We start from the raw sequence: 57,671 nt of genomic DNA on the forward strand, positions 1-57,671 counted from the left end.
ATCGCGCCGGGGTGAAGTACCGCCTGGCGGTGCCGCGTGAAGGCTATCGCGCCTGGTTCGGCGGCCTGTCGTTGTCGCGCCATGCCCAGGGCCCGGTGCTCGACGCGGCTTATGCGTACCTCAATTGGTGGTTGTCCGGCTGGCCGGGCGCGGTGATGGCACGCCAGGGTTACTACATCGGCAACCCGGCACGCAGCCGCGATCATTTGACCAGCGCCGAATGGGACTACTGGTACGCCGGCAAGCCCGCGCGCGAAGAGTTACCGGGCAGCGACGGCCTGCCGCTGATCGATATCGGCGAAGTGCGCGACGGCGGCTCCTATGAACAGCGCATGGGGCATATCGCGGTGTGGAACTCGGTGATGGATGAACACAACTACCTGGTGCGGCGCTGGGGGGATTTCATGCGCGCGCGAGGCTGATGCCAACCAAAAAAGGCGGCTACCTGTGAGGGTAGCCGCCTTTGTTTTGCTGCAGGTTTTGCTTAATCCGGCAGTTTGAACGCCATCACATAGTCACCCTGCTTGGTGCCCAGGGAGCCGTGACCGCCGGCCATGACCAGCACGTATTGCTTGCCGTCCTTGCCGGTGTAGGTCATCGGTGTGGTTTGCGCACCGGCTGGCAGGCGACCTTCCCACAGTTGCTTGCCGTTTTTCACGTCATAGGCACGCAGGTACTGGTCGAGGGTGCCGCTGAGGAAGGACACGCCACCGGCGGTGGTGAAAGTGCCGCCCAGGCTAGGCACGCCCATGGTCAGCGGGAGCGGAACCGGCGAGCTGTCGCGCACGGTGCCGTTCTTGTGCATCCAGATGGTTTTGTGGGTGGTCAGGTCGACCGCCGCCACATAACCCCACGCCGGTGCCTGGCACGGCAGGCCCATCGGCGACAGCATCGCTTCGAGGATCACGCCGTAGGGCGCGCCTTTGTTCGGCTGCACGCCTTGGGTTTCGCTGATGCGCGGGCCTTGCTTGGCAATGTCGGCGGCCGGGATCAGTTTCGATTTGAACGCCATGTAGTTCGGGTTCACGAACGCGATCTGGCGCACCGGGTCGACGGAAATGCCACCCCAGTCGAACACGCCGAAGTTACCCGGATAAACGATGGAACCTTGCAGCGAAGGCGGGGTGAACGCACCGTCGTAGCGCATGGATTTGAAATCGATGCGGCACAGCATCTGGTCGAACGGGGTCACGCCCCACATGTCACGCTCTTTGAGCGGCGGTGGCATGAAGTTCAGATCAGACTTCGGTTGCGTCGGCGCGGTGTGATCGCCCGCGACTGCGCCTTGCGGCACGGCCACTTCGTGGATCGGTACCACCGGTTGGCCGGTGGCGCGGTCCAGCACGTAGATGCTGCCTTGTTTGGTCGACGCCATTACCGCTTGTTTCACGCCGGCTTCGGTCTTGATGTCGATCAGCGAAGGCTGGCCGCCCACGTCCATGTCCCACAGGTCATGGTGGGTGAACTGGAAGGTCCACTTCACGTGGCCGCTGTCGATGTCCAGGGCGGTCAGGCCGGCGCTGTATTTTTCCGAGTCTTCGGTACGGTCGCCGCCGTATTGGTCGGGCATCTGGTTGCCCATCGGCAGGTAGAGCATGCCGAGTTTTTCATCCACAGAGAACATGGACCACATGTTCGGCGAGTTGCGGGTGTAGGTCTTGCCTTCGGCCAACGGGGTGGTGTCGTCCGGGTTGCCGCTGTCCCAGTTCCACACCAGCTTGCCGGTGTGGACGTCGAACGCGCGGATCACGCCGCTGGGCTCGTCGGTGGAGACGTTATCGGTGACGTGACCGCCGATCACCACCAGGTTTTTGGTCACCGCCGGTGGCGAAGTGGAGTAGTAACCGCCTGGGGCGAAGCTGCCGATATTGGCACGCAGGTCGACCTGGCCTTTGTCGCCGAAGTCTTCGCACATCTTGCCGGTGTCGGCGTTCAGGGCGATCAGGCGGGTGTCGGCGGTCGGCACGAAGATGCGTTTCGGGCAGGCGTTCGGCGCGGCAGCCGGGCTGGCGCTGCCGGTCGGGCTCTGTTCGGAGGCGTAGGCGGCGTCATCGTGATACGACACGCCACGGCAGGTCATGTGCGCCCAACCCTTGAAGTTTGCGGCACCTTCGGTGCTGATCTTCGGGTCGAAACGCCAGATTTCCTTGCCGGTATCCGGGTCCAGGGCAATCACCTGGCTGTGCGGGGTACACACGTAGAGCATGCCGTTGACTTTCAGCGGGGTGTTTTCCGCGGTGGTCTCGCCCGGGTCGTTCGGGCCTGGGATGTCGCCGGTGCGGTAGGTCCACGCTGGAACCAGTTTGTGGGCGTTTTCCGGGGTGATCTGCGCCAGGGGCGAGTAGCGATCGCCGTAGGCCGAACGGCCGTAGGAATTCCAGTCGCCATCGGCCTGGGTCGGCGCGGCGCTGGCCATGCCCGGTACTGCGTCGCGGTCCAGTTGGCCTTTGATTTCACCCGGGTGGGTGAATTGGCTGGCCACGGCGGCAGCGCCGGCCAGGACCACGGCCACGCTCAGCGCGCCGGTGCCCAGCGGTGCCGATTGGCCACGCAGCAACGGACGGCGAAACCATGGGAGCAGCATGACGATGCCCAGGGCGAACAGCAGTGCCAGGCGCGGTACCAACTGCCACCAGTCCAGGCCGACTTCCCACAGTGCCCACACGGTGCTGGCGAACAGTACCAGTGCGTATAGGCCTAGCGCGGCGCGGCGGGTGGCCAGCAGCAGAAGGCCGGTCAGGGTGATGCCGATACCGGCCAGCAGGTAGTACAGCGACCCGCCGAGCAGGCTCAGCTTGATACCGCCGGCCAGTAAGGCCAGGCCCATGATCAGCAGCAAGACGCCTAGCAGCCTGGGCAGTAGGCGGCTTGGGCTTGAGGCACCATCAGTGCTCATAGTGTGTTTCTCCGTGACGTTGGAATTATGTGTCCCCGTGTGTCTTCACTGTAGATGACGATTTGGCACGGGCTTGGTTCAGCGTGAGTCGGTTTTTCCTGGGGATAGCGGGGGGTATCCACAGGGGGGTGATTTATTTTTAGGCGCGGTCGGGTGTGAGACAGCGCTGTCTTTGTGGCGAGGGGTGTTCGGTAGGTTGGGGTTGACCGAGAGTGAATCGTTTCAGGTTATTGCCGCCAAGGATAATGCGGTGGGGCGTTGAGAGAAAGTGAAAATCGCAAGATGCATTATTTCGGATTTGGTAACAGTGACAGAATGTCGCTGTGGGATGAGGGGGTGGGGTTGTTGTTAGGGGGCTGGTGGATGGCCTTGGGGGAGGGGGCATATCCGTTTCTTCGGTAACGGCGGCTATGGGTTCCGCCCTTACGGCGGGTCACTTTGGAAAAGCCCCAAAGTAACCAAAGGGCTCTTGCCCCACCACTCGGCACCTCGCTAGTGCTCGGTGTGCCCTCACTCCGGCTTGAATCCGTGGGCCGCCGTCATGGGCCATCCTTGGCCCAGGACGGCTAACCCGGCGTCCTGCCGGGTTACCCACGGATTCAAGCCTGCGTTCGGCCAGCGTGGTTTAACGGGGCGCCTCAGATCAAGATCAAGATCAAGAGCCTCGCTTCGCATTGTGGAGTGCTTTGGATCAAAAGCGGATCAAGAGCCTCGCTTCGCATTGTGGAGTGCTTTGGATCAAAAGCAGGTCAAGAGCCTCGCTTCGCATTGTGGGGTGCTTTGGATCAAAAGCGGATCAAGAGCCTCGCTTTGCATTGTGGGGGGCTTTGGATCGAAAGCGGATCAAGAGCCTCGCTTTGCATCGTGGGGCGGTTCTTTTTGGATAGTTAGAAGGTGGTGCGCAGGCCCACTTGTACGCTTCTGCCTGCTGCCGGGGCGATGTCGCGCAGGATCGAGCTGGCGTAGCGCACGGTTTGGTTGGTCAGGTTTTCGCCATTGACGAATGCCAGCCACTGGCTGCCGCCGACGTTGAAGCGATAGCCGGCGCTGGCGCCCAGTGTGGTGTAGCCGTCGGTGCCGCTTTCGTTGGAGGGCACACGGCCTTGTCCGGCGGCGTGTTCGATGTCGATGCGCGCTTGCCAGCGGTCCAGTTCCCACAGCAAGCCGCTGTTCAGGCGCAGCGGTGCGATGCGCGGCAGGGCTTCGCCGGTGTCGAGGTTGGTGGCGCGGGTGTAGTCGCCCGACAGTTCCAGTGCGAACTTGCCGTAGGCGCCTTCGCCGAGCTTCCAGTGATCCTGGGCTTCAAAGCCGGCGAAACGGGCGCGCACTCCCGAGTATTCGTATTCGGGGATGCCGCCGGCGTCTTCTTCACCTTCGTCGTTCAATGTGCGACCTGTGCCCAGCAGGCCGATGTAGTTGGAGAAACGGCTGTAGAACACGCCGAAGCTGCCCTTGTGCGTGCCGTTGTCAAAGCGCAGTGCGAGGTCGCTGGATACGGCTTTTTCTTTCTTCAGGTTGGCGTTGCCCAACTCGTAGGTGCCGGTGGCGACGTGAGCGCCGTTGGCGTACAGCTCGTAGAAGGTCGGCGCGCGTTCGGTGTAGCCCAGGGTTGCGGCCAGCGACCAGATCGGCGTGAGGGTGTACACCGCGCCGGACGACAGGCTGCCGGCGGTGAAGTCGTTGGTCTTGTCGGCATTGGCGAAGCGCGCGTTGCCTTTGCTGTCCGGGTCGACGCTGGTGTGCTCCAGGCGCCCGCCGAGGCTGAGTTTCAGGCGCTCGGTGGCCTGCATTTCTTCGAGGATGAACAGCGCGCCGGCGTTGGTGTCGGTCTGCGGCACGAAGGCTTCTTCGCCGAGGGCCGAGAACTCGTTGCGGGTCACTTGTGCGCCGACCACGCCGTCGAAGGGGCCGAGCGGCTGGTGGCGCGCTTCAACCCGGGCTTCATAGCCTTTGTTCTTGAAGATCGTGCCGGTTTCGCCGCCTTCGATTTCGCGGTGCTCGTAGTCGGTGTAGCCGGCGTCGAGTTTCACCGAGGTGAACGGGCCCTGCAGGTTGCGTACCTCGGAGGCAAACGCGTAGTGGTCCTGCTTCATGCGGATCCGCACAGCCTGTTCGGCGGGTGAGCCGTAGTTGCTGTCGTAGGTGCTGTAGGACAGCCCGGCATAACCGTCGTCCCAGGTGTAGGAACCGCCCAGCGCACCGCCGTCCTGGCGCCCGTCGCTGTTGCCCAGGCGGCCGTTTTTGCCGGGGCCGTCTTCGGCTTCCGGAGCGTGGCGGCTGCGGGCTTGGCCCGGGATTTTGAGGTCGTTGAATTCCCGCGCATTCGCGTCCAGGTGCAGGGCGAAGGTGCCGTTGCCGGCTTCGAGTTTGCCCGCGCTGCTGCGCGTGGTGTCGGCGCCGCCGTAGCGTAATTCGCCAGCGCCGTGGATGCCTTCGATGGCTTCGGTGGGGATGCGATTGTCGAAGGTGTTGACCACCCCGCCGATGGCGCTGCCGCCGTACAACAGGGCCGCCGGGCCGCGCACGATTTCGATGCGGTCGACGTTGACCGGGTCCAGCGGCACGGCGTGGTCGTAGGACAGCGACGACGCATCCAGCGCGCCCACGCCGTTGCGCAGCAGGCGAATGCGGTCGCCATCCTGGCCGCGGATGATCGGTCGGCTGGCGCCCGGGCCGAAGTAGGACGACGACACGCCCGGTTGCTTGTTCAGGGTTTCGCCGAGGCTGCCTTTTTGCTGCAGGGTCAGCTCATCGCCTTCCAGCACGGTGGTCGGCGAAGCCAGTTGCGCGCTGCCCAGGGGGTTGGCGGTGATGACTTGGGGTTGCAGTTCCAGCGCATGGGCTTCGGAGCAGATCAGCAGGGCGGCGGCGAGGGGCGACAAGCGCCAGGCAGAGGAGAGGGACATCGGACATTCCTTGGCAAACGACAAAAAGAGAAGGCGGCAAACGGTAACGAACAGCTTACGGTTGATAACTATCGTTACAATATAACATCTCTTTTTGCCCTGAAAAGGGCAACTTTTCCCCAGGGGCTATATTCAATGCGGTGCTTCCACCTGTTCGCCCCGTCGGCTAAGGTGCGCGGCTGTATTTCCTCTTTTTGCAAAAGGCCTGGCATGACCGCGACAAGCAACGACCCGCTTCACGGCGTGACTCTGCAACACGTCCTCACCACCCTGGTGGAACACTACGAATGGAGCGGTCTGGCTGAGCGCATCGATGTCCGCTGTTTCAAGAGCGACCCGAGCATCAAGTCGAGCCTGACGTTCCTGCGCAAAACCCCGTGGGCGCGGGAGAAAGTCGAAGGGCTGTACGTGAAACTGATGCCTACCAAACGCCCGTTGGACTGAGCCCATGAAACGCTGTGTGACGGCGGCGGCCCTGGCCGGTTGGGGGGGGTTGGCGATTCAGCAATACCTGATTTTCTATTCGCGCTGGTCGACGGGCGCCAGCCTGTTGGGCGGGCTGGTCAACTTCTTCAGCTTCTTCACCGTGTTGACCAACACCCTGGTGGTGGTGGTGCTGAGCTACGCCGTGGTTGATCGTGATTCAGCGGCGAAGCGGTTTTTCCTGGCGCCCAGGGTCAGCAGCGCGATTGTCGCCAGCATCGTGCTGGTGAGCCTGGCCTATAACCTGCTGCTGCGGCACCTGTGGCAGCCCGAAGGGTTCCAGTTCATCGCCGACGAATTGCTGCACGACGTGATGCCGCTGCTGTTTGTCGTCTACTGGTGGCGCTGTGTGCCCAAGGGCACGTTGCAGTGCAAACACATTGGCCTGTGGGTGTTGTACCCGTTGGTGTACTTCGCCTATGTGCTGCTGCGCGGGGATTTGCTCGGGCAATACCAGTACCCGTTTTTCGACGTCGGCACCCTCGGTTATCCACAGGTGTTCGTGAATGCCGGGGGGATTCTGGCGGGGTTTGTGCTGATTGCTCTGGCGGTGGTGGGGTTGGATAAAAGCATCAAACCCCACGGATGACTCATTCTTCCTCACTGCCCTCGGCGCGCCAGTAGCCGACGGCCTTGAGGAACGCTTCATCGAGCTTGTGCGTATCCAGCAGCACCCGGCGCACCTGGCGCGACAGCTTGGTTTCCATCGCGACGAAGGTGTACAGCGCACCGCTCGGCAGCGTCAGTGCGCGCACGGTGTCGAGCAGGTCGGCCTGGCCGCGCACCAGCCAAATCACTTCTACCTCGGCCGCGCTTTGCAGTGCTTGCCGTTCCGCCGCATCGGCGATTTCGATCACCGCCAGCACCGTGCGCCCGGCCGGCAGTTCTTCGAGGCGGCGGGCGATGGCGGGCAGGGCGGTTTCGTCGCCGATCAGCAGGTAGCTGTCGAAGATGTCCGGCACGATCATCGAGCCCCGTGGGCCGCCGATGTACAGGTGCTGGCCGACTTGAGCCTGCTCGGCCCAGGTGGAGGCGGGGCCGTCGCCGTGCAGCACGAAGTCGATGTCCAACTCGCCGAGGCTCAGGTCGAAACGCCGTGGCGTGTAGTCGCGCATGGCCGGCTGCGGGCCATCGCCCTTGATGCTGAAGGTCGGGCTTTGCAGCGCGGCTTGCTCGGCGGCGTTCTGCGGGAACATCAGCTTGATGTGATCGTCACTGCCCAGGCTGACAAACCCCGCCAGTTCGGGGCCGCCGAGGGTGATGCGGCGCATGCGCGGGGTGATATCGACCACCCGCAGCACGTCGAGGCGACGGCGTTTGATCTCGTGGCTGACGCGATGGATGACGGGCGTATTCATTGATTTTCCCCCTGGACAGCTTGAACGGCCGGGCCGTCGACGATGGCTTGTGCGGTGCTATTGAGCAGCGTGGCGACCCGCGCGATTTCTTCGGCGCTCCAGCGTCCGTGGTGCAGTTGCAAGGCATGACGCAGGTTATGCACCGCCTCGTGGATTTCGGGCGGGCGATCATGGCCGCGCAGCGAGCGTTTGCTCACGTCGATACGCATTCGCACGCCTTCCAGTGCAATCGCCTGCTCACTTAAAGAAAGACGACCGGCGTCGGTGATGGTGTAGCGTTTTTTTCCGCCTTCGGCATCGCCGCTGATCAATTCGCTTTCTTCAAGGAAGGTCAGGGTCGGGTAGATCACACCGGGGCTGGGGCTGTAGGCGCCGTCGAACAGGCCTTCGATCTGGCGGATCAGGTCGTAGCCGTGGCACGGCTGCTCGGCGATCAGCGCCAGCAACAGCAACTTCAGGTCGCCGGGGGCGAACACGCGTGGGCCGCGACCGCCGCGTTCACGGCCGGGGCGTTTTTCGAAGCCGTCGCGGCCGTCGCCGTGGGAATGGGGATGGGGATGATGCTCTCTCATTTTGGGTCTCTCCGTTTTGGTTAAGATATAACTTAAGATATATCTTTAGACTGTTCAAGATCAGTCGACCAACGGTCGCGGCCTACTTAACTACCACCGTCCCGCGTGATGCGCCCAGCATGCTGATGGCTCTTCCCATGTGCATGGAGCCAGTGCGATGAGCACATTGATTTCTCCCCCTTACTCGCCAACCTCCCTGGAAATACGCGGTTATCTGCATCAGATCGGTCACCAGTTGCTCGAAACCGACACCCCGTTACTGTCCAAGCGGCCGCTCCCCGTCGAGTTACAACAGCTTGAAAAACTCAACCAGACGCTCACGGCGCACGCGCGCGCTCACTTCGACCGCTGTCGTGCGCTGTATGCCGATGTGGCGCAGGCCGACCTGCAAAGTGACGAGGGCAAGCAACGGCTGGCGACGCTCAAGCGCGACCTCACGGCGCACTTGCAGAAACTGGACGAAACCGGGGTGTTGGGCGGCCAAAGCCTGCGCACGTTCATGGCCAACGACGCCGGCCTGGTCGCGTTGGAACTCGAAGCCAAGCTCAACATCCAGGACTCTCTGCTGCATCGTGAAGAGGCCCGTCTGGTGCAGAACCTGGGGCTCGGGCCGAGCTTTCGACCGGGCATCTATGCGCTGACGTTCAGCTATCGAGCCCAGACGATCGAGTTCGCCGGGGCCTTTGTGTTGACCGAAAAAAACACCCCCGTGGTCGCGCAACTGACCCCGGCCGACGATGCCGGCTACGTCGTGCTGTTCACGCCGGCCCGCGGCTTCGAGTCGTTCAGCTCGCTGGCCGAGATGAACCGCCGACTGCGCGAGACGATGGCGGTCGGCGGCTGGCGCAAGGAGTTCATGCGCCTGCTGCCGCGCCAGTACTGGGGGCTGTCCGTCATGGGCGTCTGGCCGCTGCAGTTGGTCCCCATCAACAGCGAACCGCTGTGCGAACACACCTACGACGCCAGGCTGGCCAAACGCGCGCTGGATATCGATTGGGCCTTGAGCCTGGACGCCAACCCCGACCATAGCGCCCGGCAGCTGCTTGCCGAGCTGGACGACGCGATTCGCGCGGCCTTGCCCGACCTCAGCCCGCGCCTGGAATTGCGCGCCCAGCGCCTGCTCGACCGTTGCCTGGAGCACAGCGCCCCGGCCTGGTATCGCAACGCGCCGAGCCACCAGCGCGAGGCCCTGGCGCGGCAGCTGAGCGAGTACGACGAGGCCCGCCAAGCCCTGCTGAACCTGTTCGGCCATGCCGCCTCGCCGCAGGCCCTGGCGCGCTATCAGTTGCTCGAACAACTGGCCGCTGACCTGGAAATCACCGACCTGGACCCCGACCGCCTGCAAGTCCGCACGCGCCGCAGTGTGGCCAGGGTCGGCGCCTACGAGCAGAAACACAACCTGACCGCGCTGGCGCTGCGCGGCCTGCACACCGGCGACGAACTGCCCGGCTCGGCGTTTTTGCTCAATACCACCCTCACGTATGCCGACGCGCCGCTGCCCGAGCGCTATCAAGACCTGACCCCGGCCTATCTGGTCAGCCTGCTCGACAGCCTCAAACCGCGTGCGGAGTTTGAGGCCGTGCGCCGCGAGTACTACGCCAAGCCGCAGATCCATGCCGCCATCGAACAGATGCTCGACCGCCGCATCAATGCCCTGGCCTACACGGCCACGCTGCAAAACCACATCACCGAGGCCGACTATCAACGCGTTACCCGCCTGCGTCGCGGCACCGACGCGCAACTGCACGCGAGCAGCGTTGCGCTCAATGGCTGTGTGCTCAAGGACCTCTGGCTGCTGCGCGAGCGCGACGAGCAGGGCGCGATCCAGCGCTTGCTGCTGTGTACCCCCGAAGCGCCGCAGGCCCAGCAGTTTCATGGGTTCGACACGGAAACCGGCTGCCAGGCGCATATCCTCGGCTGGTGCGCGGACGAAACCATGCGCGCTTATCTGCTGGGGCAAGTCGCCCTCAAGTCCCGTGCGGGTCTGGAAACGTTCATGGCTGGCCTGGGCTTCATTCCGGCGCGCCAGGAATATCGCCACGTCACCTTCAGCCAGGCGGCCGACCACGCCGATTGCCTCAAGGCCCTGCGCGCCCAACTGCTGGAGGTGCAGACCGACGATTACCACTGGGGCACCCCGACGTGGTACCGGGCCGCCACCGAGGCCCAGCGTCGACAACTGACTCAACTGGCGGAAAACGCCGAAGGCGCGGCGAACACCTATGCGCAAAACCCGTTATCCGACGCCCGCTTCATCAGCTTCGAGCGCTTCCTGCATGCCCAGGCCAAGACGCAGCTCAACGCCCTGCTGGGGCGCCAGCGGCAAAACGATGTCGACCCCGATACGGTGTGGGTGCATTACCCCAAAGACTTCCCGGCGTTGACGCGCCCCGCGTCGGTGTCCTACACCCGCCTGTATCGCGATGGTTATGAGGATTCGCTGGGGTTTCTCGACGCCAGGTTCGACACCGTCGCCACCTTCATGGGCCCGGCCGGGGTCGACCTGAGCAAGCTCACGCCGCGCAACGTCGCGCTTTCGGTGCGCGGCGTATGGATCGGCCAGCGCTACGCCGATGAAGTCCAGGCCAAACTGCAAAACCCGGCCAGCCCCGGATATGCCCTGCGCCGCGACGCAACGCTGGCGATCAACCAGTTGCAGTTGCACAGCGCGGCGCTCGAATCGCGCCTCAAAGGCCATATCGCCCAGGTCGATCTGGATTGGTTTGAACGCGCCATCAAGAGCCTGGACGACACCTCGGTCGAGACGCGCAGCACCTACAACGTGCATCGCCTGATGATCGACGGCGACTGGGTGATCGACACCTTGCTGTTCAGCCACGGCGCGAATCCGGTGTTGCTCTATACACCGCAGGCGCCGGACGGCGTGTTCTTGCGCGAAGCCCGGCTGTTCAACTACCTGCTGAAAAAAGTCGACGGCATGCTCGATTACTTCAGCGCCCGCGTCGGTGTGCAGTCCCGGGTGCGCGTCCGGCGTTTTCTGCAAACCGCCCAGGCCGGCCTGCCCGCAGACCTCAACAGCACCGACCTGAGCCTGGCGCGCTACGACACGATCGAGCGCGTGCCGCCCGTGCTCGACCTGCGTCACCTGCTGCACGACATGAAGCTGCAACGCAAGATCGACGACGTTGCCGCCACCACGGTCAATCGCACCGACATGATCATGGGCCTGGTCTGGAGTTGCCTCGAACCGCTGATCGCCATTGCGACCGCACCGTTCCCGGTGTTGAGCCTGAGCCTGGGCCTGCTGCTGGCGCTCAAGGACGGCATGCTGGCCCTGCACGCCTACAACCAGGGCGACACCGATGCGGCGCTGCAACACTTCGTCGGCTACCTGAGCAACAGCCTCGGCGCGGTGTTCACCGACCTGCGCCCGGCACTCAAGTCCATCGGCCCGCTGCTCCGGCCGATGCGCCACCTCATGCGCCCAGCAGCGCCGCGCCAGGCCATGGCGTTGATCCAGCAACTGCAGCCGCCGAGCCCCGCGCTCGCCGGTATGCAGGCGGTGTGGTTCGAGGGCCGGCCGTTGTGGGCGGGCAAAACCCCCGATGCCCTGGGCCGCTATCTGCTGTTTCGCCAGGACCCGGTGAGCGGCAAACTCGTGTCGACCGCCCGCCTGGTCAACCAGAACGCCGAGGGCCGCTGGGTGCGCTCGGGCCTCACCGGCGGGGCGCCGAAACGCCCCGCGCCAAGCCCCCACGCGTTGCAGCGCTATGAAGTTCCGCCGGAGCTGGCCAAAGACTACGAAAGCGTTCTGAGCGTGGAGTTTCGCAACACCTCCAGCGTCGATGAGTTGTTGGGCGAGGGCACCCGCGACAGCCTGCTGACCTATGAAATGGCCCCGCTCCAGGCCCCTTACCTGCACGCCTACCTGCAGTTGCGCGGCGATGCCGACACGTTCTTCGCCCAGCTCAATCCCATCGTTCCCAGGGCCGATGTACTGGCCTTCGAAGCCAGCGCGAGCCATCGGCACATCCTGGAAAGCGCCTTCAAGGAAAACCCGGGCTTGGTGGTGGGCGCCGTGCCTGGCTCGCTCGCCGCCAAACAGCTGCTGATCGACAATATGCACACCCTCTACGAGCAGGGCGTGCGGCGCCTGTACATCGAGTACCTGCCGGCGGACCTGTTCCGGGGCAAACTGGACAAGTTCAACGCCGGCGGCAGCTACTGGCACATCAGCGAGTACCTGAAAAAAGTCGAGGCAGCCCTGGGGATCGCCAACGACTCGCCGCATTCCTATCGCGCCCTGATCCTTGCGGCGCGCCGGCAAAACATCGCCGTCTGTGGGCTGGACGCGTCCACCGGCTACGAGGTAGACAAAGCCTTCAACCTGAAAAACGGCGCGCTGGTCAGCCCTCGGCCCAACGCCCAGCGAAACTTCTACTCCCACACGCTGATCGAGGCCGACATCGGCGCAAACCCCGGCGAAGGGTGGGTCGCCCTGGTCGACAGCCGCCGTCTCAACACGCACACCCAGACCCCGGGCCTGGCCGACCTGCAAAAGACCCTGAGTGTGCGCGTCGAAGACGTCGCCCCCGGCCAACCGGTGGGCATCTGGAACGATACGCCCGGCGCGATCGTCGACGACCCGGCGGCCAAAGCCGACTTCAAGCTGACCCTGCAAACCGCCTACACGGCGCCCCCGGCATTCGTCACCGCGCCTGGCCGCGCAAGCGCGTACAGCGAGTTCGACATCGACTCGCGGTTCGTCCCCGAGCTGCATGAAATGGGCAAAGGAGCGCATGCGTTCGACACCCGTTATGGGTCGCTCAACCCGAAAATCGCCGCTGCCGAAAGCGCCTTCCGCAAGACCCGCGAGCGCCTGAACAAAACGGCGCAGGCGTTCTTCAAAACCCCTGAACTGCCCCCCAGGCCGACGTTGCCGGACCTGCCGGCGAACACCACGCCCGCCGACTTTATCGCGCAAAGCTACCAACACGCTCGGGGGCTGATTGTCTGCGAGAGCCACGTCGAGCAATCGAGCAAGGCGCTGCTGATCGATCAGATGAAGGCGCTCAAGCAGCAAGGCGTCAAAACCCTGTACATGGAGCACCTGTTCACCGACCTGCACCAGGCCGACCTGGATACCTTCCAGCGCACGGGCGTATTGCCCCCAGCGCTCAAAGACCGCCTGTGGACCCTCGACCGGGGCCACATGCCCGAGTACCGCGGGCCGCACACGTACACCAGCGTGGTGGAAGTGGCAGGCAAACACGGCCTGCGCATCCGCGCATTGGATTGCGTATCGAGCTACCACACCAAGGGTATGAGCGCGCCGCAGACGTCGCGCATTGCGATGTTCAACTTCTTTGCCGGCGAGGTCATCCGTCTAGACCAGGCGGCCCAGGGCGCGCACAAGTGGGTGGCGCACATGGGCAATGCTCATGTGCATTCGGTCGAAGGGATTGCGGGGGTGGCCCAGACGCAAGGGGCGATCAGCCTGCGGCTCTCAGATGTACCGGCGGGCACGGCCAGCGAGCTGCGCTCAGGGCTGCAATGGACCGTCGCCTACGGATCGTCGTTGTACCCCAACCGGCTGACGGCGATCCGCAGCGACTTCACCCTGGCTGTCGGCGTCCCTGGCATGCGTCCTCCTCGCGCCTATGTTCCCGCCGATCGTTCACGCTTGACGCGACCGGGGCAGTTCATGGTCGAGCAGCTTTCACCCCATGAAGTGAATCTGGTGCATCACTCGCGCAGCGGCGAGATCCTTTCCACGCCGGTGCAGATCGACGATCAAGGCCGCTTCTTCATCGAGCGCTGGGCAGAACTGAAGGACGAACGGTTCAGCGCGTTCGAACGGCTGCTCTCGGCCCTCGATCAGGTGGTGAAACTCACCCACGTCCAGTAAACCTGACCCCCCTGCCGGCGCGGGCAGGGGGGTGGAAAAGTCCAGATCCTACGTCAATAACACCGTCGTCAATCTAGGCGGTGGCCGTTGAAGGCGTAGAGTGATGCCCTCGTGTAGTTCCAATACTACAGATGTGAAGTTGTGCGTTAAGTGTCTCCTGATAACTGTACTGCTTTTATTGAATTATCTGTGTGTCATTAACGTCTTACAGTCGTTTTTTTAAAAATCGTATTTATTGCATTTCTTCCTCCAGCGTAATGGCCTATTGGCCTGCATGTTTCTCGGAGCTTGCCTGCTTACTTTTAAAGCGCATTGGTCGAATATTTCCCGGCGTTGAATGTTCAGCCAAACAATGAACATTGCGCCGCGCTGTTAGTTGGAAGTGAGTCTTGACTTGCTTTTTAGTTAACCGCCTTCCTTTAAATGACTACTAGGTATTCAAGCATGATCAAGAAGTTTGCTGTTCTGCTCCCGCTGGCTGTTGCGGTATTGGGTTCTTCGGCTGCCATGGCCGCCAACGATGCAAGCACCACGATCAACATCAAGGCCGACATCCCTACCAAGCAGTTCCACGCCCAGCCCCTGGACCCCAACTTCGGTCGCGACGAAATCATGACCTACAACACTGTGACCGGCGAACTGAGCACGCTGTCCTCGATGTTCACCCTGAAAAACACCGGTGGCTCGATCGACGCCTACCTGCAGGACGGCCCGGCGGCGCTCACCAACGGCACGGACTCGATCCCGCTGACCATCACCCTGGGCACCGTGGCCCTGACCGGTAGCCCGCAAGAAGTGGCCGCCGACGCAGAGTCCAACCCCGGCCTGCAAAAAATGATGACCATCAAGGCCGCCAAGCCGGCGGACACCCAGACCGGTCTCTACACCAGCGTCGCCACCGTGATCTTCGACAACGTGCCGCGCACCGCTTTCTAAGCACCCGGCACGCGATAAGGCCGCGCCTTATCGATCACACCCACCGCCCGCAGGTTGTGTTCGCCTGCGGTCGGTTTCCAGATGGTTTGCAGTTCGCCATAGAGTATTAAGTTCATGTTCCCGATGAAACCCATCGCGGCGGCGCTGGCCCTGCTTGCCTGTTCGGCTGCCTGGGCGGCGGCTGATAACAGTTATACGCCACGCAGTTTACTGGCTCAGGCGAAAGGTTTGCCGAGCGAATTCGAAGAGCATTTTTTTGATGTGCCCCTGGCCGTGCGTATCGAACGCGACGAAGTCTTTCTGGGCGAGGCGATGGTGATACTTTCGCGCGATGACCGCCTCACGCTGCTGGACTTTACCGATATCAGCGACAGCCCGATACAACCCGCTGAGCGCGATACCTGGAGCCACTACCTGCAACAAGGCGCGGCCCTGGGAAGTTGCACGCAAACCTGCCCGGAGAAGATGTTGGCGGTGCATTACAACCTGGAAAACTCGCTGGTCTCGATCCTCACGGAGAACGCCGAGCATGACACCGATCATCAACGTTATTACCACCAGCCCCAGGACGGCAGCACGGGCTTGATTGTCAGCAACCAGTTGAACCTCAACGGCGGCCAAGCGCAGGAACTCGGCGGACGTTTCGGGGTTGAAGCCAGCAGCAGCCTGGGGAACTGGAGCCATGCGCTCAACCTGCAACTGGCACGCCTCGGCGGGCCGGACACCCAGCTTTATCACGCACTGTATTCGCTGTACGCCCAGCGCGAATTCGAAGGCCAGTTCCTGCGCCTGGGCTATTTCACGCCCACCTCCGAGGGGCTCAATCGCCAGCCGCGCGCGTTCGGCGCCGCGCCGGATATCGCCGTGGGTGTGATGCTCGGCAGTTCCGACAGCCTGGCTATCAACAACCCCAAGCCCAGCGTGTACCCGATCTACGTCACCTCCAACCGCCAGGGCTCGGTGGAGATTTACCGCAACGGCCTGCTGATCAACACCCAGGCGGTGGCCGCCGGTTTGCAGAGCATCGATACGCGGCCGTTGCCCGGTGGCATTTATGAAGTGGAAGTGCGCCTGGTCGAGGACGGCCAGGTCACTGCCACCACCCAGGAGTTGGTGTACAAGCCCAACAACTGGCGCAACCATGACGAGCGCTGGCGCTACAACGTGTTCGCCGGCCGCGAAAGCACCTTGTTCAACAACTGGGAGCAACGCGACAAAGGCGATATGACCGCCGGCGCTTCGCTCAATTACCTGCTGCACCCGCGTGTGATCGTCGGCTTGTCCGGGCGCCAGGTGCAGGAGCGCATGCAATACGGCGCTTCCATCGACTGGACATTGGCGACCCAGGCGAGCCTGTACGCCAACGTCTACCAGACCCAGGACCACGGCACCGGCATGGACGTGCAAGGCCTCTACAGTTATGGCGCCGGCAGCGTGATCGCCAGCCACAACCGCAGTTGGCTGGACACCCGCAACACCTACGACACGCTGCCCGACGGCACGCGGCTGCGCACCCGGCAAACCTTCGTCGGCCAGACCAGTACCTCGTCGCTGTCGATCAATCACCGCCTGATCAACCAGCATTCGCTCAATGCACGCCTGTCCCACAGCCAGGGCAACGTCGAGGGCGTCGGCCTGGACCTGGGTTGGAGCAAGCACGACCGGTTGTTCGGCAGCGATGCCAATTGGCGCCTGTCGCTGTTCGACCGCCCCGCCAGCCGCAGCACCGGCGACCGGCGCAACCGCGGCGTCGACCTGACCCTCAACCTGGCCCTCGGTGGGCCGGGCGAGCAGTGGTCGGGCAGCATCGGCTCGCGCACCTCGCGCGACGGCAAACGTGACAACAATGGCTCGCTGACCTACCGCAAAGACCTCAGCGGCCATGTGCTGCAGAACGTCTCGGCCACCGTGCTGACCGACACCTACGGCGTCGGCCTGTCCGGCATGACCAGCTTCCACGGCGACATGCTCGCAGGCGATGCGTTTGCCCAGCGCTCCTCCTTCAACGGCAACCTCACCGGCGGCCTCAACCTGCACAGCACCTTCGCCGTCGGCGGCCGGAAGATGGCCCTGACCAGCCAGTACCACGGCGACGGCGCGGGCATGATCGTCGATGTGGAAACCGACCTCGACGACATCACCCTGCGCGCCGACGACCTCAGCGGTGGCAGCACCGCGCTGCGGCCGGGGCGCAACTTCGTGCCGCTCACCGCCTACCGGACCGGCTCGGTGGCGTTCGACTTCGACGGCAACCACCCGCCGGCGGCGAACATCCAGCCGCCGCGCAGCGCCTACCACATCAACAAGGGCGGGGTGGACTACCGCAAGATCCGCGTGATGAAAACCGTCACCGTGCTCGGTCGCCTGCTCGACCCGCAGGGCCGCCCGCTCAAGGGCCATCACGTGATCAACCATGCCAGCCGTGGCGTCAGCGAGGTCGACGGGTTCTTCTCGATGGAAATGAACGCCGGCTCGCCCACCCTGGAAGTGCGCCGGGGCAACCAGTTGCTCTGTCAGTTCCGCCTCGACCCGAGCAAGGCCCGCAGTGAAAACGATGTGCTGATGATCGGCGACCTGCGTTGCACGCCGGATACCTTGGCCGATAGCGCATTCGAGCGCCCGACGTCGGGGTGATTCGCACAGGGTGTAAGCCATGAACATCGATACGGATAGGCCTGTTCGGGCGCGGGTATTTGCGCTTCGCAAGTCGAGTGGGTTGGCTTCAGGCCAACCGTTAATGAGGTGTAAAGCAATGAAAGTATTAGCCGCAATCCTGGGCGTGTGGATGGTTTCCCTGGGGGTCCAGGCGGGCCCGAATATCAACGTCGGCGTGGTCTATGACTACCTGGACGGGAGCAAGAGCAGCTACCTCAAACGCATCTTCAACGGCGGCACCAGCACCGCGTTCGTCAAGGTCGAGATCCTCGAAATCGTCTACGACGCCAGCGGCGTGCCCCAGGAAATTCCCGTGCAATCCCAGGCTGACGCCAGCGCCCGCGATGGCCTGATGGCCAGCCCCGCGCGCCTGATCGTGCCGGCCAACGGCATGCAGGGCACGCGCTTGCTGTACATGGGCGAGCGCGCCAGCGAGCGTTACTTCCGGGTGCGCTACATCCCGGTGGTGCCGGAAAAAGAGGACGCGTTTGCCCTGTCCGAAGAAGAGCGTGAGGAATATCAAAAGACCCTGCAGGCCGGCGTCAGCGTGCTGGCCGGCTATGGCACGGTGTTTTTCGTGCGCCCCAAGGACACCCGCTACGACACCCGCATCAACGATGGCGCCACTCGCTATGAACTGCGCAACAACGGCAACAGCGTGATCGTGGTCGACGAATTCAAGAACTGTGTGGCCGGCAAGCCGACCGATTGCCATCCGACCACCAAGAACCACGTGCTGCCGGGGCGTGCCTTTACCTTCGATAAACAAACCGGGCGCCACTACACTTTCAAGCTGGTGGAAGGCGACACGCAGAAGAATCAAGAGGTGAAAGGATGAGCCGCTGGGCCGTGTTGGCGCTGTTGAGCGCGCTCAGCTTCAGCGCCCTGGCCGCCCGCGAGGAGGCGGTGTTCCAGGTGTCGGTCAAAGTCCCCACCAGTGACTTCTATGTATTGCCGCTCAACCCCGGCTTTCTGGAGCGTGAGCAAACCCTGAGCTGGAACCCGGTGACTGAAACCCTGAGTGCGCTGCGCGAGCCTTTCGATGTGAAAAACGTGTTGGGCGCGGTGGACGCTTACCTCGCCTATGAACCGGTGCTGTTCAACGGCCGCGACAACATTGCGCTCACCGTCACCTTCAATCAGCAGGTGCTGGGGCTCGACGCCATGCGCGTGGTGCCGGAAGCCGAGGCCCGTGTCGGCAAACGGGTGCTGCTGGAAATTGCCGCGCAGAAGCCTGAGGACGGTTACCTCCCCGGCCAGTACTTCGGCAACGTGCAGATCATTTTCGATGCGTTGCGCCCATGAACCGGGGGCCACGCTTGAGTTTTTTCAGAACGAGTGAACCCATGCAAATCAAAAACAAGGTGTTGGGGCTGTGGTTGGCCGGGCTGCTGGTGGGGCTGCCCTCCGACGTAACGGCGGCCACCGTGGACATCCTGGCCTCGTTCCGGCCGGACCCCAGCCAGCCGGCGCGCAACGTGTTCAAAAACCACACGCCGCCGGGTAACAGCTATTGCACCTGGGCGCCGCAGTACTGCAACGAGACGCGCTACAGCATCGGTCTTCCGATCGATTTTCGGATGAGCGCGCCGATCGTGCCGGGCGGGGACGATCGCAATCATCTGTTGTTTCATGCGCCGACCGAACGCAGAAACATCACCGTCGTGCATGACGAAACGGGAGAGGCCGAAATCCTTCAGTTCCGGATCAGTGGCATTGGCATGGTGTTCCGGTGGCTGCGGCAGGACCCCACTGTGCGTTGGGAACACGATTATCCACCGCCACCGTGTCAATCCAGCGGGGTGAGTGTCGGCAACCAATGGCTTTTCGCGTTCACCTGGTTTTTGCCGGAAGGTGTCAGGGGGTGTGCGCAAAGAGCCGCCAGCCATATCCCCGCCGAGACATTTTGGTTCGATGGCCTCGGTTTCACCTACGAATTGGTCACGCCCGATCCCCTGGGGATGAGGGCCGGGACCTACCGCGGGCAGGTGACGTACAGCGTCGGGCCGCACAAGGACTTCGACCTGGGCAACGTGATGTTACCCAACGATGAGCAGATCACCCTCAATTTCATTCTTTCGGTCGATCACATCCTCAAGGTCGAGATCCCGCCGGGCGGTGAGCGCGTCGAGTTGCTGCCCCAGGGTGGCTGGCAAGGCTGGTTGAGCCAGGGGCGCAAACCGACGCGGCTGTTCAGGGACCAGACCTTCAACTTCTATTCCACCGCGCGCTTCAGGATCGGCATGGAATGCCAGTACGTCGAGGCGGCAGACAACACCTGCCGGATCCGTGACGCCAGGTCGGGGCGCTCGGTGCCGTTGCAGGTCGGCGTGACCATGCCCCACGGCATCGTCGACCCCGAGGGCCAGCCGGTCCAGCGCCGTCCGCTGCGGCTGGACGGCAGCGGCACGCACCTGTTGCTGTCGACGATGTTCGTCGACCGCAAGCCTGGCACCCTGCATTTCGAAGTGGCGCGCGACGATGTGGAGACGATGTTGCAGCCCGGTGAGTCCGGCACCTATGAAGGGAACGTCACAGTGATCTGGGATTCGGAGGTGTAACCCGCGGGGGGTGCAGGCGCGGGCATGCGCGCGCCTGCAGTGCCCTCACGTGTCGGATAACGGCGCCCGGTTACGCTGTTGAGCGGCGTTTTTCAGGGCTGTGCGGGTCAGGCCGCGCATCCAGTCTTTCTCCTTGTAGCCCAGGTCGTTGAGCAGGCGGTTGTAGAGCGCGTCGCTGATCGGCGTGTCGCTGAGCACGAGGTTTTCGGCCGTGTCCAGTTCGTCCGCCAGGGCCTTGAGCTGCTCGGCGAGCCGGGCTTTTTGCTGCGGCTCCCGTTCTTCGCGCCATTGCGCCTGCAGGGTTTGCAGGTCGTCCAGGCGGTAGAACTTCTGCGTGTACTCGGTGAGATTTTGTTGATAGCGGTTGTCGTAGGTTTCCTGCAGGAAGGTCTCCCAATACGGCTCGAGCAGCATCTGGTTGACCAGGCCGTCGTCCTGGCCCATTTCCCTTACCGTGGTGTACGCCTGCTGGATGCGGTCCGGGCTGACATTGGCGGTGTCGCGGTAGAGCATGTGGTCCGACAGCCAGGGCAAATCCAGCCTGTTGGCCAGGGCGGTCTGGTAGGCCAGGTGGATATCCACTTCGTCCACCTCGCCGGCCTCGCCGTCCACCAGCTCGGAGCGCAGGCGCTGGCCTTCGCCACCGGCGTCGATGGGCCGCAGGCGCCGGGCGACGTCCGCCTGGGCCACCAGGTTCAGGTGCTTGAGGCGCGCCGCGCCCTTGGCCAGGGTCACCAGTCGGCCTTCGAGTTCAGCCAGTGACGCGGAAAAGCGCCGGCCTTCGCTGGCCATGACCTCGATCCCCATCTCATTGAAAATCTGCGCGCCGCCGTCGCCGCACAAACCGGGGAAGCTCGACAGCTTGAACAAGCGCTCGCGCAGGGCGCTGTCGGCGTGGGTGGCGTTGATCAAGCGCCACACCCGTTGCGTCAGCTCCGCTTGGTTGCGGGCGTAGCGCTGCTGGTCCTGGGGGTTCTCGAAAAACTCGGGCGGCTCAAGCAGCTTGATGACTTCGAAAAAGCCCTGGGAGCCGTGTTCGTCTTCGACGGCGTCCCACAGCTGCTCGCGGACAAGCCGGGTGTTGGCGTCGACGCCTTCCAGCCAGGGATCGCTGCTGCCCTGGGGCTCATAGGTGCGATAGGGGTCCAGCCCGGCCTCGCTGCGGTAGCGTTCGTACAGAGTGCGCTGATCGTCGTTCAGCGTGTTGCGGTCCAGGCGGGTGCGCGCCACGGTGCGCGCAGCCGTGGGTTCCGGCGTCAGGGTGGGCAGGGCGCGGATCGGGTTGCCGCTCAGGTTCAGGTCGAACGCATCGTTCCTGGGGTGGGCAAACAGGCCGCGGGGCCATTGGCCGATCTGTGTGTGGCTGAGGTCGAGGCGGCGCAGGTTGGGCATGCGCGTGATGTCCGGCGCGAGGCTGAGCGGGTTGTGGCTGAGGATCAGGACTTGCAGGCGGCGCAGGTTGCGCAGGCGCGTCACGTCTTCGGGGAACAGGGCCATGCGGTTGCTCGCGAGGTTGAGGTTGCGCAGCAAACGCATCGCGCCAAGCTCGACCGGCAGGCTGGTCAGGTGGTTGTCGCTCAGGTCCAGGGAGTGCAGCGCCGGGAAGTGCTTGAGCAAGCCGCAATGGGTTTGCCCGACGCTGCTCTGGCTCAGGTCCAGGAACGTCACATGTTCAAAGTTGACGGTCAGCGCGGGCAGCGATTCGGGTAGCGGCATGCCGTTCAGGTCCACGCGCGCGCCGTGTTGGGTGCGGCCCCAATCGTCGGTGTATTCGGCGTAGCGGTCGGCCCAGGTCTGTTCGAGGAGCAGCGCCAGGCGTTTGCGGCTGGCCAGTTGTTGACGCTCCTGGACGCTGCCTTTGGGGTGATGGGTGGGCGATTGTTTCCAGGTCTGCAATTGGCTGTGCAGGGTTTGTTTCTCCAGGGTCAGGTCGTTCAGAGTGGTGCCCAGTTGGTCGGTGGGGATCGCCTCGATGAAGCGGCTCAGCCGTTGCTCGCTGAGGCTCGGAAACAAGCGTTGCAAGACCTCCCTGGCAAACGTCGCCGGGTGATCGGCAGGCGCGGCGCGGCAGCGGCTGAGCAGCGGGCCGCCGAGCAACTGTTGGGTGTGCCGCTCCATCACCCGGTGAGTCGCCGGCTCAGCAAGGAGCGTGCGGCGCTCGGCCAAGGGTTCCAGGGCGGTCATCAGCCAGCGCCGCAGGTCTGCACCTTCGCCGGGGCGGTAACCCAGCCCGCTGTGCGACGCGGCGGGCAGGCTCGACAACACGGCTTCGTACAGATTGGCCGGGCGGTGCAACGGTTGGCCGGCGCCGTCATAGACCGCATAACCGAGGCTGTTGTGGACCAACACCCGGCGAGTGGTGGCAGTGTCCGGGCCGGCCTGGCTGCGCAGAGGGCCGGTGACGGAGCCGTTGCGGATTTCAAGGTGCAGGTCGCTGAGCACGTCGGCGTGCAATTGCAGGGTCTTGAGCACCAGGGTTTCCGTGGCCGGGCTGGGCGACGCTGGTGGATAGAAGCCTTCATAGGCGCGTGCCGCCTCGGCGGCCACGTGCAGCTCGTCGGCCAGGTTGCGCAGACGCAACGGCCCGCGCCGGTGCGCGGCCAGGGCCTGGCGTTCGGCGGGGCGGGCGGTGTCGAGCAGGCGGCGGGCCAGGCTCAGGTCGAGGTCGGGATGGTCGTGGCGCAGGCTGATAATGCTGGGGTCGTCGCTCTCTTCACGGGCGCGGTAGACCGCCGGGGCGATGTCGCGGCTCTGGCTCAATACGTAGTCGGCCAGTTGCTCGCGTAACGCGTGTACCCGCTGCGACTTCGGCACCTCGGCGCCCAGCAGGCGGGTGATTGCCGCTTCATCGAGAAAGCCCAGCACCCGTTCCGGCAAGTGCCCGGACAGCACTTCGCCGAGGCTGATGCGCAAGGTGTCGGCGGCGCTGGCTTGCGCAGCGCCATAGCGGTGCGAGTTGCCGCTCAGGTCGGGCTTGAGGAACACTTGCAGTGCTTTGTTCCGGGGCCAACCGTCGAGTTCGGTGACCATCTGCTCGAACCAGTCCGAACTCGGGTCGGCGCTCAAAGCCTGCCCGGCGCGGATTTTTTCGCTGGCCGCCTGGATGGAGTCGGCCGCTTCGAGCCGTTTGAGGCCGGCATCGAGCAACGGTGGCAGTGTTTCGTTGTACTCGTACATGCGGCGTAGGGCGCCGTCTTCGGTGGCGCTGGCGACCCTTAGCTGTTCCAGCTGCGTGTCACTGAACGGTTGCACCCGATGCCCGAGACGTCGCAGCAACTGCGCACGCTCCCAGGTGCGCGGGCGTTCGCCCTCGTGGGTCGCCGCGCCGTCGCCGTTCAATTGCAGGCGCGGGCGGTAGGCGTCCGGGCGTTCGGGGTGGACCACGCGGTGCGCGTCGCTGAGCGGGTCGTATTGCACCTCCAGGTGATGGTCGCCCAGGGCCAGCAGGGTTTTGCCGTCATGCTGATGCAGGCCCGCGGGCGACGGTATCGAATCGGCGGGGATCGGGGTTTTCCGGGCGAACGCGCTGATGTCCGGGTTCCACAAGCGCCGGCTGCCGTCGGCCCGCTGCACCGGGACCAGGCCTTCGATGAAGGGCGAGAGCTTGAGCCGCGCCAGCTGACCGATGTGGCCGCCCGCGGCAAACAGGGCGAACTGGATCACGCTGTCGGCCACCCCTGCCACATGTTCCCAGGCTTCAGTGCGCCGGCCTTCGCTCCAGTCGACGACGCCTTCGCACACCTCGTCCATGATCTGGTAGGCGCTGTAGACCAGCATCAGTTCGCCGAGCACCGGTACGAAGGGCGTCAGCACCAGCAACGCGGCATTGAGGAGGTCGGCGAGCATCTGCTCCAGGTTGTCACACCAGGCCCAGCGGGCGTGGCGTTCGACGTCGGTGCTGGACACGGCGATAGTCCGCGCATCGTTGACGATTTTGTTCAGTTGCACGCGATACAGGTAGCTCCACAGGGTGTCCGCGTGGGGTGTCGGCGGGCGTTGGCGATAATCGTCCTGCCAGCGTTGCACGCTGAAGTGCAGGTTGGGGTCGCTGATCGGCGTGTCTTTCCAGCTCGGCCCGCTGTCGGTGCGGGCTTTTTGGTGCCATTGGATGTGGCTGAGGCGCGCATTGAGCCCGGCAAAAAAAGCCCCGCGCTCGGCATGGGGCACGAACTGGCTGAAGAACACCTGGTAGCGCGCCTTGTCGCGCAACTGACGGGTCAGTTCGGCCATGAACGCCTGGGGCGACGGGTATGCCTTGAGCGGGTGTTCGGGGTCTTCGGCGACATAAGCGATCACCCGAGGGCCTGGCGCGGCGATAAACAGCACGATGCCCACCAGCGCGACGTTCATCACGCTGAGGGTGTAGGCCAGGAGCGGGCTCGGCCGGTCGTTCAGCAGGTCAAGCATCGAACCGTGCGTCTCGGGCTCGAGGTCGCCCTTGGCCAGGGCCAGGTGGGCGGCGCTGTTCAGCGCGGCTTTGTGGCGTGCGACCACCTCGTCGTGAACCGTGCGGGCCAGCGGCGGGTTATTGAAGCCGAGCGCCTGACTGAGCTTGAGTTGATACTGCGCGCCGAGATCCAGCTGGCGGCAAATGTCTTTGAACCCCTGCGCCGTGAGGCGGGCGCCGCTGGTGCGGTGGGTGATCGACAGCACATCGCGCTGGCCGCGTGCATCGCTCGGGCCGAGGAAGGCGAAGTCGAGAAAGTCGTCGCTGGCGGCGAAGTTGCCCAGCGCCGCATCGAGCAATGACACGGTCTTGCTGGTCTGTGCGCCGCTGATGTTGATCTTCCACCAGGCCAGGCTGGCTTCGACATAGAGGCGCAGGTAGGTGTTGCGCACATCCACCGCGCCATAGTCGCGCAGGGCGTGTTTGAGCAGCGGTTCGGCGAAGGCGTACACGTCGTTCAACGCGGCGAGCCGTTGGTCCAGGCGGTTTTGCCGCTGCCAATGTTCGGCAATGGCGGCCTTGAGCGGGGCCGGTGCGGTCAGGCTGTTGAGGCGCGCGGTTTTCAATGCGCCGAGGCGTGCGGGCGTGGCCTGGGTGAGCCAGGCCGGCAGGGCGTTGCGGATGTGCGCGTAGTGGGCGCCGTTGAAGGCGCTGTCGAGTGACGGTAGAGCGGGCATGGATCAAGTCCTGTAAGGGGTGATCCATGAGTGTGTGTGGCGGCGTCGCGCCGCGGTGGCAGATAGGTAGTGCAGCCGGGCGTCAGGGTTGGCGGGCCAGGCACAGCGTCGGGTCGCCCGGTTGCAGCAGCGGGTTGAGCATCGGCGCCATGCCCTTGAGCACCTGCACCGGCAAGGCCGAGGTGAAGGTGAAGTGCTGCGCCGACGCCCCCGGCACAAACGCGGTGAGGGTGCCGAAGTGATGCGCGCCGATGTAGAACACGAAGGTCGCCGTGCGGTTGATCGATTTCGAACTGAGCATGCGCCCGCCGGGCCCCATGGCCTCGATGCGGTTATCGCCGGTGCCGGTTTTGCCGCCCATCGCCAGCGCCGTGCCGTCCGCCAGTTTGAAGCTGCCGGCCACCCGCTTGGCGGTGCCGGCGTCGACCACTTGCGACAGCGCGCCGCGCAACGCCGTGGCGACTTCGCTGGGCAGCACCCGTTTGCCGCGGTTCGGGTCGTTGACCACGCGGGTTTCATAGGGCGTGCCGCTGGCGAATTGCAGGCTGTCGATACGCAGCACCGGCAAGCGCACGCCGTCGTTGAGGATGATGCCCATCAGTTCCGCAAGGGCGGCGGGGCGGTCGCCGGAACTGCCGATGGCGGTGGCCAGCGACGGCACCAGATGGTCGAACGGGTAGCCCACGGCCTGCCAGCGCTGGTGGATATCGAGGAACGCTTCGATCTCCAGCATGGTGCGGATCCGGCTGTCACGCGCACTCTGGTGACGGCTCTTGAACAGCCAGCTGTAGACCTCCTGGCGTTCGAATTCACTGGCTTTGACGATTTCGTCGAAGCTCGCCTCAGGGTGGTTGAGCAGGTAGCCCAGCAGCCACAGGTCCAGCGGATGCACCTTGGCGATATAGCCCTGGTCCGGCAGGTCGTAGGCGCCGGGGCCGTAACTCTGGTAGAGCCGTTCGAGGCGCTCGTCGCTGAGCGTATCGGGGGTTTTGAGGTTTTTCAGGTGCGAGCGCACGAAGGCGTTGAAACTCGCCTGGCTGGCCTGGGGCAGCAAATAGCGGTGGACTGCGGCCAGGCGGATCGCGGTGGGGTGCAGGCTGTCCATGAAGGTGTCGAGCCGGGCCTGGGTGTCTTTGTGGCGGTATTTTTTCCAGAACTTGAGCAGGAACGCGGTGCCTTCGTGGTCGGCGAACTTGGCCAGGTATTCCTGGCGGCGCGGGTCGTTGTCGTCCTTGAGCAGCCGTGCGCTGTTGTCTTCGCCCGAATAGGTGGTGTAGCGCACCAGGTCGCGCATCAGGCGAATGAACGGCAGGTTGATCGACTCGCGCAGGGCATCGCGCAAGGTCGGGTTGCGGCCGTTGTCTTCGTTGCGAAAGTTATGGAAGCGGTGCAGGCCGCCGCCGGTGAAAAACGCCTCGCCGGGGCTGGCCGAGTAGGTGCGGTCGAGGGCGGCGTCGAGCATTTTCGCCAGGTCGCGGTCGCTGTGCTGGATCAGGTAATTCAGCGCCCAGCGCGAGAGCACATCCTGCTCGGGCAGCTCGACGCTTTTCAGCTCGGCGGGCGTGCGCGCCTGGTAGCGTGCATGCAGCTCGGTGACGATCTGCAGGTAGGTGGTCAGCACCCGCAGCTTGGCGGTGGAGCCCAGTTCGAGTTTGCTGCCTTCGTTGATATCGAACGGCTGGTCGGTGTTGTCGGTCTGCACCCGCACGCGTGCGCCGTCGGGTGTCAGTTCGTAGAGGGTGAAGCTGTAGCGCACCTGCGGTGTGCTTTGCGGCGTCAGCAGGCGCGGGCCGAGCAGGCCCATCTGCGCGGCGAACGCCGGGTCGGCCAGGTGCTTGAGGTAGTCGGTGGCCTGGGTTTGCAGCGCGTAATGCAAGGTGCTGGTGGCCGACAGGTCGAGGCGGTCGAGGTCATACAGCGAGCGGTTGAGCAGGCTGGCGAGACGGCTGCGGGCGACGTTGATGGCTTTGTTGGTTTCTACCGGCTGGAGGGTCGGTTGCTGCTGCCAGTCGCGGTAGGTCACGTGGCTGGCGAGGGCGGCGGCGGACAAGGTGGCGGGGATCACCTGGTTCTGCGCGAGCAGGCGGATATGGCTGTCGGTCAATTGCGCCAGCTCTTCGCGACCTTTGGTCAGGTAGTGCGAGGGCCGGCGTTGGGCAATCATCAGCGACAGCACCTGGCGCAGGGCCAGGCCGCGTCTGGCCAGGCTCGCCGGGTCTTGTGTGCTGTCGCTCAGCGCCTGGTTGACCTGATTGAAGTCGGCGCCGTACCACACCCGCAGGCCTTCGGCCAGGCCATGCACTTCGCCGTGGCCCGGCACGGCGGACAACGGCACGCTGTTGAGATAGTCGCGCACGATATTGCGCCGACTGCCCGAGGTGTCCGGCCCGGCCTGGTAGGCCCGCACGCTGGCGGACATCATCTGGCGGATTTTCTCGCCGCCGGACAAGGTCAAGCCGTCGGGCGAATGGCGATATTTCTCGAGCTGTGTGGCCAGGGTGCTGCCGCCGGCGGTCTGCCCCGGCAGATGCAGGAGTTTGGCCACTTGCGACCAGGCCGCCTTGGCAAAGCGCGGCCAGTCCACCGCCGGGTTGGCCAGCGGTTGCGTGGGGTCCAGCAGGTCGCGGTCCTCAATGAACAGCAGGCTCTGCACCACCAATGGCGGAACCTCGGCAAAGCTGGCGTAGAGCTGTTGCGGGTAGGTGAAGGCATACAGCGGCGCGGCGCGGCAATCGGTGATGCTCAGGCCGGCCTGGACTTTTTCCGCGTAGGGCACGAACAGCCCGTGCTCGGCATAGCCCAGCAAGGCCGGGGAGAAGCGTGTCTGGGCCTGGATCAGGTAATTGCGCTTGAGCAGGCGCGGTAGGAATTCATTCAGCGCGCTGTAGCCCAGGCGCCGGTCGAACGGGCCGTCGCCGGGGTACACGATGGCATCGCTGGCGCCGGGCTCCAGGCGATAACTGAGGGTGGCGGCCAACGGGCTCAGGTAGCGGGCCTGCAGGCGCGAGGTGTGCATTTCCACGCTGGCGGCCCAGCCCAATGCCAGCAGCGCGAGCAACAGTACCAGCCACACCAGGCGCCACCACCCGGATCGCCGGCGGGCGCTGTGTGGCAATGGCAGTTGATCCGGGCTGTCGGTCGGCAGCGCAGCCTGTTTCGAATCGGTTTGCCATAAAGCGCCCATAGTCGATTCATCCATTTACGCAGATTGATCGGACTTGGGTGAAGCTTAGTCGTTGGTGACGAAATGTGTCGGCTCACGGCTGCGGGCGTTTCACGCCGTTGCGCAGCAGCGCCAGCCAGTTGCGGTCGTTGGCCTGGCCCCAGCGGTAGGTGCCGCGATCGTTGAAAAACACCGAAATGTCTTCCAGGTACCACATGTGCATTTTGACGTTGAGTTGACGCACATAGTCGCTTGCCGGGCAGACGATGGCTGCCCAGGGGTCGCATATCCACAGGCCGACCCAGCCCGCTTCGCTGAAGTCCAGGGTCGAGCCCAGCGTCGCCGGCGGGTTCCCCACCACCACAAACGCGTGGGCGGGCGGGCTGGTGCCCCAGACGCGCGCGGCGCCGCCGTTGAACCTGATCAGTTCGCTCGCCACGTGGGCCATCTGGTCGCAATTGCCTGCGCCGGTCTTGAGGATCACTTCGGTGTAGTTGGGCTGGCCCGCCCGGCTGTACTGCCACATCACCAGCGGTTCGGCGATGGCCAGCCGTTCCAGCTCGTCGACCCCCGTGCCCACGATGTTGGCCGAGCCGATCCCGGTGCTTTTGACCAGCGCCACGGTGCTGGCCTGGGCCTTGCTGGCCAGGTACTGATTGAGGGTCTGGCCAGGCTGCGCGAGGTAGGGCGGCCAGGTGTCGAGTTTCAAGGGTGTGACGGCCACGCTCATGCCCAGGCGCTGCCCCTGATCGCTGGCGTTGAGCAACAACTCGCGCTGCTTGATGACCCGCAGGCCGCGTGACTGCTCGAGCAGGCGCTTGAGTTTGGCCGCACCGAAGCCGCGCCTGGCCAGTTGTTGGCTCAGTACCTCCAGGGTGGGCAGTGTGACCAACGGGCGGTTATGCACAAACCCGGCGGCGCTCAAGTAGTCGAGCTTGCGCTGGCTGAATGCGCGGATCAGCTGTTCGGGTTCACCGCCGAGGTTGAAGTCCAGGCGGTTGAACAGCATCGCCGGAGCGGGGGCGATGGCGATGCCTTCGTAAAAGACCCCGGCGTCGGCCTCCACGATAATCCGCGTGCCTCCCGCCGGGGTCAGTTCGATCGCCATGGCGCGCAGGGTTCGGCTGTCATCGGTGCCCACTGTCAGCCCGGTCAGCTCGACCACGCGCGTGTCGCGGTTGAGTTGATTGTCCAACTGATTGTTGGGCAGGCCGAATTGCGCTTCGTTGGCGATGAGCCGACCGGTGAGCTGGGGCTTGTAGGTCAGCGGCGCGGTCCTGGCCACTGGCGTCAGTTCAAAGCTGGTGCCTTGGGGCATCGCTTCGTACAGCCGGCGGTTGTGAACCAGCTTGCGCGGGTCAGGGCCGACGGCGGGGGCGGGGATCAGGCGCAGGTGCTCGATGGCCTGGGCGCGGCGTTGCTGGATCGAGGCGTTGAACGCGGTGAGTTTTTTGGTGAAGCAGATCAGTGGGATCGGGCTGCGTTTGCTGCGCGCCGCACCGCACAGGCTGTCGAAGCCTTCGGCGGCCTTGAAGTAGGCGGGCGAGGCCAGGTCGTCCAGGTGGGTCGGCGCCTGGTGCTCCAGGCGGAACAGGTTGTCGCCGTCGAGCAGGTCGGTGGCGTCGCGACGCACAATCAGCAGCGGCTGGGTGGCGAACAGCCGTTCGCTGACCAGCACCTGCTGCCCGCGGGCGTTCTGCATCGGCGCCACGCCAAGGGCGCTGTCCAGACGAAAGGTGTGGCTCGGCGGCCCATAGGGTTTGCCGGTGAACGGGTGGCACGGGTACCAGTGGTTTTTGTGCAGCAGCGCATTGATCCGCAGCAGGTCGCTGCCGCGCAGCAGCGTGCCGCTGCCGAGGTTGGCGCCGGCGAGCAGCCGGGGGTAGTCGAGCAGGAACCGGTCGGCGGTGCGACGTTGAACCTGTTCGATGGCCGTGTGGAGGATTTTCCGCGCGCCGCCGCTCAGCCGGATCACCCCGCTGCGAGCCAGCCTGAACAGGCCCGGAAGGCCGTCCAGCGGGTTCAGCGCGGTGTTGAGGAAGGCGCCGCTCAAGCGGGCCAATTGCAGCAGTTTGATCGGCAACGGCGCGGTTTTTTTCAACACCGCCAGGGACGCCGTGAGAAAGCGCTGGGTGGGGAACAGCAGCGCCAACAGGTCGATAAAGCAGGTGTAGCCGCCGTCGATGACACGGCGGGTGTCGCCGGAACCGAGGTCCTCGGCGCAGGACCAGAACGGCACGAGGGCTTTGAGGCGTGTCCACAACCGATCCCAGCGTTGTTGCATCTGCTCGCGCTGCGTGGTCCCCCGGGCTTGCAGGTGCAAGGCGTCGACTTCGAGGAAGAAGTGCTCGCGCACGATGGCTTGGGCAATGGCGCGGTTGAGCGTCGAACCATAGGTCAGCGCCGCCGTCGTCGGCGGCTGGGCGGGGGGCGGGCTGAATGACCACAGCGTCTGCACAATGACCTTGGCGCGCACCCCCGGCCGTGGCGGGCGCCCGTTGGCATAGGCGTCCCAGTCCAGCGGCAGTTCATCGCCCATCAGCAGTTGGGTGACCGGGCGGGTGGCGTGGGGAGTGCCGGTGGCCACCGACATCAGCGTGCCGCCCTCGTGGAATGCCAGCGGTGCGCCGCGGCGTTTGTCGACGCGGTTCAACAGCGGGAACAGCTCGTATTCCTGCACCGCGCTGGGCGATGTACCGCGCAGGATCACGCCCATTCGGGCGCTACGCGCCAACGCTTCCTCCGGGCTCAGCAGGGCGAGGTCTTTGCCGGGTTCTTTTTTCAGCACCAACAGCTGCAAGTCGGCCTGTTGCAGGTGGTGTCGGTCGGCCAGCGGCAGTTGCGCCAGCAGGTCTTCGATCAGGCTGCTGTAGGCCTGCTTCAGGCGTTCGATGTAGGCCGCGAACGCGCTGTCGAAGCGTTGATGGATGTTGCCCAGGCGCCCGAACGATGGGCGCAGTTGTGCCAGGTCCAGTTGGGGCTCGGTGGACTGCCAGCGGCTGTCGCCCAGTTGGCCATCCATGTGCAACTCCACCAGGCTGTGCAGGCTGTAGTTCCGGCGCTCGTGATGGTGCATCGGGAAGCGCAGGCTGCCGCCGGCGAGCGGCGGGACGGGGCGCCACAGGCAGGCTTTGTCCAGCAGCGTCTGGTTGGGGAATAGGTTTTTCAGGTCGGCCAGGGCAATGCTGCGGCGGGTCGGTGGCGCGTCGGCAAAGGTGATCAGGGCTGCCTTCAAGGCGTGCAGGCGTTGGCTGAGGCGCAGCTTCAGCGCGTCGATTTCATGCGCGAGGTAGGCGGTGTTGTCGCGTTCGGGCAGTTCGCCCACGGTGATGGCCCAGTCGAGCAGGGTGCGGGTGGCGAGGTATTCGCGCCACTGTTGTTGCTGGCCGGTCGTGGCGGGCATGGATGCCAGGGCGAGCATGTCGTGGTAGCTCAGCTGGCGCGGTGAGCCGGGCGCCATGGCCTGCGCGATCAAGACCCCTTGCTTGAAACTCATCCAGGCGATCGAGCTGCGAAAGCGCATCGTCGCAGGCAGCCCGCGCACCAGAAACTCCGGCGCGGCGCCGGCCAGCAACAGGTGGGCGGCGAGGGGCGCAGCGCGGGTGGAGACCTTGCAGGTTCGCACCAAATGCAGTTCCAGGTCTTGGCGCACTTCACCATGGGGCTTGCCCGCGCGGGCGCTCAGCTCGAAACCGGCGATGGGAGCGCCTGCTTCGCCGGCTCCAGGGTCGAGGTCGAGGATCAGGGCGCTCAACACCAACAGGTCGAGGCTGGTCTGGCTGGCGGCTTCGTCCGGGTGCTGGCCGTACCAGTGCAGCGCCGTCACCAGTTGTTGGCCCAACTGCCGCGCCGGTCCGCGCCGCAGCAGTTGTTTGAGCAAGTGGTCGGCCTGGGCGCGGATCGCGTCAGCACTCAGGTCGCTCAGCAGTGTGCCGCACAAGCGGTCAAGCAGGCGTGGGTGGCCATCGGGCAGGCCGTGATTGGCGGTGGCGAGAACGCTGTGGCGCTGTTCGCTGAGCAGTCGCACCGGCGAGTGGGGCGTGGCGCTCAACAGCCCATGATAGTCGCCGAACTCGGGGCGGCGGGGCAGGTTCATCTCCAGGGTTTGCAGGGTGTCCTGGGCTTCGTCGACGCTGGTCGGTGGCGCAAGATCATGCTGTTGCAGCAGTTGCTGGAGGGTGAAGGGGCCGCAGATGGCGTGCGGGACAACGGCGGGATGGTGCGGCGCGCCGGAGTCCGGTGCGGGGTGCAACGTCACGCTGGCCGTGTCGATCACGTGGTCGTTGGGCGGGGCTTGGATCAGGCCTTTCAAGCACTCGGCCATGACGTCGCGGTCATGGTCCTGGGCCAGCCACTGCTGGTGCTGCATCAGGGCGAGATCGGCGTTGGCCAGGTCGCTGACCGGCAGCGTGGTCAACGCCGTCGACTGGCGCAGCGTGTCGATCAGCACGCGGGCTTCGGCGGGTGTGTCGGGCACCGGCAGATCATGGCAATTGAGCAGTTGGGCGAGGCTGAACTGGCCGCTCTGGTGGACAAAGCTCCCCAACTGCTCGGCGACTTCGACCAGGTGTTCGAGCTGGCCGTCAAGGGGCAGCGCCAGCAGTTGTTCGATGCCGATATCCACCAGCCCGCCCCAGGCTTTTTTGCCGCTGAGCCGGCGTGTGGCGGGATCGAACATATACGTGCCGGGTTGCAGGCCGTCGACCGCTTCCAGCGCCAGGAACGACGGGTTGCGGGTGATGGCGTCGAGTAACGCGGCGCCGGTTTGCTGGGCGGTGGCCCAGAACGAACCGGAGTCGAGTTTGAAATAGGTCCTGTAGCAGGAAAACAGGCTGAAATCGTCGTCGTCGAGCAGGGTTTGCAGTTGGTCGGCGATCTGTTGCCGGTCTTGATTCAACCGCTTCAACCCGTCATCCAGCCCCGCCTTGGGCTCGGCGAAACTGTTCGATTGATCGAGCGCCTGGGAGATCACCCTGCGCTCGCCGCGATGCTCTGGGTAGGGATAGCCATAGAAATTCAGCACCGATTGCGCCGGCAGTTCGAGCGGCGCGGTTTCGAGCGGCACGTCCAGGCCGGCCAGGTCCACCGGCAGGCGCGTGGCCCAGGCCCGCAGGTGTGGGCGGCTGAGTGCGCGGCGGTATACCTGCAGCCAGCAGCCCAGGGTGGAGTGCTCGGGCACGATCACTGTGGTGGAGTCGCCGTTTGTCAGGTGATTGAACAACGCGCTGATCAATTGGCCATCGGCGGCCAGGCGTCGTGCCCGGCCTTGTTGGAGTACGTCGAGGGTGGTCGGCATGGGGAGATCCTTTCGCTGGGATTGCCGTCCTGGCAATCGAAGCACCCCATGGTGAAGGGGCGGCCCGGCGGCGGGTATGGCGATGCTTCCCGTTCGGCCGTGGCCGGCTTCCGCGTTGTCCGCCCGATGGGCTGAAAGTATTGAAGCAGAGCCTTCGGCTGGGTATATACGGCCTAGGTAGGGGCATGACGCTGCACCAAAGCTGTGCAATACTCGGCGCGCGTCAAACGGAGAAAATCCTTACGCTATCCAGGTAATGCCCCTCCACAAAAGCCGCTTTTACCGCGAGTTCTCGCTGAATCTTGCCGTTTATTAAGTGAAAAACCCTGGGTTGAGCTTTTTATACTGCACCCCCGCTGAACTGGCCCTGGCCAGACGGGTTGGCCCATGAGGCGAACCCGGTGTGAGGCGTCCTGGCAGACCTGCTGCGACGTCGAGTACTCGGTGGCTTAATCCAATAACAAGACGAGGTTGTACCCCTATGCCAGTTGGCAACCACCTGCCTCATGGCGAGACCGCTCAGGGCGGCCCGCTGAAACGTGAACTGGGCGAACGGCATATTCGCCTGATGGCCCTCGGCGCCTGCATCGGTGTCGGCCTGTTCCTTGGCTCGGCCAAGGCCATTGAAATGGCCGGCCCGGCGATCATGCTCTCTTACATCATTGGCGGCCTGGCGATCCTGGTGATCATGCGCGCGCTTGGCGAAATGGCGGTCCACAACCCTGTCGCCGGCTCGTTCAGTCGCTATGCCCAGGATTACCTCGGCCCGTTGGCGGGCTTTCTCACCGGTTGGAACTACTGGTTCCTGTGGCTGGTGACCTGCGTCGCGGAAATCACCGCCGTGGCCGTGTACATGGGCGTCTGGTTCCCCGATGTGCCGCGCTGGATCTGGGCCCTGGCAGCCTTGATCAGCATGGGCACGATCAACCTGATCGCGGTCAAGGCGTTCGGTGAGTTCGAGTTCTGGTTCGCCCTGATCAAGATCGTCACCATCATCGCCATGGTGATCGGTGGCGTCGGCATCATCGTGTTCGGTTTCGGCAATGACGGCGTGGCGCTGGGGATTTCCAACCTGTGGGCCCACGGCGGCTTCATGCCCAACGGTGTGCAGGGGGTGTTGATGTCCCTGCAAATGGTGATGTTCGCCTACCTGGGCGTGGAAATGATCGGCCTCACCGCCGGTGAAGCGAAGAACCCGCAGAAGACCATCCCGAATGCCATCGGCTCGGTGTTCTGGCGCATTCTGTTGTTCTACGTCGGCGCGTTGTTCGTGATTCTGTCGATCTACCCGTGGAATGAAATCGGCACCCAGGGCAGCCCGTTCGTGATGACCTTCGAGCGTCTGGGCATCAAGACCGCCGCCGGCATCATCAACTTCGTGGTGATCACCGCTGCCTTGTCGTCCTGCAACGGCGGCATCTTCAGCACCGGGCGCATGCTCTACAGCCTGGCGCAGAACGGCCAGGCCCCCGCGACCTTCGGCACCACCTCGCGCAACGGCGTACCGCGCAATGCGTTGCTGCTGTCGATCGCTGCGTTGCTGCTGGGCGTGCTGCTCAACTACCTGGTGCCGGAGAAAGTCTTCGTCTGGGTCACCTCGATTGCCACCTTCGGCGCGATCTGGACCTGGGTGATGATCCTGCTGGCGCAGCTCAAGTTCCGTAAGAGCCTGAGCCCGGCGGAACAGGCGGGCCTCAAGTACCGCATGTGGCTGTACCCGGTCAGTTCCTACCTGGCCCTGGCGTTCCTGGTGCTGGTGGTGGGCCTGATGGCGTACTTCCCGGACACCCGCGTCGCGCTGTATGTCGGCCCGGTATTCCTGGTGCTGCTGACGGTGCTGTTCTACACGTTCAAATTGCAACCGACCCAGGTTGCCCAAGGCGTCGCGCGCTCGGCGTAACGCTTGCTCAAGGCGGCCTGTGGCGCACAGGCCGCCTTGATGCGCTCAATCGCGCGGCAACGCGTGAAGGGCGGCGTCCGTCAACTGGCCGATGAGGCGGTTGCGCTCGGCGGTCTGCGTGTCGATCAGCGCTTGCAGGCGGTCGAGGTGTTCATCGGAGTGTTTGTCCGGCAGCTCCTTTTGCAAGAGCCCGATCTTGTAGCGGGTCACTTCCTTGATCGTCAAGAAGGGCGCGGGAAAGCGTCGTTCCAGGTAGTCGAGCCAGAAGTCGCAGGTTTTGTATGCGTTCACCAGCCCAGGGGAATCCTTCAACCCGCGCAGCATTTGACGCGCCTGTTGGACATCGTTGTCGACCACGCCGTACCCCTCCACTGAATACAACATTTGGTCCGCCTGGACCGGCAGGTTGAATTCCTCGCGCAACATCACCCGATAGAACAGGGTGATTTCGGCGGGGTCCGGCGAACGCCCTTGCGCGGTCAAGCGGCTGATGTGATCGTCGGCGAACTGGTCGAGCTGCTCCAGGTAATACACTTGTTTGGCCAGGCCGAGCAGTTCGCGGTCGATGCGGTTTTCGTCGTATCGAGCGAGGGTCTGATGCACTCGGTGCATGAGCTCCATGTTGTTGAACAGCAGTATGGCGCCGTCGCCACAGGTGCCCGCCGCATGGGTGTTGAGGAACACTTTTTCGCGCAGCTCGGTGGAGTTGCTCAGGCCATCGAGCAGGTTCCAGACCCGGAATGTCAGTTTTTTACGTGCATTTCCAGCGATGGTGTACTCCAGAGACTTGGTCAAGTCCGCCAACACTCTGAAGACATCATCGGGACGGGCGCCTTCATGGCTTGACAGACCGTTCCACAGTTCTCTGGCGCTGTCGTGTTTAAAGGGTTTCAGGTGGACCAGCCAAGGCAAAATGCCGCGTTCGGCGGGCGGCGTGTGGGCGATGCCGGGGAGGGAGCCCCCTACGGCCATGCCAATGTCGGCTTGGTATTGCCTAATGCGCTGCAAGGTTTGGGGCGACAGCGGATTGTCATGCAGGAACGTCGAACGATTTCGGATGATGGCTCTGGGGTGGGTAAACACGCGCTCGGGAATGCTGGAGATCTGGTTTTCCTGCAAGTACAGGGTGTTCAGATTCGCGTGATCTGCGGCGCCGATCGGCCATTGTTGGGTATGGGTTGCTCTTAAATCCAAGGTCGAGAGTTGGCTCATTCGCGTGACGTCGAGCGTGATCCCCAGGGGGTTGTAACCCAGGTTGAGGTTTTCCAGGTTGACCATGGCGGCGAGGCGTGCGGCGGACTCCTCGGTTAAAACCAGCGCGTTGCCTTCCAGGTTCAGGCGGGTGAGTTGCGTCATCTGGGTGATGGCGGTCGGTAGCTCGCTCAACTGGCAGTCGATTTGCAGGGCCCGTAAGCCTGGGAAGAGCGCGAGGAATGCATGGCCCGAGGCGGGGAAGCTGTCCCCGGCGATACTCAGGTGCTCGATGTGCTCGAAGCCCCTGAACCCGTTGATAAAGGCCGCCGTGGGCAGATCGATGGTGTCCAGTTGCAATGTCAATGACTCAGCATGAAACAACCCATCGATGTAGACCTGTGGCGGCTCATCCCGTCGCCAGGCCCTGCGCAGTGTGTTGGCGATATGGCGACGACGGCCCAGATGGAGGCCCAGTGGGTCGGTTTCGTCGTTGTCGGTGTCACGAGGGGTGTCGCTCCAGCGGGTCAGTTCAATGTCCAGGAAGCTGTATTCGGCCTGGCGTCGGTCAAGCTCGATCAGGGCGGCCGGCTCATCCAGGTTGAGCCAGCGGATGAAGGCGCGGGCGGTGTCATTGTCGAACCGGGGGTAGAGTTCCTGGACCCTGCTCACCAGGTCCGGCGCGCGATTACCGCCGAATGGCCACAGCCAGTTCCAGACGGGGTACACCAGAAATGAGCGATCCAGGCCCATCGGCGGTTGCAGCCAGGGTTGCAGGTGCGGCAGGTCCAGCAGGCTTTTTATCGCCACGCGCTGGGACAGCGCCAGCTTGGCGATCTGCTCCTGAAGTGGCGCGAGGTCGTCTTCATGTGTGATTCCCAGCGTGCTCCGTTCGGTGTCGGTCAACGTCTGGATGATGGCTGACAGCAGGTTGCTGCCGCTGCCGGCGGGCGTGGCGAGAGGCGCTCCTTGTGAGTCGTAGGCGTGGTAGACCTGGTGTTGCTTGACCAGCACTTTTTGGCGCGTCCCGGCCGGGTTGCCGGCGGCTTCGATGCTGGAGCCGCTGAAGTGTCGGTCGCGGACTTCGATGTGCAGGTCGCTGGGCCAGCCGGGCACGGTGTTGAGCAGGTGCAGGATGATCCGGTCGCTGTCCGGGTTGATCAGGTTGTCCAGGTACAAGCCCTCGAAGGCGCGGTTCAGACGCACCTCGTGGGCGGTCAGTCGGGCTGTTTCGCCGAGGCGCAGGCTCACCTTGCCGTGTTCGTGCAGTTGCTTGAGTTCGCGGGGCGTTGCGTGGTCGAGGATGCTGTCGACGGTGTTGTTGGGTAAGTCGGCATGTGCGGCCTTGAAGCGTTCGCGCGCGACGTTGGGGCTGCGGTGCTCGCTCTCTTGGTAGAGCGAATTGAACAGATGGTTGGTTTCTTTCTCGGCGAACTCGACGATTTTTTTCACCAGTTTGAACAAGCGCTCTTCAGCGGAGCTGGGCAATTCGCCCAACAAGGCATTGATCAGCGTGTCGTAGCCGGTGAGTTGGTTCAGCAGGCGGGCGTCCCTGTAGTCCTGCTCGGTCACGAGGATTGTTTCAGCGTTCGGGCCCGCACTGGCCGGGTATTGATAGCGCACCTCGTTCCCGGGGCCGACGATCTGCAGTCTGTGGTTGTCCGGCCATCCCGGCAACGCGGAGATCACCAGCAATTGCAGGGCCGGCTCGGCTTCCTGGGTGTTGGGGTTCACCCGCAGTGCATTGATGAAGTGTTGAATCTGTTGCTCGATCTTGAAGCGTTTGCAGGTGTCGGCCAACAACGGCGGCACCGGGTGGGTGGCACGGTGTACCTGGCGCAGTACGTGGTCCGGGGTGTCGGTCAGGGCGAGGATTTGACTGGCCCGTTCCTGCGTAAACGCGTAGTCCTCGTGCCCCAGGCGGTGGAATAGCTGGTGGGTGTCCCAGGTCATCGGGTTCTCGCTGGCCAGGCGCCAGGTGCCCTGGCCGTTGTGCTCCAGGAGCGGGGTGTCGACACCGATTTTTTTCGGGTGCTTGAGCCGCCATTTGAACAGCGTTTTATCGAAGACGATGCGGAACAGGCTGCCGAACAGCGGCAGGTATTCGTTGCCCTCAATCATGAAGATCCCGTCGGTCCTGGGTTTGAGGCCAGGTGACAGCATTAGGTTGTGTTGGTAGGGCACCAGCGAGCCATTGACCAGGCTGACGTGACCTTGGGGGTTGCGTCGGGCGCTCATGTTGTCCCCCAGGGTTTTGCGCAGGCCCTTGGCGTCGGTGACACTGCTCATGCCCAGTTGTTGACGTTCGTGGGGGTGGAGCACCGAGGCGATGGCCAGGTAGAAGCTGTCTTGGGCGGGTGAGACGGGGATTTCACTGTCGTTGCGGATGTCATAGGCCTGGTAGCGACCGCCGGGGTGCAAGCGCAGGTTGACGGTGAGGTCGTCCGCACCGCTGGGCACGAAGGTCTCGCCCTGGCTGACATCCGTGACCACGAAGGGACGCTTGAGGGTGTCGCGGATCAGCGCGCCGGCAAATTCCCGGGCCCAGAGGTCAGTGTCGGCATTGAAGTCGCGGGGGTTGTACAGGCTGTCGATCACCGCGTCGATGCGCAACGCGGTACGTTGGCGATCGAGTGTTTCAACGAACGCTACCGGCAAGGTGCCACCGCTCAGAAACGCCTCTTGCTGGCGTGCTGTCAGCGGGTGCTCGGCGAGCAATCGCGCAAGGTTGGCGGCGGTCAGGGGCGGGTTCAGGTCGCGCAGTTTTTTCAACAGGGGCGTGACGGTAATCAAGGCCGGTGACACCTTGACCGGCAGAAACCGTCTTGCCGCCGGTGCTGCGGCGAGTTCCGCTTTTTCGTAGCCCCAGTAATCGAACAGCGCCGAAAACAGCGCGTGGCGCTCGAGGCTTGCCAATGCGCCAACCTGTTGGCGTACGCTGCTGACGCGCGCGTCCTCGGAGGCGTTGGGTTGGTCCTCTTTACCCAGGGCCGAGTCGCGTGGTTGCTGGCGGATGATCAGTTGAAGCAGGTGCTCGTTGCCCTCGGGGCCGCTGCCCGCGTCGCTGAGGTCTGTGTAGCTGCCATCCTCGCGGCGCTTGAGGTTGATGGCATGGGGGCGTGGGGGTGGTTGCTCGGTTTTGCCGTAGGTCTCGATCCGCGTGCCTTGTGCATCGTGGATATGCAGCAGGGTGTCGGTCGGCCAGCCGTTGAGTTGGGTCAGCAGGCAGAAGACCGTGCTGTCGGCATGCGCCGGCAGTTGGCCGGGTTGGGGGAACCGCTCGATGATTTGCTGGATGACCTGATCGACCTGCAGTCGCCGGGCGCCTTCGATCAGGTTCAACGGTGCCGGCTGGGCGCGCCACACGCGATCCAGCGTATCGCGAGTGGTGGCGGTGCTTCGTAGCATGTGTTCAAGGTCGGCCGACGGGATCGTCGACGCCCCGTTGGGCAGCATGCGTTGCAGCAACTCCGGGTTGGACAGGAGATGGGCATTGTGCAGATCGAAGGTCCAGGCCTGGAGCTCTGGGGCGAATATGATCGCTGGGGTGTAGCCGTCTTTACCGCGTGTGAGTACGTAGCGTTTGTGCGCGTCGTCGAATTTGACTTCGATCAGCACATCCATCTCGCCCTGGCGCAGTTTGGCGTAGAGGTGACCCTCGACCACGTAAATGCCCAACGCGTTGGGCGTGATACCGTTGACCAGGCGCTGGTTGTCGTGGGCATACGGTTGGGCGTCGGCTTTCCAGAGCCCATGGCTGCCGTCGGCGCGCGTGATTTTGTACGGGTTGCCGAGTTTTTCCAGGTACGCGTGCATGCGTTGGCGATGGGCCCTTCCGGCGGTTGAGATCAGCTTGCCGCTGACGGCCAGGTCGGTGACATCGGCCAGCGCCGAGGCAAATCCGCTGGCTTCGCCCTTGGCCAGCTCATTCACGCCCTGGGCGGCGCTGTAGGTCAGGCTGCCCATGACCGCGAGTTGCATGACCCGGTTCATGCCGGTGACGCCGCCGGGCAATGGCGTAAGCAGCATCTGCAGCACTTCGCCGGCAATCGCTGCCGCCGCATCTTTGAGGGCTTGCCAGTCTTTTTCCGAGCGGGTTTGCGCCAGTGTGTCCAGGTCTGACTGAAAGCGCTGGATCTGGCGATAGGCACACGCCTGCACCAGGGTGATTGCGCGCCCGGATTTGATGTCGGTGTTGAAGCGGATGTTGTCCAGGGTCTTTGTTGAGAAGGCCAGGTGAAAACCGTCGTACACATAAGCGCCTAACCAACTGAACCCCTTCAGATGCGGCGCTTTGTTGATCAGTGATCTGAACACCGACAGCCCGATCAACGGCAATTGCCGGGAGAACCAGCCCAAGTCTTTTTTCGCGTGGCTGTCAGTGAGTTGTGTGCGAAACGCGTACTCGGCGGCCTGGGCATCGTCGTGGTATTGCAACGCCCCGCCGGGACGGAAAGGGAAGTAGGACAACACGCCCAGGCTGGCCACGCGAATCAGCATTAAGGGCACGGGGATGCAACTGTCCCAGGGGACGAAGGGCACGGAGATCAGGGGGGTGATACCGGAGCTCAGGTTCAGCGTGTCGAACGGCAATTGCGCACCAGTGCCTTCGATGGCGGCGTTGAGTCGCGTGTAGATCTCGAGGGTGACGCCGGTAGTGGCACGGTTGCGGTAGGCTTCGATTGCGTCGAACAGCAGGCTGGCCTTGGCCGACGCCTCGAACAATGGGCGCAACGGCCCGCCCGGCGCCATGGCGGTACGGGCTTTGTCGCGCAACTGAGCGCCCAGGTCCAGCGTGCGGGCGGCTTCGATGAAGGCCAGTGCGCCCAGGCTTCTGTCGTTGTCCGGCCCCACGATATAGCTGGCTTCCACCAGGCTGAAACCCGAGTCCCCGTGAATGGAGTGGGTGAAACCGTAGTTCAGGCAGGCCGCTTCCCACAGCGACATGTGCTTGAGATGCTCAATGTAATGGAAGTCGTAATGGGCCCGACGATAGCGTGCGGCGGGCAGGGGCACGGTATTGAGCGGAAGGAGCGGCTGCGGCGGGTCCCAGGGGAAGCCCTGCTCCCGTTTCTCTTTGTAGCGGGTGAACAGGGTGTATTGCTCGGGATCGCGCCCGCCGATTTTTTCCCGCAGTTGCGCAAGGCCTTGAGTCTTGAAGTCGCGGGTCAGCGCTTGCTGGGCGTGTTCCAGAGCGGTCAAGGCGCTCAATGCCTCGCGTTGCAACCTGACGTAGCGGGCTTTTTCCTGTGGGTTCAAGCTGCTCATGGCTTGAATCACGTTGTTCTGAATCTGCTCAAGGGCTTGTTGCCGTGACCAGGAACTGCTGGACTGCAAGTTGCCTGATAACCCGTTGAGTCGTTGATAAGTTGACATCAGCCATACCCTTTCACGATAAGTGGAAGGGCATGGAAGCACCGTCGCGAAAACGGCCGGGGCTATCTATTTAATGATGACGTGGGCAGTGAGCGACGCGCTTGCAACCTGCTGTCCAGGCGTTTGTTGAATTCCAGCCAGGTCGCCAGAGCGCCCATCAACACCACGCCTGCCAACGCGCTGAATAGCTGCATGGCCAACGCGTCGCCGGCCAGGGCGTTGAGCATGTCCGCCAGCGGTGCGAGCAGCACGCCGAGACAGAACACCTCCAGGGAATAGCGGCCCATGCGGCAACTCTGTTGCGCCAGCCAATGGCGGGTCCAGCCGGCATGGGGCAAGAGCTTGGCGGTGACATAAGCCAGCGCCAGGAAGTGCACCAGGCGCACCGGCGACAGGTCGGTCTTGCTGATGGGGTACAGCCGTTCGCTGAGCCACGCGGGCATCAGCGCGTCATGCACCTCGGGCCAGCGCCAGGCCAGCGTGATGATCGCGGCCAGCAGCGAGTAGCCCGCCGCCGCCACAAACAGCGGCTGACGCAGCAGCGCGCGGCGCTCTGCCGGGCGTGGCCGGCGGGCATGAATCGCCGCCGCGCCGCCGAGCACAAACAGCAACTGCCAGGTGACGGGGTTGAAGTACCACACGCCATCGGCAATCGCCCGCAGGTTCCAGCCCATCCACGGCGCCAGCAGGTACACGCTCAACGACACGGCCACCACCGCCCAGGTCTGGCGCAGCAGCAACGGCAGCACCAGCGGCAACCCGCCGAGCAGCACGATGTACAGCGGCAGCGGGTCCATCAGGTTGGGCTTGAAGCGCAACAGCAATTCATCGGTGAGCGCCTGCTGCGGGTGGGTGACGAAGTGCGTCAGGCCCATCTCTTCGACCAGGTCGCGGGTTTCCACATGGCTGTTGGCGAAGAACACGATGCCCATCAGCATCGCCAGCAAAAAGATATGCACCACATACAGCACCCAGGCGCGCCGCAGGATTTTCAGCGAGGCGATCCAGTAGCCGTCGCGTTGCAGGACGTTGCCGTAGGCCAAAACGGCGGCGTAACCGGCGAGGAACACAAACACCTCTGCCGCATCGCTGAAACCGATGTTGCGCAGGGTGATCTGGCCGAGGGGGTTGTGGGGGACGTGATCCCAGAAAATGAAGATCAACGCCAGGCCCCGAAAAAAATCGATGCGCGGGTCGCGTCCGTTCAGCATGGCAGCGGGCTCTTGTACGAAAGGTTTAGTAATGACTGGCGCGCGCGGCTGTTGTCTTACGCCGCACGTCGAGCGGGCGCAGGTTGGCGGTATTTGTAAGCGATTGCAAAGGCTGGGTATTACTGAATGTCTCAATGGCGCGGGGGGCTACCTGTTAATTCTGACAGTAGACGGACCGCAGGCGCCGTGGCTTGCTAGAGCAAGGCCTGACGGGGCAACGGTATGACCAGATTGTGGAAGGGATTCTCCAGCTACACAGTGATTGGCATCGCCAATACGCTGATCCATTGGCAGCTGTTTTTCGTGTTCCGGGCCGCATTGGAGCTCAGCCAGGCGGTGAGTAATGTCCTCGCGTTTTGCGTGGCAGCGTCCTTTTCGTTTTATGTCAACGCGATCTACACCTTTGCCATGCCCCCTTCGCTGCCGCGTTACGCGCTGTTCATGGCCTGCATGGGCGGTGTGAGCCTGGGCGTGGGGTGGCTGGCGGATCGTTGGCAGGTGCCGGGGATTCTCACCGTGGCGGTGTTTTCGCTGATCAGCCTGGTGTGCGGGTTTTTGCTGTCCCGGTGGGTGGTGTTTCGCGAGCGTGGGCAATGAGGGTCTCGCTGGTGGTGCCTGTGTATAACGAGGAGCAGGCGCTGGGCGTGTTTTACCGCAGCGTGCGGCAAGAGGCCTCGTTGCACGAGCAGACGCTTGAGATCGTGTTTATCAACGACGGCAGTTCCGACCGCACCGCCGAGCATGCCCGGGCTATCGCCTTGGCCGATAGCGGCGTGGTGCTGATCAACTTCTCGCGTAACTTCGGCAAAGAAGCCGCGCTGTTCGCCGGGCTCGAATATGCCACCGGAGATGCGGTAATCCCGATGGACGTGGACCTGCAAGACCCGGTCGAGGTCATCCCGCACCTGTTGGCCGAATGGCAAAAAGGCGCCGACGTGGTATTGGCCAAACGCAGGGATCGCTCCAGCGACGGCTACCTCAAACGCCGCAGTGCGTCGCTGTTCTATCACCTGCTCAATCGTATTTCCTACACACACATTGAAGAAAACGTCGGCGACTTCCGGTTGATGGACCGCAAGGTGGTGGACGTGATCAAGGCCTTGCCCGAGCAGCAACTGTTCATGAAAGGCGTGTTGTCCTGGGCCGGCTTCAACGTCGCGATTGTCGAGTACGACCGCGCGCCCCGTGCTGTCGGCCAGAGCAAGTTCAACGCCTGGAAACTGTGGAACCTGGCACTGGATGGAGTCACCTCGTTCAGCACCTTGCCGCTGCGGTTGTGGAGCTATATCGGCGGCGGTATTTCGCTGCTGGCTCTGGTGTACGCCGGATATCTGGTGGTGGACAAAGTGTTGTTTGGCAATGCGGTGCCGGGGTATCCGTCGTTGATGACGGCGATCTTGTTTTTGGGTGGGGTGCAACTGATCGGGATCGGGATATTGGGCGAGTATGTGGGGCGGATTTATATGGAGGCCAAGCATCGGCCGAGGTATGTGGTGAAGGATGTGTTGAATAGTTCAGGTAAATGTCAATTTCAAAGGCCGGATAATGAATCGGAGATGAGTAAGTGAACCTAAAAAATACGTTGGCTTCAATTGGGTTTACGCGTGATTTGCCTTTTTTTTTAATGATTGTCGGGCTTGCTGTAGCACTCCGATTCTATAACTTAACGGGTGCGTCTATCTGGTCTGATGAGGCATTTAGTCTGTTGTTTGTCACGTATTCGTACTCTGATATATGGGTGTTGAGCACTGTGGATGTTCACCCGCCTCTTTATTATTTTATACTGCGGGCCGTGATGCAGGGGGCGGGCAGCGATAGCTTAATCTGGATGAGGGGGTTCAGTGCAGTCGTAGGCGTCCTGAATGTAATTTTGGGTATGGTATTAGCCAGGCTGATCTCTACGCGCCGGGCATCCTTGATAGCCGGGTTATTTCTTGCCTTGTTGCCTATTGCAGTGCGCTATAGCCAGGATGTACGCATGTATGCGCTGATGGGGTTGTTGCTAACGGCTGCCACAATCGCACTGGTGTGTTGGGTCAGGGATTCTGCCAGAACAGGCTACTTGGTGATCTATGTGTTACTGATGGGGGCGGGGTTTTATACTCATTATTTTGCAGTGTTTTGTGCGCTTTCACACTGGCTGTACATTGTGTTTCTGCAGTTTCGCAAGCCTGGAGTGAATAGCTATATATCAGCTCCGGCTTGGTGGTTGGCAAATATTGCGATCGCTCTGCTATTTGCCCCCTGGTTACCGAGCTTTATTAATCAGACTCATAACACTTGGGCGATAGGGTGGATTTCAGAGGTAACGTGGTACAGCTTGCCTTCCGCAATATGGCGATTTCTTATATTAGAGGATGCTAAGGATTATCAGAGCGTGGTTTATTGGATGTTGCCCGTGGTGTGTTGGATAAGTGGTTTGGCAGTTCTTTTCAATGACAAAAGCAAATGGTCTTCTCAGGTGTTAATTGCTGTGTGTTTTTTTGTTCCTGTGCTAGGGGGGTTTCTCATCTCTTTGGTAAAACCTTTGTTTGTAGAGCGATATTTGTTTTTTTCGGCAGTAATGCTTGCTGTTGTTATGGCTGTGGCCGTTGATAAAATTAAAAATGCGGTGTTGTTTGTAGTCTCGGCTATGGTATTTTTAAGTGTTGAAATTTTTGGATTGATGAATTTTTATTGGGGTGAAACCACAATGAATAATCCAAGTAGGGTTCAGGTTGATAAAATGAATGAGCTGATGCTTGAGTATGAGCAAGGGCGTAGGCCGGGCGATGCAATAATTGTATATGACCCCTATATATTTTACGCTGCAATTTATTACGATAAAGGCAGAAGCAGGGTTTTATTATATACGCCGCCTACTTCGGATGGGCGATCAGGCCGACCCAATGGCAAAGGTTTTTCTATGCCGATGGATAAATATCCAGAGAGCACTTATGTCGATAGCTTTGAAGGGCTTATCCCGCCAACTCGTCGCGTATGGTGGATCGCAAATTTTGAGCAGGCGCAGCGGTCCGCCATTCGATTTCCCCGTAACTGGCGCTCTGTACATCAAGAGCGTAAAGGTGATCAGATTCTTGAACTTTATGTTATATGCGAAGCGAATCCGATAACTGATGTTGAGGTATGCGAGTAAGCCGCTGATGATGAATGTCGGCGGCTGCCCCTGTCTTTTTCCTGTAGGTGTTCGTATGGGGAGGAGGCAGGATTGTGCTCAAGCCACTTTTACTTCACTGGGCTCAAAACTATCCGCCCGCGCCATCTGCCACATGCGCGAATAAAACTCGCCGTTCACTTCCCCGGTCAGCAATTCCCCAGGCTTGAGGAACACATGCAGCTGTGAGAACAGCTTGATCTCGGTCGCCGACTTGCGTCGCACCAAATGCTTGGCCGACAATTGCGACGGGTGTTCCAGGCCCGCTGCCGCGAGCATTTCGGCCAGGGCCTTGAGGGTGTTGCGGTGGAAGTTGAACACGCGCTGGGCCTTGTCCGGCACGACCAGGGCGCGTTGGCGCAGTGGGTCCTGGGTGGCGACGCCGGTCGGGCATTTGTTGGTGTGACAGCTTTGCGACTGGATGCAGCCGATGGCGAACATGAAGCCGCGCGCCGAGTTGGCCCAGTCGGCGCCGATGGCCAGGACGCTGGCGATGTCGAAGGCGCTGACGATCTTGCCGCTGGCGCCGAGTTTGATCTTGTCGCGCAGGTTCAAGCCCACCAGGGTGTTGTGGACGAACAGCAGGCCGTCGCGCAGCGGCACGCCGATGTGGTCGGTGAACTCCACGGGCGCGGCGCCAGTGCCGCCCTCCTTGCCGTCGACCACGATAAAGTCGGGGAGGATGCCGGTTTCGAGCATGGCCTTGGCGATGCCCATGAATTCCCACGGATGACCGAGGCAGAACTTGAAGCCCACCGGCTTGCCGCCGGACAACTCACGCAATTGGGCGATGAAGTGCATCAACTCGATAGGCGTGGAAAACGCGCTGTGGCGCGACGGCGAGACGCAATCTTCGCCCATCAGGATGCCGCGTGTCTCGGCGATTTCCTGGGTGACTTTGTGCTTGGGCAGAATCCCGCCATGGCCAGGCTTGGCGCCTTGGCTCATCTTGATTTCAATCATGCGTACTTGCGGGTTCTGGGCCTGCACCGCGAAGCGTTCCGGGTCGAAATGGCCGTCGCGGGTACGGCAGCCGAAGTAGCCGCTGCCCAGTTCCCAGGTCAGGTCGCCGCCGTTTTCGCGGTGGTAGGGGCTGATGCTGCCTTCGCCGGTGTCGTGGGCGAAGTTACCCAGCTTGGCGCCCTGGTTGAGCGCGCGGATCGCGTTGGCGCTCAGAGAGCCGAAGCTCATGGCCGAGATATTGAATACCGAGGCCGAGTACGGCCGCTTGCATTGCGGGCCGCCGACCATCACGCGAAACGAGCTCGGGTCAGTCAACGGCGCGGGGCGCATGGAGTGGCTGATGAACTCGAAGCCCGACTGGTACACGTCGATCAAGGTACCGAAGGGTTTGTCGGCGGTTTCGTTCTTGGCGCGCGAGTAGACCAATGAGCGTTGCGCCCGGGAAAAGGGCAGGGCGTCGCTGTCGGACTCCAGCAGGTACTGGCGGATCTCCGGGCGAATGCCCTCGACCAGGTAACGGATATTGCCCAGGATCGGGTAGTTGCGGCGTATCGCGTGGCGGCTTTGCAGCAGGTCGAAGAGGCCGAGCAGGCTGAGGACGCCGGTGACCAGGGTCATGGGCCATAACCATTCATGTTCGACAAAGGGCAGGCTGGCGAGGGTGAACATCACGCATACGGCAAACACCGCGTAGCGGCTTAGCAAGGACAGGCTCATACGGTTACCTTGGGATCGGACTCTTCTGGTCGGTGCGGCATTCTGCGCCAGTAAGGAAACCCTGAACAACCTGTAGGTGCATTCGCTTGGGTCGCATAGACACGGCGGACTGGCCCGATATAGACAGTTGGCGTGAGGCGTTCCGGCCTTACCTCTAAGGCCGCTCCAGTGTCTGGAGCGGCTTTTTTTGACGGCGGCACTGACCGCTCGTCGCCCTCCCTCAGCGCCTATTCAACTGTCGGTTGAATATATCGACAATCCATGTAGAGTTGCTCGTTAACGAATAACGTTAAGCATTAAGCGATGATCAGAAGCTTTAAATGCGCCGAAACCCAAAAACTGTTTGAAACCGGTCGAACCCGACGTTGGTCCGCTGTCGTTTCCGTGGTGGAACGACAGCTGAGCATGCTGGATGCGGCGGTTGAACTCGCTGACTTGCGCTCACCGCCCGGGAATAGGCTGGAACCGTTATACGGTGACAGAGAGGGGCAACACAGTATCCGAATCAATGGTCAATTCCGGGTCTGTTTCATTTGGGGGCCTCACGGCCCTGAAAATGTTGAAATTGTGGATTACCACTGAGGTGAATGATGTTTAAGAATGGCATGCGACCTGTACATCCTGGGGAAATACTCAAGGAAGAGTACCTGGAACCGCTGGGCCTGACCGCAGCCGCTCTCGCAAGGGCGCTGCATGTTTCCGCCCCTACGGTGAATGACATTGTATTGATGCGTCGGAGCATCAGTGCGGACGTTGCATTACGCCTGGCAGTCGCGTTGGAGACATCTGCACAGTTCTGGCTGAACCTGCAGACCGCCTATGATCTGCGCACTGCGGAAATTGCCAAAGGCGCCCAGATTTACAAAGAAGTCGAGAGAGTTGCGCATTGCGCATGAGCTCGTATCGGGTCCTATTCGAACTCGATGGAAAGTTCGGGCGTTGATCCAACCGTTGCGTGATGCTTTTTCGAACGGGCCTACACCGCTGTTTGGCGAATGGGCAGCACTACCCGGAACGTGGTGCCTTTGCCCAGTTCGCTGCTGACGGAGATTTCGCCATGGTGTTTCTTGACGATGCCGTAGGAAAGTGACAGCCCCAACCCCGTGCCTTCGCCCACCGGCTTGGTGGTGAAGAACGGATCGAAGATTTTCAGCTGGGCGTCCGGGGCAATCCCGCAGCCGTTGTCCGCGATTTCCAGCCAGATGTTCTCGCCGTCCACGCCGTCGCTGATGGTTATGGTGCCGCGCTCCGGCCCGATGGCTTGCGCTGCGTTGATCACCAGGTTCATCACCACTTGGTTGAGCTGCGAGGCCAGGCATTCGATTTCCGGCAAGGGCGCATAGTGCTTGATGACGTCGGCTTTGTACTTGAGCTCGCTGGCGACGATGTTCAGGGTCGAATCGATGCCTTGTTGCAGGTTGGCCCACTGCCAGGTCTGGTCGGTGTCCACTCGGGAAAAGTCTTTCAAGTCCTTGACGATCTGCGCCACACGGCCAATGCCTTCCTTGGATTCGTGAATCAGCGTCGGAATATCTTCCCTGAGAAAGTCCAGGTCCAGGCGTTGGCGCAGGGCTTGGAGCTGATCATCGCCGATCGCGGCTTCGGCCTGGCGGTAGGCATCGAGCATCTGCTGCAGCTGTTTGAAATAGCCTTCGAGGGTGCCGAGGTTGGAGGAAATGAACCCTACCGGGTTGTTGATCTCGTGCGCCACGCCCGCGGCGAGTTGCCCCAGGGACGCCAGTTTTTCCGATTGCACCAACTGGCTTTCGAGCTGTTTGCGTTCGTCGATCTCCTGTTGCAGGGCCTGGCTGGCCTGGGTCAGCGCTTGGGTACGCTGTTCCACCAACAGCTCCAGGTGGCTGGTTTGCAAGGACGCGCGGCGGGCCATGTCCCATTTGGCGGTCAGGGTGTTGGCCATTTGCTGGACTTCGATATTGTCGAACGGCTTTTTCAGGATCAGCAGCCGGTCATGGGCACGCAGGCGAAACAGCAGCTCTTCCCAGGAATAATCCGAGTACGCCGTACACACCACCACCTGCAGGTTCGGGTCGACCTTCCACAGTTCTTCGATGGTTTGCGCGCCGTCCCAGCCCTGGGGCATACGCATGTCGACGAAGGCCAGGGCGTAGGGCAGTTGCGCCGCCATGGCCGCCTCGAGCAGTTGTAAACCTTCCTGCCCACCGTAGGCGGAGTCCAGCTCGAACAGCGGGCTTTGCGGCTGTTTGTCGCTGGTGCCGAACAGCGCGGCTTCCATCGCGTCCAGGGCCTGGTTCTGTTCCAGGGGCGGCTTGAGGATCTTGCGAAAATCTTCGTGAATCGAGGGCGTGTCGTCGATCAGCAGAATGCGCCGGTTCGGTGGTTGGTTCATGCGGGGCCTGCAGCATCGTTGAGGGGGATTTGCAAGGTGAACAGCGCGCCTTTGCCCGGACCATCGCTATAGGCGGTAAGCCGGCCATTCATTTCAATCGCCGCCAGGGCGCAGCTGTGCAGACCGAAGCCATGACCTTCCTTGCGAGTGGTGAAGCCGTGGGTGAAGATCCGCGTCATGTTTTCGGCGGGGATGCCTTCACCTTCGTCTTTGACGCTGATTTGCAGGATGTTGTCCTCTACCGTCTGGATCGACAACGTAATCTGCCGAGGCCGGTCGGTCAGGTTGGACATGGCGTACTTGGCGTTGCTGATCAGGTTGACCATGATCAGCAGCAGCCGGTGTTTGTCGGCCATGATCTGCGGTACGTCGGCGTATTCCTTGACCACTGTCACATGATGGCGATTCAGCGCGCCGGAATTCATGCGCAGCGCGTCGTCCATCAGGGCGCTGACCTGCAAGGGCTCCAGCACGCTGGAAACGCCGGCGTAGGATTGCTGGGTGGAGACGATGTCCTTGATGTGGTCGACGCTTTTGCTCAATTGCGCCAGCTCGTCGGTCAGGCCCTGTTGCTCGACGGCAATGGCTTCCACCAATTGGTTGAGGTAGCCCGGCAGCAGTTTGCCTTTTTCGTCTTCGCGCAGGTAAGTGCCCAGGTCATCGGGGTGTTCGTTGATCAACTGCATGGCCTTGCCCAACCCCAGTGCTTTGCTGGTGCGCAGCTTACGCGCGACCAGGTCGGCGGAGATGTTCACGCTGTTGAGTACGTTGCCCACGTTGTGCAGCACATTGGTTGCGATTTCCGCCATGCCGGCCTGGCGGGCGCTGTCGAGCAGTTCGCTTTGCGCATCCCTGAGCTGGCGCGTGCGTTTTTCCACGCGCTGTTCCAGGCTGGCATTGGCGGTGTGCAGGGCGCGGTTGACGCGGTTGATCACGGTGAAACTGCGCAACAGCCTGATGGCCAGGTACAGCAGCAATGCCACCAGCAGGGTGGAGAACACCAGCAAGTAGTTGTGATACTTCTGGTCGATCAGGTCGGCGGCCTGCTGATCCTGGTTGAGGTGGGTGGTCAGTTCGTCCAGGCGTTCGGCCACGGGAACCGCGGCGATGCGTTCCAACAAGGTGTTGACCAGCGGCTGTTCGCGCAGGATCAGCGCGACGTGGTTGCTGAGAATCTCCACCGGCAGGTGGAAGTCGGCCGGCAAGCGTTCTTTGTTCACCGCCAGCAGGTTCAGGCCCAACAGAATCTCGGCCGCGCGGTCGTCGCTGGCAACCTGGGCGAATTCCATGCTGCTGAGCAGCAGGTCATAGGTGTCGGTGGCCACGCTTTGCAGCGGCAGCCGCTGTTCGTCGTCGAGCCGTGTGAACGCGGCCTGGATATCGTTTTCAGCGGTCGGCAGGAACGCCAGGGAGTTGCGCAGCACGGCGTTATGGGACTTGAACTGGTCGACCAGCCGCGCTTTGTCCTGGATCGCCGCCTGACCGGCATCCAGGCTGGCTTGCCAGCCGGGCAGGTCTTTGGGCGCGTGATACGACTCGTGCTGGCGCAGTTCCTCCCAGATTCTTGTGATCTGCGTCAGCGGCGTCACCAGGGGGTCGTAATTGTGGGTCAGGGCGATTCTGGCCTTGAGCACCTCACTGTCCCACTGGGCGTTGAGCTGCTGCATCTGGCGGATCAGGTCGCGGGATTCGGTGTAACGGCTGGTCTGGTCAGTACTTGATTTGATGTACAGGAACACCAGTATCGATGCCAGCAGCAGGGTCGCGGTGCCCAGTAGTAGTTGGATGACGTAGTGGCGGGAGAGTCTCATGACCGTCTGCTCATAAAGGTTTGCCCGCCCATTGGCCGGTCAGGGTCTTGAGAAACTTGATGATCTGGTCCTTGTCTTCCGCGGAGGGCACGCGCCCCAGTTGGAATCTGAACATCACATCCACGGCTTCTTCGAGGGTCTTGGCCGAGGCGTTGTGAAAATACGGCGCGGTGACGGCGACATTGCGCAGGCTGGGCACCTTGAACACGTTACGGTCTTCTTCGTCGTGGGTCACCAGATAGCGGCCCAGGTCGGTCTCGGCGGGCGTGCGGCCCTTGAAATAATCATCCATCACGCCGAACTTCTGGAACATGTTGCCGCCGATATTCATGCCTTGATGGCAGGCGATGCAGCCATATTCCTTGAAGCGTTGGTAGCCGTATTTTTCTTCGATCGTGAGGATATCGGTATTGCCCAGCAGGTATTGGTCGAAGCGGGAGTTGGGCGTGAGCAGTGTGCGTTCATACGTCGCCAGGGCATTTTGCACGTTGGCCGCCGTCACGCCGTCGGGGTACACCTGACTGAAGGCGGCCTGGTACTGCGGCATGGCGGTGAGGTTGTCGACCACGGTTTTCCAGTCGCTGCCCATTTCCACCGGGCTGATGACCACTTGTTCGATCTGGGCCTCGAGGGTATCCACCCGACCGTCCCAGAACTGCTTGAAATTCAGGCTGGCGTTGAACACCGTGGGTGTGTTGAGTTTGACCGGCTTGCCATCAAAGCCCAAGGAAAACGGCTTGTCATCGCCCCCGCCCGTTGCCAGCTGGTGGCAACTGGCACAGGACAGGCTGTCATTGACCGACAGGCGTTTCTCGTTGAACAACTGGCGGCCCAGCTCAACTGTTGCCACATCCAGCAGCGGCACCGGCGGCAGTGGTTTGAGCGGCTCATCCAGTGGCGCGGCCGCCGCGGGCAGGGCGGCGCCAACCCCGAGGGCGACGGCAAGGCCGAGTGCCCAGGGTGACGGGCGAGGAGAGCGGGTGAGGGGACGGATCAAGCGTTCGTTCCTTGAATAGACGGTCACTGGGGGGGCATCAGGCTGCGTTGCCCGGCTTGCATCAATTGGGCGAATTCAGCGGCCGCCACGGCTTTGCTGAACAGGAAACCCTGGCCCTCCTCACAACGGTGGGCTCTGAGGAACGCCAATTGCTCAAGCGTTTCGACGCCTTCAGCAATGATGTCCAAGTCCAGGCTCTTGCCCAGGCTGATGATGGCACTGATCAGTTGTGCGTCCTGGCTGTTTTCGCCCAGGCCGCGCACGAAGGATTGATCGATCTTCAACACATCGATGGGAAACCGGCGCAAGTAACTGAGGCTGGAATAGCCGGTGCCGAAATCGTCGATTGACAGCCGCACGCCCAAGGCTTTGATGTCTTGCAGGGTGACGAGCGTGTCCTCGACGTTTTGCATCAGTACGCTCTCGGTGATTTCCAGTTCAAGCAAACTGGGCATCAGGCCGGTGCGTTGCAGAATGGCCGCCAGGTTGGCGACAAAATTGCGCTGGCGAAAATCAATCGCCGAAATATTCACCGAGATACACACTGCAGGCAGGCCGGCGGCGCGCCAGGCTTGTGCTTGCTCGCAGGCTTGGCGCAACACCCATTGGCTCAAGGGCACGATCAGGCCGCTGTCTTCGGCCACGGGAATGAAGGCTGACGGGTAGATCCAGCCGTGGTCGGGCTGGTGCCAGCGAATCAGGGCTTCGGCGCCGACGATCCGCCCGCTGCTCAAATCCAGTTTCGGTTGGTAGTGCAATATGAACTCATTACGCTGCAAGCCCTGCCGGATCGCGCTTTCCAGGCTCTGCTGGGCCTGGGCGCGCAGGTTCATCTCGTTGACGAAGAAACTGAAGTCGTTGGGGCCATGGGCTTTGCTGGTGTGCATGGCGGTTTCGGCGTTCTTGATCAGCTCCACCGCGCTGAAACTGTCGTTGGGGTAAATGCTGATGCCCAGGCTTGCGGTGACACTCAAGTCATGCCCAGCCACATAGTGTGTCGTGCTGATGGCGCCGAGCAGTTTTTCGGCAATGTACTGGGTTTGCTGGGGATGCTTGATGTCGTTGAGGATCAGCACGAACTGGTCGGAGCCGTAGCGAAACACCGAATCCGACGCGCGCACCGTGGCCACCAGGCTTTGGCTGACCTGCTTGAGCATTTCATCGCCGACTGGATAGCCCAGGGCATTGTTGATGCGCTTGAAGCGGTCCAGGCCGATAAACATCACGGCCAACTGGGTGTCATGGCGCCTGCAGACGGCAATGGCCTGCGTCAGCCGGTCGCCCAGCAGGGTGCTGTTGGGCAGTTCGGTCAGGGCATCGTATTGCAGCAGGTGTGAGACCTTCAGCAGTTCCTGCACGCGTTCTTCGACCGTGCGCTCCAACCCCATCAGTTTGAGCGCGGCATCCTGGGCCAGCTGCCATTTCCAGGTCAGCGCGCTGGCCATCTGGCGGATTTCCAGGTTGTCGAACGGCTTTTTCAGGATCAGCAACTGGTCGCTGTATTGGATGCGCGCTTCGATGGCTTCGAAGGAATAGTCCGAGTAGGCCGTACACAGGGCGATCTGCAGGTTCGGGTCGACGTTCCACAGTTGTTCGATGGTTTCCAGGCCGTCCCAGCCCGGCGGCATACGCATATCGATGAACACCAGGGCGTAGGGCGCGTTGTCGGCCAGGGCCTGGTTGACCAGGGCGAGGGCTTCCTGGCCCTGATAGGCAGAGTCCAGCACGAAAGTCTGGCGCACGGTGGGGGCGGTGCCGAACAGGGTTTCTTCGATGCTGTCCAGGGACTGGCCGCCTGTGGTATCGGCGCACAGGATCTTGCGGAAATCCTCGTGGATGGAGGCCGCGTCATCGACGATCAGCACCCGTCGATTGGCCCTTCCTGAGCACGGATTCATGGCTGACACCGGGACGCAGGCAACTGAAGATTCTTACGCATCGGGCTTCCTTACCTTGAATGCTTCAATAAACAGGGAACAGTCATGGCTTCATGCTACTAGCATAGCCGGGTCCCTTGAATAAGTACGCCAGTTGGCGTCAAATCACCCTCAGTTACCCCAGCCTGCATCTAGCGCTCATTGCTAATGCAAGTACAGCGATCGATCACGCCGGGGCGCAATGAAGCAACCGAGTACCATCGCCAGGAGGTGTCGCCATGGATGAACAAACTGCTACGACGTCCCCTTACAGACCTACTATTTTGCTGGTCGACGATGAAGAATCGATCCTCAACAGCCTGCGCCGCCTGCTGCGGGGCCAGCCTTATGATGTGCTGCTGGCCAGCAGTGGTGCCCAGGCCCTGGAAATCATGGCCGCCGAGCCCGTCGACCTGCTCATGACCGACGCGCGCATGCCCGCGATGGACGGGGCGATGCTGCTGGCCGAGACCCACCGCCTGTACCCGGCCACCACGCGCATCCTGCTGACCGGCTATGCCGACATGACCATGATGATCAAGGCGATCAACGAAGGTCAGATCCACCGCTATATCAGCAAGCCCTGGAACGACGAGGAAATGCTCCTGACGTTGCGCCAGTCCCTGGAACACCAGCATTCCGAACGCGAGCGCGTGCGTCTTGAGCAGTTGACCCGCGATCAGAACGAGCAGTTGAAGGCCCTCAACGCCACCCTGGAAAAGCGCGTCGAAGCGCGCACCAGCGAGCTGCAGCAAACCGCCGACATGCTCGACCTGGCCTACGACGAGCTCAAGCGCAGCTATGTGACCGGCACCGAAGTGTTTTCGCTGCTGGCCAACCTGCGCCTGCCCAAGCAGAAGCAGACCAACCGCCAGTTGATCGAGCTGATCCGCGTGTACTGCAAAGCCCAGGCGCTGGACGAAGCCAGCGCCCGTGACCTGACCATGGCCGCCGCGCTCTACAACATCGGCAAATTGAGCTGGAGCGACGGCATGATGGCCGTCCCGTCGGAACTGCTGCACAGCAACGACCGCGAACGCTATCGCGCATACCCGGCGCAGAGTGAGTCGTTGCTGATGACGCTCGAGCCGATGAAGGACGCCGCACGGCTGATCCGCCACCACCAGGAACGGTGGGACGGCACCGGGTTTCCCGATCACCTCAAGGGTGAAACGATTCCCGTAGGCGCGCGCTTGCTCAAACTGGCGGTGGACTTCATCGAACTGCAGAAGGGCCTGATCCTGGAACGGCAGATGAACAGCGATGAAGCGCTGTTGTACATCCGCAAGTACGCGGGGCGGCTCTATGATCCGGACATGGTCGAAGACTTCGTCCTGGCCTGTGCCACATTCCTCAATGACGTGACCCTGGGCGACCCGAGTGTCAAAGTGCTGAGCACCCGCGAACTGGCCGACGGCATGATCCTGGCGCGCAACCTCAACGCCGATAACGGCATGTTGCTGCTCAATGCCGGCAAAGTGCTCAACTTGCCGCTGGTGGACAAGCTGATCGCGTTTGAAGCCATGGAGGGCGCCAAGTACAGCGTGTTTATCCGCGAACCGGAAGAGCCGCATCTTTTGAGCTGAGGCGCTTCATGGGATCATTGTGTCTTTGCATTCAAGGTGATTTTGTCCATGCCAACCACTATCCGTATCGCCGCCGCGCTCCTGATCGGCGGCGACGGCCAGACGTTGCTGGTGCGCAAGCGCGGCACCCAGGCATTCATGCAACCGGGCGGCAAGATCGATGCCGGCGAACAACCGGTCGAAGCGCTGGCCCGTGAGCTGCACGAAGAGCTGAACTTGCGCATCGAGCCGAGCCAGGCGGTCTACCTCGGCCGTTTCTCGGCCCCGGCCGCCAACGAGCCAGGTTTTACGGTGCAAGCCGAACTGTTCCAGGTACGGATCGACGTGCCGGTGACCCCGGCCGCCGAGATCGAAGAAGTGCGCTGGATCGACCCGGCCGGAGACGGCGGCCTGCACCTGGCGCCCTTGACGCGTGAGCTGATCCTGCCGTTTTATCGCAAATCGCTGACCACCACCGCCTGATTGGCGGGTTCCAAGGACTGAGCCGTGCCCCTCAACGCACGGCGCTGACCCCATCCAGTGTGGAAAACGACGTGTCCTTGGCCGTCAGCAGGAAGTCGCGCATGTACGGCGCGTCCAGCATGTCTGCACGAATCCCCGCATACAGCGTTGCAAACAGGCCTTTCTCACCCAGGCGCTTGGCCTTGACGTAACCGCGCGAG

Annotated in this window: 32 protein-coding genes (2 of these 32 only partly in view); 17 read left to right on the forward strand and 15 right to left on the reverse strand. The window is 62.5% G+C overall.

All coding sequences use genetic code 11. The annotated features are described in order from the left end of the window. On the forward strand, window positions 1-422 hold the 3' portion of the coding sequence (locus tag JN756_RS06210; protein WP_026139746.1) for an ABC transporter substrate-binding protein. 751 nt of this gene lie to the left of the window's left edge; the window shows 422 of its 1,173 coding nt (coding positions 752-1,173); the start codon falls outside the window, past its left edge; it ends in the stop codon at window positions 420-422. Between the two features lie 62 nt (window positions 423-484). Here the strand turns inward: JN756_RS06210 and JN756_RS06215 are convergent, their stop codons facing one another. Both JN756_RS06215 and JN756_RS06220 read right to left on the reverse strand, forming a co-directional pair. Then, window positions 485-2,896, reverse strand: a complete 2,412-nt coding sequence (locus JN756_RS06215; RefSeq protein WP_046384576.1) for a glucose/quinate/shikimate family membrane-bound PQQ-dependent dehydrogenase — start codon at window positions 2,894-2,896, stop codon at window positions 485-487. A gap of 887 nt (window positions 2,897-3,783) precedes the next feature. Next, on the reverse strand, window positions 3,784-5,802 hold the full coding sequence (locus JN756_RS06220) for a TonB-dependent receptor (RefSeq protein WP_046384575.1): 2,019 nt from the start codon (window positions 5,800-5,802) through the stop codon (window positions 3,784-3,786). Between the two features lie 210 nt (window positions 5,803-6,012). Between JN756_RS06220 and JN756_RS06225 the strand changes: the two genes are divergently transcribed. Beyond that, window positions 6,013-6,246 carry a VF530 family protein gene (locus JN756_RS06225; protein WP_201021927.1) on the forward strand — a complete coding sequence of 78 codons (234 nt, stop codon included), beginning with the start codon at window positions 6,013-6,015 and terminating at the stop codon, window positions 6,244-6,246. Between the two features lie 4 nt (window positions 6,247-6,250). Next, the gene (locus JN756_RS06230; RefSeq protein WP_201021928.1) at window positions 6,251-6,874 is read left to right on the forward strand and encodes a Pr6Pr family membrane protein; all 624 of its coding nucleotides are present in this window, start codon (window positions 6,251-6,253) and stop codon (window positions 6,872-6,874) included. A gap of 1 nt (window position 6,875) precedes the next feature. Here the strand turns inward: JN756_RS06230 and JN756_RS06235 are convergent, their stop codons facing one another. Then, window positions 6,876-7,643, reverse strand: a complete 768-nt coding sequence (locus JN756_RS06235) for a siderophore-interacting protein (RefSeq protein WP_201021929.1) — start codon at window positions 7,641-7,643, stop codon at window positions 6,876-6,878. After that, window positions 7,640-8,215, reverse strand: a complete 576-nt coding sequence (locus JN756_RS06240) for a PadR family transcriptional regulator (RefSeq protein ID WP_201021930.1) — start codon at window positions 8,213-8,215, stop codon at window positions 7,640-7,642. Before JN756_RS06240 ends, JN756_RS06235 begins: the two co-directional genes overlap by 4 nt. Before the next feature lie 157 nt (window positions 8,216-8,372). Between JN756_RS06240 and JN756_RS06245 the strand changes: the two genes are divergently transcribed. The 6 genes from JN756_RS06245 (at window position 8,373) to JN756_RS06270 (ending at window position 20,236) form a co-directional block, all read left to right on the forward strand. Next, window positions 8,373-14,084 carry a membrane-targeted effector domain-containing toxin gene (locus JN756_RS06245; protein ID WP_201021931.1) on the forward strand — a complete coding sequence of 1,904 codons (5,712 nt, stop codon included), beginning with the start codon at window positions 8,373-8,375 and terminating at the stop codon, window positions 14,082-14,084. 444 nt (window positions 14,085-14,528) lie between these two features. Next, window positions 14,529-15,020: a CS1 type fimbrial major subunit gene (locus JN756_RS06250; protein ID WP_046384572.1), complete on the forward strand. Its 492-nt coding sequence runs from the start codon at window positions 14,529-14,531 to the stop codon at window positions 15,018-15,020. Window positions 15,021-15,134: 114 nt separating this feature from the next. Further along, window positions 15,135-17,654, forward strand: coding sequence for a TcfC E-set like domain-containing protein (locus JN756_RS06255; protein WP_201021932.1), 2,520 nt, complete (start codon window positions 15,135-15,137; stop codon window positions 17,652-17,654). A gap of 118 nt (window positions 17,655-17,772) precedes the next feature. Next, window positions 17,773-18,513, forward strand: a complete 741-nt coding sequence (locus JN756_RS06260; protein ID WP_017844572.1) for a hypothetical protein — start codon at window positions 17,773-17,775, stop codon at window positions 18,511-18,513. Beyond that, window positions 18,510-18,980, forward strand: coding sequence for a CS1 type fimbrial major subunit (locus JN756_RS06265; RefSeq protein ID WP_017844573.1), 471 nt, complete (start codon window positions 18,510-18,512; stop codon window positions 18,978-18,980). The genes JN756_RS06260 and JN756_RS06265 overlap by 4 nt, the downstream gene beginning before the upstream one ends. A gap of 41 nt (window positions 18,981-19,021) precedes the next feature. Further along, window positions 19,022-20,236 carry a hypothetical protein gene (locus JN756_RS06270; protein WP_201021933.1) on the forward strand — a complete coding sequence of 405 codons (1,215 nt, stop codon included), beginning with the start codon at window positions 19,022-19,024 and terminating at the stop codon, window positions 20,234-20,236. A 45-nt stretch (window positions 20,237-20,281) separates the two neighbouring features. Here the strand turns inward: JN756_RS06270 and JN756_RS06275 are convergent, their stop codons facing one another. The 3 genes from JN756_RS06275 to JN756_RS06285 form a co-directional block, all read right to left on the reverse strand. Next, window positions 20,282-25,360 carry an NEL-type E3 ubiquitin ligase domain-containing protein gene (locus JN756_RS06275; RefSeq protein ID WP_201021934.1) on the reverse strand — a complete coding sequence of 1,693 codons (5,079 nt, stop codon included), beginning with the start codon at window positions 25,358-25,360 and terminating at the stop codon, window positions 20,282-20,284. Window positions 25,361-25,442: 82 nt separating this feature from the next. Continuing rightward, window positions 25,443-28,544 (reverse strand): transglycosylase domain-containing protein, encoded by a 3,102-nt coding sequence (locus JN756_RS06280; protein WP_201021935.1) that lies wholly within the window; start codon window positions 28,542-28,544, stop codon window positions 25,443-25,445. Window positions 28,545-28,617: 73 nt separating this feature from the next. Next, window positions 28,618-33,819, reverse strand: a complete 5,202-nt coding sequence (locus tag JN756_RS06285; RefSeq protein ID WP_201021936.1) for a hypothetical protein — start codon at window positions 33,817-33,819, stop codon at window positions 28,618-28,620. 481 nt (window positions 33,820-34,300) lie between these two features. On the opposite strand from JN756_RS06285, the gene JN756_RS06290 reads away from it, so the two are divergent. Then, window positions 34,301-35,719, forward strand: a complete 1,419-nt coding sequence (locus JN756_RS06290; protein WP_177030255.1) for an amino acid permease — start codon at window positions 34,301-34,303, stop codon at window positions 35,717-35,719. 45 nt (window positions 35,720-35,764) lie between these two features. On the opposite strand, the gene JN756_RS06295 is transcribed toward JN756_RS06290, so the two are convergent. Both JN756_RS06295 and JN756_RS06300 read right to left on the reverse strand, forming a co-directional pair. After that, window positions 35,765-42,286: an NEL-type E3 ubiquitin ligase domain-containing protein gene (locus tag JN756_RS06295; RefSeq protein ID WP_236255085.1), complete on the reverse strand. Its 6,522-nt coding sequence runs from the start codon at window positions 42,284-42,286 to the stop codon at window positions 35,765-35,767. A gap of 62 nt (window positions 42,287-42,348) precedes the next feature. After that, the gene (locus JN756_RS06300; protein WP_079442933.1) at window positions 42,349-43,497 is read right to left on the reverse strand and encodes an OpgC family protein; all 1,149 of its coding nucleotides are present in this window, start codon (window positions 43,495-43,497) and stop codon (window positions 42,349-42,351) included. A gap of 222 nt (window positions 43,498-43,719) precedes the next feature. Here JN756_RS06300 and JN756_RS06305 point away from each other — a divergent pair, with 222 nt between their 5' ends. From JN756_RS06305 to JN756_RS06315, 3 genes are read left to right on the forward strand one after another with little or no spacing between them, the layout of a single operon-like run. After that, the gene (locus JN756_RS06305; RefSeq protein ID WP_046384565.1) at window positions 43,720-44,094 is read left to right on the forward strand and encodes a GtrA family protein; all 375 of its coding nucleotides are present in this window, start codon (window positions 43,720-43,722) and stop codon (window positions 44,092-44,094) included. Then, a complete protein-coding gene (locus tag JN756_RS06310; RefSeq protein WP_046384564.1) occupies window positions 44,091-45,065 on the forward strand; it encodes a glycosyltransferase family 2 protein in 975 nt (324 codons plus the stop codon). Before JN756_RS06305 ends, JN756_RS06310 begins: the two co-directional genes overlap by 4 nt. After that, window positions 45,062-46,633, forward strand: a complete 1,572-nt coding sequence (locus tag JN756_RS06315; RefSeq protein WP_201021937.1) for a glycosyltransferase family 39 protein — start codon at window positions 45,062-45,064, stop codon at window positions 46,631-46,633. The genes JN756_RS06310 and JN756_RS06315 overlap by 4 nt, the downstream gene beginning before the upstream one ends. 78 nt (window positions 46,634-46,711) lie before the next feature. Here JN756_RS06315 and JN756_RS06320 read toward each other — a convergent pair whose 3' ends face one another. Next, window positions 46,712-48,331, reverse strand: coding sequence for an FMN-binding glutamate synthase family protein (locus tag JN756_RS06320; RefSeq protein WP_201021938.1), 1,620 nt, complete (start codon window positions 48,329-48,331; stop codon window positions 46,712-46,714). 303 nt (window positions 48,332-48,634) lie between these two features. Here JN756_RS06320 and JN756_RS06325 point away from each other — a divergent pair, with 303 nt between their 5' ends. Together JN756_RS06325 and JN756_RS06330 are read left to right on the forward strand one after the other, a co-directional pair. Next, entirely contained in the window at window positions 48,635-48,913 is a 279-nt protein-coding gene (locus JN756_RS06325) for a type II toxin-antitoxin system RelE/ParE family toxin (protein WP_201021939.1), read from the forward strand. 8 nt (window positions 48,914-48,921) lie between these two features. Further along, the gene (locus JN756_RS06330) at window positions 48,922-49,227 is read left to right on the forward strand and encodes a HigA family addiction module antitoxin (RefSeq protein ID WP_017844583.1); all 306 of its coding nucleotides are present in this window, start codon (window positions 48,922-48,924) and stop codon (window positions 49,225-49,227) included. Between the two features lie 80 nt (window positions 49,228-49,307). On the opposite strand, the gene JN756_RS06335 is transcribed toward JN756_RS06330, so the two are convergent. Genes JN756_RS06335 through JN756_RS06350 form a run of 4 tightly spaced genes read right to left on the reverse strand, consistent with a single transcriptional unit; the run spans window position 49,308 to window position 55,405 of the window. After that, window positions 49,308-50,699 carry an ATP-binding protein gene (locus JN756_RS06335; RefSeq protein ID WP_079442937.1) on the reverse strand — a complete coding sequence of 464 codons (1,392 nt, stop codon included), beginning with the start codon at window positions 50,697-50,699 and terminating at the stop codon, window positions 49,308-49,310. Further along, entirely contained in the window at window positions 50,696-52,510 is a 1,815-nt protein-coding gene (locus JN756_RS06340; protein WP_046384560.1) for a DAHL domain-containing sensor histidine kinase, read from the reverse strand. The genes JN756_RS06335 and JN756_RS06340 overlap by 4 nt, the downstream gene beginning before the upstream one ends. A 10-nt stretch (window positions 52,511-52,520) precedes the next feature. Next, window positions 52,521-53,507 carry a cytochrome-c peroxidase gene (locus JN756_RS06345; RefSeq protein WP_108525880.1) on the reverse strand — a complete coding sequence of 329 codons (987 nt, stop codon included), beginning with the start codon at window positions 53,505-53,507 and terminating at the stop codon, window positions 52,521-52,523. Between the two features lie 23 nt (window positions 53,508-53,530). Next, the gene (locus JN756_RS06350) at window positions 53,531-55,405 is read right to left on the reverse strand and encodes a putative bifunctional diguanylate cyclase/phosphodiesterase (RefSeq protein ID WP_201021940.1); all 1,875 of its coding nucleotides are present in this window, start codon (window positions 55,403-55,405) and stop codon (window positions 53,531-53,533) included. 257 nt (window positions 55,406-55,662) lie between these two features. Here JN756_RS06350 and nosR point away from each other — a divergent pair, with 257 nt between their 5' ends. Both nosR and JN756_RS06360 read left to right on the forward strand, forming a co-directional pair. Then, the gene (gene nosR, locus JN756_RS06355; protein ID WP_057004334.1) at window positions 55,663-57,009 is read left to right on the forward strand and encodes a response regulator c-di-GMP phosphodiesterase, NosR family; all 1,347 of its coding nucleotides are present in this window, start codon (window positions 55,663-55,665) and stop codon (window positions 57,007-57,009) included. Between the two features lie 48 nt (window positions 57,010-57,057). Next, window positions 57,058-57,471, forward strand: coding sequence for an NUDIX hydrolase (locus JN756_RS06360; RefSeq protein WP_017844589.1), 414 nt, complete (start codon window positions 57,058-57,060; stop codon window positions 57,469-57,471). 31 nt (window positions 57,472-57,502) lie between these two features. Here the strand turns inward: JN756_RS06360 and metR are convergent, their stop codons facing one another. Further along, a protein-coding gene (metR, locus tag JN756_RS06365; protein WP_017844590.1) for a transcriptional regulator MetR crosses the window boundary here: on the reverse strand, window positions 57,503-57,671 show its final stretch. Its footprint extends 749 nt past the window's final position; the window shows 169 of its 918 coding nt (coding positions 750-918); its start codon lies beyond the right edge, outside the window; the stop codon is at window positions 57,503-57,505.

Origin of the sequence: Pseudomonas sp. Y39-6 (assembly GCF_023651955.1) — a bacterium.
GTDB classification, from domain to species: domain Bacteria; phylum Pseudomonadota; class Gammaproteobacteria; order Pseudomonadales; family Pseudomonadaceae; genus Aquipseudomonas; species Aquipseudomonas veronii.

Coding starts and splice junctions, on each gene's coding strand:
- JN756_RS06300 (WP_079442933.1), bottom strand. CDS start 43,497: ATGCTGAACGGACGCGACCCGCGCATCGATTTTTTTCGGGGCCTGGCG.
- JN756_RS06285 (WP_201021936.1), bottom strand. CDS start 33,819: ATGCCGACCACCCTCGACGTACTCCAACAAGGCCGGGCACGACGCCTG.
- JN756_RS06305 (WP_046384565.1), top strand. CDS start 43,720: ATGACCAGATTGTGGAAGGGATTCTCCAGCTACACAGTGATTGGCATC.
- JN756_RS06320 (WP_201021938.1), bottom strand. CDS start 48,331: ATGAGCCTGTCCTTGCTAAGCCGCTACGCGGTGTTTGCCGTATGCGTG.
- JN756_RS06335 (WP_079442937.1), bottom strand. CDS start 50,699: ATGAACCAACCACCGAACCGGCGCATTCTGCTGATCGACGACACGCCC.
- JN756_RS06290 (WP_177030255.1), top strand. CDS start 34,301: ATGCCAGTTGGCAACCACCTGCCTCATGGCGAGACCGCTCAGGGCGGC.
- nosR (WP_057004334.1), top strand. CDS start 55,663: ATGGATGAACAAACTGCTACGACGTCCCCTTACAGACCTACTATTTTG.
- JN756_RS06240 (WP_201021930.1), bottom strand. CDS start 8,215: ATGAGAGAGCATCATCCCCATCCCCATTCCCACGGCGACGGCCGCGAC.
- JN756_RS06275 (WP_201021934.1), bottom strand. CDS start 25,360: ATGCCCGCTCTACCGTCACTCGACAGCGCCTTCAACGGCGCCCACTAC.
- JN756_RS06270 (WP_201021933.1), top strand. CDS start 19,022: ATGCAAATCAAAAACAAGGTGTTGGGGCTGTGGTTGGCCGGGCTGCTG.
- JN756_RS06360 (WP_017844589.1), top strand. CDS start 57,058: ATGCCAACCACTATCCGTATCGCCGCCGCGCTCCTGATCGGCGGCGAC.
- JN756_RS06225 (WP_201021927.1), top strand. CDS start 6,013: ATGACCGCGACAAGCAACGACCCGCTTCACGGCGTGACTCTGCAACAC.
- JN756_RS06280 (WP_201021935.1), bottom strand. CDS start 28,544: ATGGGCGCTTTATGGCAAACCGATTCGAAACAGGCTGCGCTGCCGACC.
- JN756_RS06215 (WP_046384576.1), bottom strand. CDS start 2,896: ATGAGCACTGATGGTGCCTCAAGCCCAAGCCGCCTACTGCCCAGGCTG.
- JN756_RS06250 (WP_046384572.1), top strand. CDS start 14,529: ATGATCAAGAAGTTTGCTGTTCTGCTCCCGCTGGCTGTTGCGGTATTG.
- JN756_RS06235 (WP_201021929.1), bottom strand. CDS start 7,643: ATGAATACGCCCGTCATCCATCGCGTCAGCCACGAGATCAAACGCCGT.
- JN756_RS06260 (WP_017844572.1), top strand. CDS start 17,773: ATGAAAGTATTAGCCGCAATCCTGGGCGTGTGGATGGTTTCCCTGGGG.
- JN756_RS06255 (WP_201021932.1), top strand. CDS start 15,135: ATGTTCCCGATGAAACCCATCGCGGCGGCGCTGGCCCTGCTTGCCTGT.
- JN756_RS06310 (WP_046384564.1), top strand. CDS start 44,091: ATGAGGGTCTCGCTGGTGGTGCCTGTGTATAACGAGGAGCAGGCGCTG.
- JN756_RS06325 (WP_201021939.1), top strand. CDS start 48,635: ATGATCAGAAGCTTTAAATGCGCCGAAACCCAAAAACTGTTTGAAACC.
- JN756_RS06350 (WP_201021940.1), bottom strand. CDS start 55,405: ATGAATCCGTGCTCAGGAAGGGCCAATCGACGGGTGCTGATCGTCGAT.
- JN756_RS06295 (WP_236255085.1), bottom strand. CDS start 42,286: ATGTCAACTTATCAACGACTCAACGGGTTATCAGGCAACTTGCAGTCC.
- JN756_RS06245 (WP_201021931.1), top strand. CDS start 8,373: ATGAGCACATTGATTTCTCCCCCTTACTCGCCAACCTCCCTGGAAATA.
- JN756_RS06265 (WP_017844573.1), top strand. CDS start 18,510: ATGAGCCGCTGGGCCGTGTTGGCGCTGTTGAGCGCGCTCAGCTTCAGC.
- JN756_RS06220 (WP_046384575.1), bottom strand. CDS start 5,802: ATGTCCCTCTCCTCTGCCTGGCGCTTGTCGCCCCTCGCCGCCGCCCTG.
- JN756_RS06340 (WP_046384560.1), bottom strand. CDS start 52,510: ATGAGACTCTCCCGCCACTACGTCATCCAACTACTACTGGGCACCGCG.
- JN756_RS06330 (WP_017844583.1), top strand. CDS start 48,922: ATGTTTAAGAATGGCATGCGACCTGTACATCCTGGGGAAATACTCAAG.
- JN756_RS06230 (WP_201021928.1), top strand. CDS start 6,251: ATGAAACGCTGTGTGACGGCGGCGGCCCTGGCCGGTTGGGGGGGGTTG.